Consider the following 56756-nt stretch of genomic DNA (forward strand, 5'->3'; position numbering starts at 1 on the left):
TCTATCTGCATCACCGCCGATGGATGTGCATTATAGACCATTAAAAACCTTTGACAACCCCTTTTTTAACATTAGTGCAACAACAGTTCGCTTTTTAATCAAAAACACTAAAAACAATCATTTTTTATATAAACATGGCTGTAAAAGCATCAATTTATCTAAAATTTTCTCGTCTTGATTCTTTTCCTGCCATCTAAGTGGGCGACAATCAATATATTCACAATATCCACCCTCACCTTGTAGACATTGTTCATTCCAACTTAATTGGTATTGAAAGCTTCCTACATATCCAGCAGCTAACCCAAACTTGTAGTCGCCACGGCTTTGTGCATAAAGTTCAAAAATAATTTTTCCATTTTTCTTACACTGCCAAGAAAATTCTCTGGGTAAATACATCTCTTTACCGTTCGGTGTTCTAACTTTTGGATAAACGCGATGGATATGTAAGTTTACATCTTCAGTAAAGCTCTCAACAGGCTTCCCAAGTTCTTGAATATCTAATCTTGAACACAATATGATATTCCACTGATTTCTTATTTGTGAAAATGCAAGCTGAGTCGTTTCATTTAAATTAATAATTTGGCATGTGTAAAAACATAAAGATAAGAACGGTAAATGCAGGGCTCTTGCGTGTTTAAATCGTCCCAACCCTTCAACTTGATACTTTTGCCCTTTATAAAAAACTTCACCTTCACATAAACATAGTGTTGACCAATAGTCCGAAACACCCCACTGCAATGCAGAATTATTAGAGATATTTTCTGAAATATGAATAGTAAGATTACAACCCATTTCTAGGTCTAATCTCTGAAGATGGATCTTTGGGATTTTCCACTCAATCAAGTCTGTTTTATCAAACTTGTATTGTTCTGAGTCAAACTGGCACTGCCGCCGAATAGAATAAGTTTTTAAATGTCCCACACTATGTTGGCTATTACTTACAAGCACAGTTGCAGTATCAATTGCCGAAGTTGTAATGGTGTGAGCGTTATAACAAAGAGGAATTCGTGGCTGCCCAACTAGACTAATGTAATTAAAGTAACGCAGTGGAGCAGGTAAATTTGGAAGGATTAAGCCTTGATAAACTATTTTAAAAAAGCCGCGAGAAGGCTGATATACAACCCCCTCTTTAGCATTCAGGCCCAGCTGCTGTAATTGATTAATTTGACTTATCAACTTAGGCATACTGAACCTCTTCTATTTTATGTTTTTATTGTTTCGTTACTCTTGCGTGCAAATAGTGTCGTAACAAAACCAGAAAGAGCATAGAGAATTGAAACAGTCAAAATGCCCATTGGAATATTATAAGTGATTGCTGCAAAAATCAGTACTACTGGCAACATAACTACAAAGGGAACGCGCTTACGGTCCATTTGTTTGAAAGAGTAATATTTAATATTGGAAATCATGAGCAACCCCACAACAACCATAATCACAGCATTAATGGATTTAATCGCTATATCACGTAAATCAAAAATGAAAGGATAATCGCGAGCAACCCAAACAAGGGAAATAATGATAATGGCAGCGAGTGGACTTGCAATCCCAATAAAATAGCGCTTATCAACAACACCAATTTGTACATTGAAACGTGCTAAACGGAAAGCTGCACATGCTGTATAAACAAAACAACATGCTAACCCAATACGGCCTAAATCATGCAAACTCCAGCTATACATCAGCATTGCCGGAGCCACACCAAAAGCCAATAAATCAGAAAGGGAATCATATTGCTCGCCAAAAGCACTTTGTGCACCAATAGCACGAGCAACTCGACCATCTAGACCATCTAGAAGCGCTGCTATAAAAATGGCATAAATAGCTTGGGTAAAATCCCCATTCATACTTGCAATGATGGAATAGAAACCAGACAACAAAGCGGCTGTCGTAATTAAGTTAGGCCAAAGATAAATACCTCGGCGCTTCACTTTTTGTCCTTCCGGATTATCCTCTTCTTCAACCACTTCGAATGTAATCCCATCAAATGAATGTTCATTATGAGTTAAATCTTGCTCTGGTTTAGGGGCATTTGTCATTATTTTCTATTCCAAACATGTGCATTGATTTAAGTTAACTGTTACTCACCTACTAACCAGCGAACAGCAGCGTGACCACCAGTTTCTTGCATGCGTAGATGCGGGAATAACCACTGTAGAGCCTGGTCAGCTTGTTCAGAGAACTGCCAAGGTGGGTTAATTACTAATAGACCACAACCATTCAAACCTACAGGTGTATCATCTGGCCATACACAAATTTCGCAGACTAACTGACGGCGAATTCCTGTTTTAAACATTTTCTTTTCAAAACGTTCAATCATCGCTCGGTCTTTAATTGGATACCAAACTGCAAAAACGCCTGTTGGCCATTTCTTATGAGCTTGTTGTAACAGTTCAACTAATTGCGGAAAATCTTTACGCTCTAATTCATAAGGCGGATCAATCATGACCAAGCCACGTTTTTCTTTTGGCGGAATTACGCCAAGCAAACCTTCATAGGCATCACGTTCATGTAAACCTGCACGTTTGTCATAAATATTGTGTCGCAATTGTTGAAAGACATCGCGTTGCATTTCAAAAATTGTTGCCTTATCAATTTCACGCATGCCTTGCAAAGCAAACCATGGTGAACCTGGATAACTACCTTTGCCTTCTTCAGAGCGTAGCTGTTCTACCAACTTCAAATATTGCTGGATTGCTTCAGGTGCCTGACGCTTTTCCATTTCAGATATTTGAACTAGACGGTGAATGCCTGTAAGAAACTCTCCAGACTTTTGTGCAGGCGCCAGAGATAAATCATATTTTCCTGCACCTCCATGCGTATCGATATAACGATAAGGTTTATCTTTAGCATTTAAACGGTTGAGAAGCTGTAGCAAAAGCACATGCTTCATAACATCTGCAAAGTTGCCCGCATGGAAATGGTGACGGTAATTCATGTTGACTTTAATTCCTCAATTCAACAAATAGTTTAACATGAAAAAAATATTCTTTCGTAAGGTTGTGATCATCTAAAATAGAGCGGCTTGATATTTTACGATCTACTCGAGGTTATATGCTCTCTCACCCGCTTCCGGACTCATGGAATCTGGATCAAATTCTAGATGATTTAAATACGCATGGCTTTGCGATTATTAATCAAGCCTATTCGGATCAATATCGCGCTCAAGTCGCTAATGAGTGTAGCCATCATATTGATGAATTTAGAGAAGCTGGTATTCAAAACGGCGTGATGAGTAATATCCGTAGCGACCATATTCTCTGGATTAATGATCAACTTCCTATTGCTCAACAGCACATTGAGACCTTAACTTCTTTCTCACAAAATCTAAATCAAGCATTCTATTTAGGAATTAAAGAAGTGGAAGCTCATTTCGCCCGTTATGGTTTGGGTGAGTTTTATGCTTTACACCGAGACAATCCTCAGCAAAAAAATGATCGTATTATCTCAACCGTTTATTATTTACATCCAGAATGGCAAGAAGATTGGGGTGGTCAACTGCGACTGCAAGATAAAAATGAGAAGTGGCATATTGTTAATCCAGAGCCAAATCGACTTGTAATATTTCAAAGCAATTTATTACATGAAGTATTAACTTCAAAACAACAAAGACTCTCTATCACAGCTTGGCTTCGTAGCGGAAATTCGATTTGGGTTTAATGATTACTCTTTAAATTTGGTAAATGAACCCGATATAAAAGCTATTGATTAAAGAAGGTAATGGCGTATGTCTATTGAAAGTAAAACAATTGTGAACCGAATTGGTGAAACAGACCAACTTTATTTGACTGAAAATACGCCTGAACTTGCTTTGGAGCGTGCCGAGTTACGCATGCAACTTGTCGTATTAAGTCGTGTTCGCCAAGAACAACTTCATTTTTTACAAGAAGCGATTGTTTTGCTTGAACAAGCTCGTATGGAATATGAAGAAATGCCTTTGAGCTTATATCTTAATTTGTCTCTACACTTGGCCAAAGCGTATATGCTTTATTTTGAACTAAATAAAGAAAAACGTTTTGCGTTGATTACTCAACAAATTTTGAAGCCATTAGCACATCATGAACATGCTGATATTTATTTCTTCTTGGCTTATGCGTCAGCCGCTCGACAAGAGTCGGCATTGACACGCCATTGGTTAACTAAATATCTATCAACAAGCACGTGTGATCTTGAATTGCTTCATGGCCAACCTGTATTTGACCTTGTGCGTCATGAGCCATGGTACAAGGATCAATTAAAAATAAAGACACATTAAAAAGTTAATGTAATTAGGCCTGTTTTATATATTGAATATAAAACAGGCCTTTGTTTTATTCGTTTATTTTTTCACACTATCTTCATGTAGTTGTTCATTAAGTTCATCAATCACCACAATCCATTCATCATCTTTTTCCCAATGGCTCTTTAAAAAATCACTTTGACCTTTTGACCAAAAAGAGGCTTCATGTAATTTCTGTTCAGCAGGCAATTGATGTGTTTTGATAAAGTTTTCGATGCTTGCTTCATCTGAATCCAAACCCAGCTGATCAAATAAAAGCTCTAAAGTAGGTTGCTGCTCAAACATTGTTATTCTCCTATAACTTGTTTTAAATCATCTATTAACTAATCTAACAATAAAACCTTTTTATATGCATGATAATGTTTATATTTTCTTGTTGTTTTTTGTGTTTTGTTTCAAATGATTAAATATAAAAAAGCACTCTAAAAAGAGTGCTTTTTTAAACTTATCAAAAAGATAAATTATTTCAACATGTCAGCAATTGCTGCACGTTCTTCTTCAAGCTCATTTAACGTAAAGTTAATACGTTCACGGCTGAATTCATCAATTTCTAAACCTTGAACGATTTTGTATTCACCGTTTTCAGTTGTTACAGGGAAACCGAACATAACGCCTTCTGGAATACCATAAGAACCGTCAGATGGAATACCCATAGTTACCCATTTGCCGTTTGTGCCAAGTGCCCAGTCGCGCATATGGTCAATTGCAGCGTTAGCAGCAGAAGCAGCAGAAGACAAACCACGTGCTTCGATAATCGCAGCACCACGTTTACCAACAGTTGGAAGGAACACATCTTTGTTCCATGCCGCATCGTTGATTTTGTCTTTTAAGCTTTCGCCATTTGCTGTTGCAAAACGGTAGTCAGCATACATTGTCGGAGAGTGGTTGCCCCAAACTGTTAAGTGTTCAATATCAGCAACAGCAACACCAGCTTTTTGAGCAACTTGAGTCAACGCACGGTTGTGGTCAAGACGCAACATAGCAGTAAAGTTTTTCGCTGGAAGGTCTGGAGCAGAGTTCATAGCGATGTAAGCGTTAGTGTTTGCAGGGTTACCTACAACTAATACTTTAACGTCACGACTAGCAACTTCGTTTAATGCTTGACCTTGACCGATGAAAATTTCACCGTTAACTTTTAACAAGTCAGCACGTTCCATACCAGGACCACGTGGACGAGAACCTACCAATAAAGCGTAGTCAGCATCTTTAAATGCAACTTTCGGATCATCAGTCCCGATCATGCCAGCCAATAAAGGGAAAGCACAGTCATCAAGTTCCATCATTACGCCTTTAAGCGCTTGTTGAGCTTTTTCAACTGGAACTTCAAGCAATTGTAAAATAACAGGTTGATCTTTACCTAACATTTCACCGCTTGCGATACGGAATAATAAGCTGTAACCAATTTGACCTGCAGCGCCAGTCACGGCAACACGAACGGGTTGCTTCATGTAATTGTCTCCAATGAGTGTCCTTAATCGGGCTAAATAGGAATTCCATCTAACCAAATCATCATAAACGGCAAAGATTGTACTCTAAAGATGTGGCAGATGCATGTAAAAGCGACTCATTTTCACCAAAAGTCTGATAGAAAATACAAATTAATCTTTACAAATAGATTCAATGTATGGTCAGCATTTTTTTACGAAATGATAGTTACCTTTAATAACTACCTTTAATCGTGATTTCACCTGGGCAATTCGATACCACATGATTTGCACATTGTTTATATTGGCCTTTTACCGTGTAACACACCTTCACTTCCGTTAAAACAACATCTGAACGTGATAACTGACAAGTCAAACGAATACCATTTTGAGGCAAGCTCGGATTAAGACGAGTAAATTGCTGTTTTAAGGCCGACTGTTGAATTTCAACATTTGTCGAACTGGTAAGGCTAGCTGGAATTTTTAAACGTTCAGCAAAGTTAATGACTGTCCGGAAATATTGACTTGCATTCATAGGAACACATCCCCCTACACTTTTCCAAAGCTGTACACGCGCATTATTGTCAGGCATGACCCGAGCTACGACTTTGGCTTGCAATGGGGAAAGAGCGGCCGAACTTTCTGTTGAACAATCGGTCTGATTTGTTTCAGGCATAAGGCCCGTAATTGTCAGTGAATATCCTTCAAGACATTTACGTTGTTTTTGTTTAGAGGGATCTAACGCACATGCGGCAGGTGTCATTTGTACGTGCATAACATATCCCTGTAAATTAACAGGTTCGGCATGCAAAACGGAACTCATCAATCCTACCCCTGCACAGATAAGCCACCATGCAAGTTGCAAAATTGAACGAAGTTCCAAATATCTATATTTCATTTAATTAAAACTTGAATATGCCAATTAAAAGAAGATCCATCATCAACCACCTAAACTTAAGGCGATGTACGCATTGGAATGACTTTCATACGTTGTGATAATGATTGAGCTCCTTGCCCCAATATCACACCATAATGTGTTGCATTCGTCATAACATGCTTGACATAGTCTCTGGTTTCTAACAATGGAATTGTCTCTGTATATTGGTCAGCCGAAATTGATTGAAAGTCCGGTTGCCAACGTCTTGCCCGATTAGGTCCAGCATTATAACCTGCCGTTGCCAAAACTGGATTATTGCTTAATTGTCCCTGAATCATCGACAAATAAAATGTACCATAACGAATATTGGTATTCATTTCATTTAATGCCGCTGGATTATAGGTTTCGCCCATTTGACGTGCAATCAACTTTGCCGTATCAGGCATAATTTGCATAAGTCCACCCGCTCCAACGTGAGAACGTGCGGAAGTAACAAATCGGCTTTCTTGTCGCATTAAACCATAAGCCCACGCTGGATCAATTCCTGCATTGTAACTATGACTTACGACATTAGTCTTATGGGGTGTCACATAGCGATACGTATCATTATGTTTATTTGTTGTACGATCTGCTGCATAAATCGCACGGTCATACCATCCCATATCATGAGCACGCTTTGCAGCAGCTAACAACACACCATCATCATGTTGAAGATAAGCTTGTCGAACTGCCCAGTTCCATTCTCGATTGGTATAGGTTGGATTTGCATTAATACGTCGTAAAGTAAAAGCACGATTAAAATGAATATTCTGGTCTAAACGGCGTAAATCACTTGCTGTAGGTTGATCATCATAAGGTTGGTGATTATAACGTTCGCCCAAACGATCTTTTGCTAAAAGGTTATGATAGTCATCGCCACTTTCAGCTAACTTCTTATAAATACGTTGCGCAGTATTTTTTGAATTACTGTCATTGCGCTGCTCTGTTGCACGAGCAAGCCAATATTGCCAACGATCTTCTTGTTTTTGTGTCACGCTCATAGCATCAATGGCACGAATTAAACTTTCCCACGCACCAAATCGAATTGCCTGACGCGCATAAATTTCAGCTTCCTCAGGGCTTAGAGGATAACCGTAACTTGCATCAAAATATTGAAGAACTTCACGATTGAAATTATTTTTCATGACCGTGGTCCCACCAATATAAGCCACCGTTCTATATAAATACTTTTGTATATTCTCTGGTGTACCTTGAGCGACACGTTGTACGTTTGAAAAAGCATTAGGTAAGTCATTATTAGCCAAACGACCTAATGCAAAAATCAAATAAGCATAGTCTGTATCATTTGTTTTAGGCGCACTCCACAAATAATTGAGTGGGTTAGCCTGAATTTGATTAAGCTGAGCCAAAGACAAATTCATACCTAAAGTCTGCGCCGTAGCAAGTGCCTGCCCCGTTAAACCAGAACGTAATTGCACCCAAAGGCGCTGTTGCTTATCTTGCTGACTCATTAATGGGCTAGATAACATCAAGCGTCCGAGCCCCACACAAGATTCAGGTTGCGATTCGGTGGCTAACCATACATCTTTATATTCAGCAAAAACTAATGCATCCCCGGTTTTGGCTCTCACCTGTGCCAATGCACAATTTTCGGCCTGATCTGGGTTGGTGACATAAGATAGTAAAGGTTGTGCAGATGCGAAGTCAGCTTGTTTAACTTTTTCTTCAACATAATCGGCTGCTAATTTCTCAGCCATTGCTGATTGAGGATAACGTTGAGCAAAACTTATAATCGAAGCTGAAGGTTGAAAGCCAAGATTGGTATTAAGTTTCCAATATTCTGGATAGTACCCCAATACATCATTTTGCATAGCAAGCTGATATTGGTCTAATAAAGCGGTATTGCCACTATTTGCAGCATTTAACGCATCATTGAACTGCTCTTCGGCAGCATAGGTAAATGAACAACCAAGTAAACACATAGCTCCTAACCAGCTACGATGCATATATTTATTTTTCATTAGACGACTATGGATTGATGAGCTCTTTCTACTTGGTCTCATAAATGTGTTAAACCCTGACTATTCACCTTCAAAGCATAGTTTAATTAGTCTTCGTGCTTTCTTTTGTTGTGTTATGTAACTCTATGATTCAACATCATTAAAATTCACATAATTTACTTCAAAAAAATGGTGTCACCTTCTAAAGGTTTACTGTTATGGGTTCAGTCCAAATGCTGCTATAATGAATGGTTTGACCCATTTTGGGCAAATTTATTCTTTTTTAGATCGATCTGTTAGGAGCCTGCATGACGGTTCAAACCTTCATTCCCAATGGTGCCAAAGCTGCCTCAGAAAACACTGTTACCCAGCCAACGCACACCACTGATGTTTCAATAAAAAAACTTTATATTGAAACTCAAGGGTGTCAGATGAATGAGTATGACAGTCACCGTATGGCAGACCTTTTAGGGGACTCTCACGGTTACATTTTAACGAGCAACCCTAATGAAGCAGACATTCTGCTCATGAATACGTGTTCTATCCGTGAAAAAGCACAGGAAAAAGTATTTAGTGAATTAGGGCGCTGGCGCAAACTAAAAGACAAAAATCCAGATCTTGTGATTGGTGTCGGTGGGTGTGTTGCCTCTCAAGAAGGCGACAATATTCAAAAACGTGCGCCTTATGTAGACATGATTTTTGGCCCTCAAACATTACACCGTTTACCACAAATGCTTGATCAACATAATGCTCAAGTAGAAAAACCTAAAAAAGACAAAATCAAACTCGTTGATATTTCTTTTCCAGATATTGAAAAGTTCGACTTTTTACCAGAACCACGCGTAGAAGGCTTTAAAGCATTTGTTTCTATTATGGAAGGCTGTTCTAAATACTGTTCTTTCTGTGTAGTTCCATATACACGCGGTGAAGAAGTTTCTCGACCTCTAGACGATGTACTTGCAGAAATTGCAGGCCTTGCTGAAAAAGGTGTGCGTGAAATTTCACTTCTTGGTCAAAATGTAAATGGTTATCGTGGTGAAACCTTCGAAGGTGGCATCTGTACTTTCCCTGAATTGTTACGACTCGTTGCAGAAATTCCGGGTATTGGACGCTTACGCTATACAACATCGCACCCACTTGAGTTCTCTGATGAGCTAATTCAGTGCTATGAAGATTTACCTCAAATGGTGTCACATTTACATTTGCCTGTTCAAAGTGGTTCGAATGACGTTTTACAGGCAATGAAGCGAAATCACACGATTGATGTTTATATCGATAAAATTGCGAAGCTACGTAAAATTCGTCCAGATATGCATTTATCAAGTGATTTTATTATTGGCTTCCCTGGTGAAACTGATGAAAATTTTGCAGAAACATTGCAATTTATCAAATATTTAGACTTCGACCATTCTTATAGTTTTGTTTATTCGAAACGCCCAGGTACACCTGCATCGGACTTGCCAGACACCACACCTGAGCAAGTTAAAAAAGAGCGTTTAGCTCAAGTTCAGAAAGTCATTAAACAGTCTAGTATTGAAAAAACAGATGCCATGTTAGGTAAAATTGAACGTGTACTTATTGAAAAAGTATCTGATCAAGACCCTAATATTTTAATTGGTACTGCTGACAATACACGCCTAGTCACTTTCGTTGGTGATGCAACTTGGGTTGGTCGTTTTGCAGAGATCGAGATTACTGAAATTAAAACTTTAAATTTTGTTTACGGTGAGCTCTTGAATCTTGAACCTGACGTGGCGTAATGTAGAGGTATTCTAAAGTCTACTGAAAGGTTTTCTCTTGACTGCAGCGATTCGACGTACCGTAACATTTCCTGAAATTTCAATGGAACGTTTAAAGAGCATTCTAGGTGCCTATAATGGGCACCTGAAGCAAATTGAACAGCGTTTAGATGTCAAAATTACTCATCGTGGAGATGTTTTTCACATAGATGGTGAAATAGATGCTGTTGGGAGAGCCGAAGCATTATTGCAACGACTCTACGAAGAGTCTGAGGTATCCCAGCAAATCAGTGCTGATCTATTACACCTCCTCATTCAATCGTCACAAACTGAACGCAATTTCGAGTTGGTTGGTGACGAAATGGATGAACACGATGCGCCGCTTGATGTCTATTTCCAGACTCGAAAAGGCCGCATTAATCCACGTGGTGCCAATCAAAAACGTTATGTACAACGTATTTTACAAAGCGACATTTCTTTTGGTGTAGGCCCTGCTGGTACAGGTAAAACCTATTTAGCAGTTGCTGCCGCCGTAGACATGCTAGAACGTAACGAAATCCAGCGGATTTTACTTGTACGTCCTGCTGTGGAAGCTGGAGAAAAGCTGGGTTTCTTACCCGGTGATTTAACCCAGAAAATTGACCCCTATTTACGTCCTCTTTACGATGCACTTTACGAAATGCTTGGCTTTGAAAAAGTTGCTAAGTTAATCGAGCGTCAAGTAATTGAGGTTGCGCCTCTTGCATATATGCGTGGTCGTACACTTAACCATTCATTTGTCATTTTGGATGAAGCTCAAAACACAACACCAGAACAAATGAAAATGTTCTTGACCCGTTTAGGTTTTGGCTCTCGTGCAGTGATTACAGGTGACATTACTCAAGTAGACTTACCTCGAGGTCAACAATCTGGTTTGGCACACGCACTTCGCGTACTCGAAAATATTACAGAAATTCATATTACCCGTTTCCATTCCCGTGACGTTGTACGTCACCAACTGGTTCAAAAAATCGTTGAAGCGTATGAAGGATGGGATGGTGAACAACAGCGTCTTAATGCTGAAGCACGTGCTGAACGCAAAGCACGTCAAGAGGCATTAGTTGCTGAAAACGATACAGCAGCAGACTTGCAACATCAGGATGCTTAAGGATTTATTTTGAAAATCAGTTTAAGTTTACAACAAGACTTTCAATCACCTGAGTTAGAGCTCAAACGAGCTCAACTCAAAAAAATTATTGAGACAACTTTACGCCACGTTGGCTATAAAGAAGATTGCGAAATTGGCGTTGCTTGTGTCGATTTAGCAGAAAGCCAACAACTTAATCTGCAATATCGAGAAAAAGATAAACCAACTAATGTTTTATCATTTCCAAGTGATATTCCTGAAGAAGTTTTACCAATGCTTGATGCCTTACCTCTAGGTGATTTAGTTATTTGTATTCCAGTGGTATTACAAGAAGCATTAGAACAGAAAAAAACTGCCCAAAACCATTTTGCACATCTATTAGTACATGGTGTTTTACATTTGCTTGGTTATGATCATGAAACCAGTGATGAAGATGCAGAGGAAATGGAAGGGATTGAAGTCGAAATTCTAGCAAAGCTGAACATCGAAAATCCTTACCAAGAACAGATTTAATCATTATTGATTAGAAGAAAAACATAATCTGTCTTCAAATGGGATTTGTTCTAATTGATTATAATCAATGTGGATAAGCTAAGACTTATCCACATTTTTTATTAATGTACTTCAAATTCTGCTTGAGCCGGATCGAAACGCCACGTACGTACAATACGTAATTCAGAAATATCTTTCATATTGGCATCGAAATGCCCAAATGGTGCACCACGACGTACTGAAGACTTAGCTGCTTCATCTAATATTGAGTGTCCTGAGCTTTCAAGTAATCGAATTGCACGAATTCCTCCTTGAGCATTCAAAATCACCATTAAACGGACTTCGCCTCTTAGCTGTTGTTGTTTGGCTTCTTCTGGATAATAGCGATTACCATACAACTCTACTTTTTCACGGAACTTATCTAAATAAACAGCCGAAGCATCTTTTTTCGCTTGAATTCCATCTACAGTTTTGATTTTTTGTTGCCGACTGAAATCTTGTCTACGTTGTAAATATTGTGCTTCAAGACTCGCAACCATCGCAGCTTTTGCCTGAAATTGACTTTGTAATTGTTCTAGTTCTTTTTTCCTTTGACTCGCATCAGCTTGTTTTTGCCAACTCAAAACAGTCATTAAGACTTTTTCTTCAAATTTAAGCTCTCTTTGCTGCTGAACCTTTTGTAAACTTTCTAACTCTGCATTTCCAGTTGAAGCATCATTAGGCATCGGATTTGGAGTATCACTAGAGGTACGGTGGGCTTCACGAAATGTGCCCGAACCCTGCTGGTCCGCTTGTGCTAAAAAGTCTGACTGCTGAACTGGCTCATTGCTTGATCGAATTGAAATTGCAATTTCTTTAGTAGATTGCTCTGACGGGCTAGGCATGGCAAAGTGGATGAGCAACACAAAAACATGCAGTAAGATTGCCAATATTGTTGCAGCAATAAAGACTCGGTCTTGCCACCAATGGTAAAAAGGCTCTATAGATAGACTTCTTTTGTTCAACATAATCTTAAAAGCATATAAATGCCTTATCCCCACGGTTTAATACCGAATAAAATATAAACTGATATTCAAATCTGGATAAAAGTGTGATTCACTTCAAATATAGAGTTTTATCCATTTTCATTTTGTCAAAATGTATCAATTAAATTTGTTACACTGCAATATCAAAACTCGTTTTTTATCATAATAAAGATTGTGTTGGTTCTTAAGTAAATTATCTTCTGGAAGTTCTTTTATGCAAACGCTATTTTCCTCGTTAGTCAGACGCCTTAAAAAGGTCTACCAAAAAGCAGAAGCATTCATCGAAGAAGAAAGAGATTTTACGTTATCACAAACCTTTCTGAATGCGACTTTACAACGTTATGTTACCAATAATGTTGAATTTCTAGATGACCTTCACGCGGATCTTTATCATGACTGGTTAAGGTTATATGCAACCCTGCATGTAAAAGGCCTAGAGACGACACTATCTGTTGATTTAAAACTGATTCAGATGGAATTTAATCAAGAACAACAGCTTTTAGTTTTTGAACAAATTAGTAATACACAAATTATTGAAGCGAAATATAAAAACTTTTGGCAGAAGATTGCCGTAAAAGCCGCGGTTTTTTACTATCATAAAATTTTGAAAAAAGATCCTTTAGGAATGATTCTGGAACGTTTTAATGTAGCAGAAGAACGTGATGAACTCATATTCCTTGATCTCAATCGCTGGTTTGGTAAAAAAGCCAGTATTATCGAGACATTAAGTAAAGTGCATGTAAATTACGCACGAGTTCGTGAGGCTGAGTTAGTCGTATTTGGAAATGTGAATTTAGCAGCATTACTTTACCGTGATCAGGACGATGATTTTGAAGATGAATTAGAAGATTCTGAAATCACACCAATCCAGCAAAAAGATGTATAGCGCTGTGATGAATAAAAATGAATTAACTGCCAAAAAACACAAATAGATTACACATTTAGCATAAATCCTGATTTTTTCTCCATGATCAACAGGCATAATATGTTTAAGTTATAGATGCATCAGCACTGACTTTTCAGTCTGTACAAGGATATTTACTTATGGCAACAAAATTTCTGAAATCGTTTGGCATCGCAACAGGTATTTCAACAACTTTGCTTTTTGCAGGTTTCTCAAGCCATGCACTTGCCATGAGCCCATTTCAGGCAAATTATCAGTTCACTTATAATAATAAAGGTATGGGTTCAGCTACACGCACCTTAAGCCAGCAAGGTAATAATTGGACTTATAATTTCACGGCAAAAGCAGGTGGAATTGCTTCAGCAAGTGAAACAAGTAAATTTAGTTTTGCTAATGGTAAAATTGGATCTCAAAGTTTTAGCCGTACCAGCAAAATTTTGATTCATAACAACACCATGAATATTAACTTTAATCCAAACAACAAAACTATTTCTACCAAGAAAGATGATAAAGCTCGTTCATTTGCTTGGCAGGCTGGTGTACTTGATGAGTTAAATGCAGAATTACAAGTGCGTGAAGATTTAAAAAATGGTTCACTTAAAACCTCATACCCTCTTGCCGATGCAAAAGAAGTTGAAAATCGTCGTTTTGTAAAACAAGGCAATGAGAGAATTAAAACTTCTTATGGCACATTCGATACCGTAAAAGTTGTTTTAGAACATGGTAAACCAGACCGTAATACTATTTTCTGGTTAGCACCTAAATTGGACTACTTACCAGTTAAAGTCAGCCATGTTGATGGTAAAACTTCTTATGGCCTGTTATTAACAAGTTATACAGGTAAAACGAATTAAAGCTTGCATTTTTTCGGATGCTTTTTAAAATACGCATTTGCTTTAAAAGCATCCGTCTAGAGGATTCTCCCGTGCACGCACTAGAACAGAAAATCTTAACAGAAGGTATCGTTCTATCTGATCAAGTCTTGAAAGTCGACGCTTTCTTAAACCACCAAATTGATCCTGTATTAATGCAGCAGATTGGTAAAGAATTTGCCGCTCGCTTTAAAGATGCAGGGATTACCAAGATTATTACCATTGAAGCATCAGGTATTGCACCTGCAATCATGGCAGGTTTGGAACTTGGTGTACCTGTAATTTTCGCTCGTAAATATCAGTCATTGACACTAAAAGATGACTTATATCGCTCTAAGGTATTTAGTTTTACTAAACAAACTGAAAGTACAATTGCGATTTCAAACAAACACCTTCATTCAACTGATAAAGCATTAGTTATTGATGACTTCTTGGCGAATGGCCAAGCAGCATTAGGACTAATTGATTTAATTCACCAAGCAAATGCAGAAGTTGTGGGGGTTGGTATTGTGATTGAAAAATCATTCCAACCGGGCCGTGATTTATTGCTTGAAAAAGGCTACCGAGTTGAGTCATTAGCACGTGTTCTATCTCTTACAGATGGCAAAGTTACCTTTGTAAAAGAATAAATTGTGCAAAAGAAAAAGAGCGGATATCCGCTCTTTTTTTTAACTGTTTAAAGCGAAACTAAAAGCTTTTTAACAACCTCACCCAAACGTTTGCCCTGAGCTTCACACAAAATCTTTTCATCCTGACTTAAACTCTGGTCATGGCGAGGTCCGCTTACATGACTTGCCCCATATGGTGTTCCACCTGTTTTAGTATTGGATAAAGCTGGAATTGCATTTGGTAATCCCAAAATCATCATCCCGTGATGAAATAACGGCGGTAGCATCGTGAGTAAAGTACTCTCCTGCCCACCATGCATTGATCCAGAAGTGGTAAAAACACAAGCAGGTTTACTGTGTAATGCCCCATTTAGCCAGAGACTCGTCGTTTGATCCCAAAAATACTTCATTTCACTCGCCATATTGCCAAAGCGAGTTGGAGAACCTAAGGCCAAACCAGCACAATTTGCTAAATCATCTAAAGTACAATAAATGTCACCTTCTGCCGGAATACTTGGTTCGGCTTCGACGACTACTGGAGCTATATTCGGTACTGTACGAATTTTCACTGCCATGCCCGTAGATTCAATGCCATTGGCAATTAAATGAGCCATTTCTTTAGTAGAACCATATTTACTGTAATAAAGTACAAGAACGTAAGGTTGCATCGGTTTCATGAATTTTGTTAAAAAGAACACTATACGGTATTTTTTATTTTTTTGGCGAAGCCAATTTTATGAAATTCTAGAGGTGATTGATTGTTTAGCGTTAAAGGCAACACGAGCAAATTTCTCAAATTCCTTGAGTAAAAGGTTCACCAACTTTTGATGAATCTTATGATCACACAACAGAAAGCCAACTTTTCTGAAAAGATTATGGCTACAATTTTTTCTATAGCGCATAGTAAACTTACAGAACGACTTTAATTCTATAAGTTATTATTTTGCTTTAATCTACGATTTGAGTTCTTCAGCTCATACTTTGATAAGCTATTAATCGCCCAACATGATGACTAAAAAAATCGGGATAGACGACGTATGTTACAACGTTTTTTAAAGAAACTTCCTTTTTATAATAAAACCTGGTTTCAGTTCGTTTTATATGTATTTAAGCGTTTTGAAGCTGATCGGTGCCGTGAACAAGCAGGCTCTCTTACCTATACAACACTATTTGCGGTTGTACCGATGCTAACGGTTTTTTTAGTAATTATTTCTTCAATTAAAGCGTTAGAACCTGCAAGACAACAGCTTCAACATTTAATTTATAGTAATTTTTTACCTAAAAGTACCATCGCATTTGATAAAGCCCTTAATGCTTTTACAGAAAAGTCGAGCAACTTGACTGTAATTGGCGTGCTATTTTTATTCGTCACAACAGTTCTAATGCTGACAACAATTGAAACTGCCTTTAATCGTATTTGGCGAGTAAAAGAAACCCGCAGTGGTATTGTGGGTTTTATGCGCTACTGGACTATTATTTCGCTTGGTCCCATTATCTTAGGTAGTGCCTTTGTTATTTCATCAACTGTTGCATCGATGAATTTATTAAGTAATAACTTTACAGGTTATCAACTTGATGGTGCCTTTCTACTTTGGCTCATTTCTTTTCTTCTTACTGTTTTGGGGTTCTTTATTTTATATTGGACTATTCCCAACCGCACAGTTCCGCTATTTTCAGCAGCAATTGCCGCATGTTTGAGTGCTGTATTGTTTGAAATACTCAAGAACTTATTTGGCTTTTTGATGTCAAACTTTACCAGTTATGAAATTATATACGGAGCATTTGCAGCAGTACCTATTTTTCTATTATGGGTTTTCTTGTCTTGGAATATTGTTTTACTTGGGGTCGAAGTGAGTTTTGCACTTACCGCTTTCCATTCAGGCAAAGAGCAAAAAAGACATCCTGTACTAATGTTACTCGATATTTTAGAACTATTTTATAAAAAGCAAAAAGTTGGTGAAAGTGTAAGTGACAAAGAGGCTTTAGAAATTTTAGGCCGTGGAGAGATTGGGCGCTGGCCTTCATATGTCCTTTTACTTGAAGAGCAAAATTTAGTTAAACGCACAGATAAAGATGAATATGTTCTTGCACGTAATTTGTCTCAAGTCGACTTTTGGACTTTCTTTACCGCTCTTCCATACCCATTACCTTTACGCCAAGATGTTCAAAATGTACATGATGACGATGAATGGATGGAAAAAATTGGTCCTGCCTTAATCGAGTCTAATGATTATTTAGCTGCAAAACTTTCAATTCCTCTTTCAACAATTTTTGAAGAGAAATAGAAAAAATAAAACTATTTATTAATATAAATATCTCCCACTTCTAGACAATAAAAAACCCTACTATTGAAAAATAATAGGGTTTTTTTATTGGAAAATTTAGGAATAGCTTATACTTTCACAAAAGTTTTCCATACAAAATCTTGCGTTGCACCTTTCAATGTCATTTTTAAGTGATCACCCGAGTGTAATGGCCCAACACCAGCAGGTGAACCTGTCATAATTACATCACCTGGTTCTAGTGAAAAGACCTGATTAATATCAGCTAATAGATCACCAATAGTAAACATTAATAATGCCGTATTACCATCTTGACGTAATTCATCATTAATATGGAAAGTGAATTTAGTTTCTTGCCAATCTGTAATTTCGCTCACATCTACCCAATCAGCTAATACACAAGCACCGTCAAAAGCTTTTGCACGTTCCCATGGATGACCTTTACTTTTTAGATCATTCTGTAAATCACGCATTGTTAAATCCAGACCTAATGTTACCGCACCAATCGCTTTTAATGCTTTTGCAGGATCTATTTCACCTTTTAAAGGTTGATCAATGCGTAAAACTAATTCACACTCAAAATGACAACTACCCCAAGCTGAATTCCAGGAAATACCGTCATTTAAACCAATCAAACTACTAGGTGGTTTAATAAATAATATAGGCTTGTCAGGCATAGCATTATTTAATTCTTTGACATGATCAGCATAGCTTCTGCCTACGCAAACGATTTTTGAAGGACGAGTATTCATGAGGCTTCCTTTGTTGTTGCGGCTAATAATTCCAATAATTTATTTCTTAAATGTGTTTTCAAATATCGTTTGATCTGAAGCCTGTGCAAATGCTCGTTTTGGAACAATAATTACAGTTTTGTTTTTTAACTCAATCATGTACGTCAGCTTACCTTTAGCAAAGGTTTGCACATCCGCATATTGCACTACTTGCTTACGTTCACTGGAATAAAGCTCAAAATAATCTTGATAAAGGTCGATTCCCTGCTCACTCTTTCCAAACTGGTAACGAACAAATTGACGTTTAAATAACATCGGTAAAAGCCAATAACGCATCAACCCTTGCATTACTAGAAAAAACAAACCTAATCCAACATAATATCGACCAACGCCAGAGAAACCTAAATAAAGTCCCCAGATAATAATTGCAATACTAATCGCAGGTGTTAGAAAACGGGTAAATTGTTTTTTCCCAAATGTTACTAACGAAAATCCATCTTGTGATTCTTCTAAATTCAAATAGTAACGTAAAGATAAAGCTGTTTTTTGCTCAGTCATTGCAATGCATCAATACTCAATAAATCGAAACTATTAGAGCATATTCATTTCAGCTTTAAAATGAATCAAAGGCTATTTTTTGTTTTGTTTAAAAGGAGCTGTTATGGTTTGGTTGCAAAATATTTTTCGTTGCATATATGGAACGTAGATTCATATTTTTTGAGCTTATTTCACTTTTTAAAATTTCTACAATAAGAGCATCACCTGCTTAGTAGAATGTCTCATGTCTTTTTTTGCAAAATTATTTGGCTTAAATCAAAAAGTAACAGTCTCCAAAGATGTGGTTACGCAAACCACTCAAGAGAAGAACCTCTCAAATGAATCAAGCTTTTTAGAATTAATTAAAAAACGTCGTTCAATTTATTCAATAGGAAAGAACTTAAAACGGTCTCCAACTGAAATTGAAAAATTAATTCAAGAGGCTGTAAAACATAGCCCATCTGCATTTAACTCCCAGTCTTCTCGCGTTGTGATTTTATTTGATCAATCCCACCAAAATTTTTGGAATATTGTTTTAGATGTATTAAAAACGCTTATTCCAGCAGAAGCCCTAACAGGAACTGAACAGAAAATTCAAAGTTTTTCGGCGGGTGTAGGTACAGTTTTATTTTTTGAAGACCAGCATGTAATTAAAGGTCTACAAGAGCAATTTGAAACATATGCAGATAATTTTCCAATCTGGTCTGAGCACTCAACAGCAATTGCACAATTTGCGGTATGGAACATACTGGCTGAACAAGGCATTGGTGCTTCTTTGCAACACTATAATCCAATCATTGATGAGAAAATTAATGCCACTTTTAATTTTCCCGCTCATTGGAAATTAAGAGCTCAATTAGTATTTGGTTCAATCGAAGGCGAAGCCGGAGAAAAAGCTTTTATTGAAGATGAAAGCCGCTTTAAAACATTTGGCTAATTTTCTACTTTTAATTTTGTTCAAAGCTGGTTGCCACGGGCACTAGCTTTTAATAGAAATGACAAAAAATAGGCACAAAAAAACCGCTATATATAGCGGTTAATTCTTCAAGTGGTGCGCTCAGAGAGATTCGAACTCCCGACCCCTTAGTTCGTAGCCAAGTGCTCTATCCAGCTGAGCTATGAGCGCGTACTTGATGTTGCGCATTATACGCATTTTTTAAGGCTTAGGAAGCCTTTTTTCATCTTTCTGTCATCAACCGTCTAGTTCTTAGCCACACCCCTCTTTTACATAAAATAGTAGCTAAAATTATTGAAGACTTTCTTACCTAAGATGTATTTGAAATATTTTTTTTCAAATAAGTTTTATAGACTTTTTGATGTATTTCGCCATATATCTAAAAGCTAAAGTCGACCATTTCACTCAACATTATAGAAATAATATATTTCTAGCTAAGCCTTAACATTATAGACTTCAGTAAAATTTATCTAATATACTGCTTCAAATAAGTGGAAATATAAGAAAAAATATAATTAATTAAAAAAATATTATATAAAAACCATTATTATTTTTACGTCTAAATGAAATGAATTATTCTTTCTTTAAATATTATTTAATATTAAAAAATGTGACCAAAAATACACATTGACAGCTTTTGATATCTAACCAATACTAAATTCCAATTAATGAGATATACATCTCATTAATTATGTAGCGCAATAAATAATACTTACTTAAAAATACATAATTATATAGGAAATAGACCAACATGTTTTTACTAAAAAATCTCGTATCTTCGATTTCAAAAGTTACTCAAGACTTGGGTAATGTTGTATCGGTAAATACCACGGTAAACACGGACTCCTCTGTTGATGCACACGTTTCAACATCAGGCTTACTTTCAAATGTTATTTCTACAGTAACGAATACTGTTACCCACACAACAACAGGCTTAGTTTCTGATGTGATTGGCACTGTAACCGGTACTGTCGACTCTACAAACCCATTAGAAACAGTAACCAATGTTGTAGGTGGTGTAACTGGCGGAACTTCATCAATTTCCCCAGTCATTGATGTCGTTCAAGGTGGTATTGATATTCTTCAGGGTGTCGAAAGCCTAAAAACTGAAATTATCAACACTGGCATTGAAACTGTTGCTGGAACAATCATTGGAGTACTCCCACAAACTGAACATCCTGTTTCTGAAATTGCAGAACTTGGCACATTAACTTTTGAAACTTCTCGCGACACGGTAAATGGTGCTCTTGAAGTTTTTTCTGATTTAGTCGGTGGAGATATCTCAGGCGCAACTGCGTCAGCAACAGGTATTGTTGAAACACTTATCAATAATGGTACAACTGCTACAGGTATTGTCACTGGTGTGGTTGGAAGTATTACAGATGTAGTTGGTGGCGTAACAGGCGGTGTTAGCGGCAACCCTCTTGAAGTTGTGACTGACATCATCGGTGGCGTAACAGGTGGTGTTGGCGGTAATCCTCTTGAAGTCGTAACCGACATCATCGGTGGCGTAACGGGTGGTATCGGTGGCGGCACATCACCAATTTCTCCAGTAATCGACGTAGTTCAAGGCGGTATCGATATTCTTCAAGGCGTTGAAAGCCTAAAAACTGAAATTATTAATATAGGTATCGACACTGTTGCCGACACAATCATTGGTATTCTCCCACAAACTGAACATCCTGTTTCTGAAATTGCAGACCTCGGCACATTAACTTTCGAAACATCTCGCGACACGGTAAACGGTGCACTTGAAGTTGTTTCTGATTTAGTTGGCGGAGATATCCAAGGTGCAACTGAATCAGCAACTAGTATTCTGGGTACACTTATCAATAATGGTACAACTGCTGCTGGTATTATCACTGGTGTTGCAGGAAGTGTTACAGATGTAGTTGGTGGCTTAACAGGCGGTGTTAGCGGCAACCCTCTTGAAGTTGTGACTGACATCATCGGTGGCGTAACAGGTGGTGTTGGCGGTAATCCTCTTGAAGTTGTGACTGACATCATCGGTGGCGTAACAGGTGGAGTTGGTGGTAACCCTCTTGAAGTTGTGACTGACATCATCGGCGGTGTAACAGGCGGCGTTGCTGGTAATCCTCTTGAAGTTGTGACTGACATCATCGGCGGTGTAACGGGCGGTGCTGCTGGTAACCCTCTTGAAGTCGTAACTGACATCATCGGCGGCGTAACAGGTGGTATTGGTGGTGGAACATCTCCGATCTCTCCAGTGATCGACGTAGTTCAAGGCGGTATCGATATTCTTCAAGGCGTTGAAAGCCTAAAAACTGAAATTATCAACACTGGTATTGATACAGTAGCAGATACAATTATCGGTATTCTTCCACAAGTAGAACATCCTGTTTCTGAAATTGCAGACCTCGGCACACTAACTTTTGAAACTTCTCGCGACACAGTTAATGGTGCTCTTGAAGTTGTATCTGACTTAGTCGATGGTGATATTCAAGGTGCAACTGAATCAGCGACGGGCATTATCGGTACACTTATTACTAATGGCTCTACTGCAACTGGTTTATTAACAGAAATCCTTGGCGGTGTAACAGGCACTATTGGTGAAGTTACTGGTGGTGATAGCCCTCTTGGCGTAGTGACTGATCTTCTTGGAGGTTTAACTGGTAGTGTTAGCGGTGATAGTCCACTCGGTGTAGTGACTGACCTTCTAGGCGATTTAACTGGTGGCGTTACAGGTGGCACAGAAAACCCTATTGGTATCGTAACGGATATCGTGGGTAGCTTAACTGGTGGGGTGACTGGTCAAGGTGGCTTAGATGTCATTTCTAATTTACTTGGTGGATTAACAAGTGGCAGCCTACTCGGTGGAGTAACGTCTACAGTAACTAGTGTAACAAATACAACGCATACTATCGTACCTCAGTCATTACTTACTGATAACTTCTTAGATAATTCTTTCCATACTGTTTAATATCATTAAAAGAAAGCCACTTTTATAAGTGGCTTTCTGATTTAATATAGTTTCAAATATTAATTTAATACTAATCAATCTCTTGCCATCTATAATACTTTTTATGTGCTAATTCCAACATTGCATAATCATTAGGAGTATCACCATAAGCATATATGGTCGGGTATTGGCTTAAATCATATTTATTTTTTATTCTATTTACTTTTTCCAAATAACCACAATCACCATCAATAAAATGACCAGTTAAAATACCATTTTGTGTTTCAAGTTGGTTGCATATAACATCTAAACCTAAAGAATGACACCAACTTTCTAAATAAACGCCTAATGATGCTGATACAACAACAATCTGATCACCTTGTTGTTTATGCCAGAGAATACGCTCCAAAGCATTTTCACGAACACATGTAGGAAGTACCTTTTTAGCAAACTCTTGCCCCATATCTTTTAGGGAATTCGCGTCATAACCCACATATCCCACTTGGCAGAGCTTAGTTCGAATGGTTTTATCCGTTACCCAACCAAGTTTATAGCCAGCTATATACGGTGCAAGCCGAATACCACCGACGAGTTGTGTTTTTCTGTCTAAAGAAAATTTAAGAAACAAGCTGAATGTGTCGTTATGAGTGATGGTGCCATCAAAATCAAATAAAGCTAGGTTCATTTATGATTATCTCTAATATAATTAAAAAGTTATAAATTTAGATTTATTAAAATTACTAAAAAATAAGCACAAAAAAACCGCTATAAAAGCGGTTAATTCTTCAAGTTGGTGCGCTCAGAGAGATTCGAACTCCCGACCCCTTAGTTCGTAGCCAAGTGCTCTATCCAGCTGAGCTATGAGCGCGTAACTTGTGTGCCTTTCAGCGATTTGTTCTGTTTTACTTGGTGCGCTCAGAGAGATTCGAACTCCCGACCCCTTAGTTCGTAGCCAAGTGCTCTATCCAGCTGAGCTATGAGCGCATTAAGTAAATGGCGGTGAGAGAGGGATTCGAACCCTCGATACCAGTAATAGGTATGCTTCCTTAGCAGGGAAGTGATTTCAGCCACTCATCCACCTCACCGGAACGAGCCGCCATAATACAAACTAAAACCACATTGTTCAAGTCATCATACTGAAATTTTCTTGTTTTTTAGTTCAATGAATTATTTTTTAAGCAATTTCCTCATTATTTTCGTCTTTTTCGATCAAACGCTTGTTAAGATAGATATTATTTATTCATCAAAATACCGTAGTGCATAACACATTATTGCAAACCTGAACGTGCAGTTCGGGTCTGCATGGCTTATGCTAAACTTATCTGCCAAGCGTGAAACAAAACGACATGACAAAAAACTGGGCTGACCCTGAAGCGAAAGCTGAAGCTGAACGTTATGACAATCCTATTCCAAGCCGTACTCTGATTTTAGATACGTTGGAACAGTTGCAAACACCACAATCTCATGCAGAGCTTGTCGATCATTTTAATATTCATGACCAAAAAAGTATCGAAGCATTAAGTCATCGTTTAAGTGCTATGGTTCGTGATGGTCAAATCATGAAAGACGGTTTTAAATTTCAGTTGGTGGCAGATCAACCAACATATGAAGCAACTGTTTATATTAATAGTAAAGGTTTAGGTACAGCACATATTGATGGTCAAACTGATCTTTTACTTCCTGAACGTGAATTACGTTTAGTATTTAATGGTGACCGAGTTAGAGTGCGCCAGACTTCAGTAGACCGTAAAGGTAAACCTTGGGGTTTTATCACAGAAGTTTTACAGCATCGTGTTAAACAATTAATTGGTAAATTGTCAGTTCATGAGGGTGAATATTTTATTCAACCCAACAATCCCAATCAGCATCAGCCTATTCCTTTAGAAAAAGAACTCGTAAAACATGCTGGGGCGAATGTTGGCGATATGCTACGTGTTGCAATTGATAGCTATCCGACCCGTGAAGAGTTTTCAACAGCACATATTATTCAGTCTATGGCCGATAAAGCTGATACAGAAATTATCATTCCACAAACCATTCTTGAGTTTGGTTTGCCATATGAATTTCCAGATCAGGTATTAAAAGAAGCAGAAAGTTTTAAAGAGCCATCTGCTCAAGATCGTGAAGGTCGTATTGATTTAAGAGATTTGGCATTAGTTACAATTGATGGTGAAGACGCTCGAGATTTTGATGATGCAGTTTATGCAGAAAAACGTCCGGGTGGTGGTTACCGCGTTGTAGTCGCAATTGCCGATGTCAGCCATTATGTACGCTTAGACTCAGCCCTCAACGAAGAAGCTGAGGAACGAGGCACTTCGGTATATTTCCCACACTTTGTATTACCAATGCTACCAGAGGCTTTGTCAAACGGCTTGTGTTCTCTGAATCCTCACGTAGACCGCTTATGTATGGTCTGTGACCTTAAGCTCTCTCGTTCAGGCCGTGTAACTGGTTACGATTTTTATCCGTCGGTTATGCACTCAAAAGCACGTTTGACCTATACACAGGTAGCGCAATACTTTGAAGGCGCAACAGATGCGATTCCAAAAGATCGTGATGTTCATAAATCTTTAAATACACTTTTCCAGCTTTATCAAATTTTAAAAAACTTGCGTGCTGACCGCCATGCAATGGAATTTGAAACTATTGAAACGTACATGACTTTTGATGAGTTGGGTGGAATTAAAGAAATTTTGCCACGTACACGTAATGAAGCACATAAGCTCATTGAAGAATGTATGTTGCTTGCTAACGTTGCTGCAGCTGAATATGCATTAGAGCATGATGTTCCGATGTTATATCGTGTGCATGAAGCTCCAGAGTTTTCACGTATTCAGAAAGTAAAAGACTTTGTTAAATTGCTTGGTCTACCCTTCCCTGACCAACCAACTCAAGCAGACTATCAAAAAGTTATTGAAGCGACCAAAGACCGTATTGATGCACCAAGTATTCATGCCGTTTTATTACGCTCAATGATGCAAGCTTATTATGGTGCAAAAAATGCGGGGCACTATGGTTTGGCTTATGAAGCCTATACCCATTTCACTTCGCCAATTCGTCGTTACCCAGATTTATTATTGCACCGTGCTATTAAAGCACACTTGAAACAAAAGCCTTATCCACTCTCTGGTGCAGCGCTTGATGATGCTGGTGAACATTTTTCTCAAACTGAACGCCGTGCAGATGAAGCTTCTCGTAGCGTAACAACTTGGTTGAAGTGTCACTACATGCAACAGCATTTGGGTGACGAGTTTATTGGTATCGTAAGTGCAGTAACCGAATTTGGTTTATTTATCACACTTAAAGATCTATATGTCGATGGCATGATTCATATTAGCCAACTCGGCGATGACTTCTTTATTTATGACCAAGCGAGCCAAAATCTGGTAGGTCAAAATCGTGGTCAAGTCTTTGGTTTAGGCGATGAAGTTAAAATTCAGGTGGCTGGCGTAAATCTTGAAGAACGTAAAATTGACTTCCAGCTTCTTCAACAAGTCACGCATGCAGGAAGAGTCGTTCGTAGCCGAGCTCCACGCACAACGAAAACATCTTCACAGGCAACTGAAGAAGTTTTCAGTAAACCAGCAAGTAGTGATGGCGAAAGACCTGTTCATAAAAAGAAAGAAAAAGCCAAGGCGAGTTCTTATACTAAAAAGTCTGGTAAAAAACCTTCTGCAAAAGCCGAAAGTAAACCAGAAAAAGTAAAGAAAAAGTCTAAGCCTAAAAAGAAAAAGGCCAATGCAAAATCAAAGGCTGAATAATTAAACACTAGATGTTGTCAGCCTAGAAATAAGTCCCGATTTGGGACTTATTTCTTTTTAGAAAGCTTATTTTGCACATTAAACTTGATTTCTGGCTTGAGAGGACCTACATCTAATAACATGTTTAAAAAATAATGTGGCTAACAGCAATGACTTTACAGCAAGCGACCTTACCAACCCCGCGTTTTGATGAAATTAAATTAGAAAATTTAAAACAAGACATCCAACAAGCGATTCAAGCAGGCCAAGAATTTTTAAATACACTTACCGCTGTACCTACTGATACCGCTCAACAACTTGCCGTACTTGAACAAGTCGATACACTTGAAAACAACCTTAGTGAATCATGGGGTGTTTTATCACATTTAAATGCGGTGATGAACAATGCTGAAACCAGAGAAGTCTATCAATCGTTATTACCAGCCTTGAGTGAATATTACACTCAACTTGGCCAACACACGGCGCTCTATCAAACTTATCAGCATATCCATGATGGTCATGGTTATACCTCTCTTAGTCCAGCCCAACAAAGTGCTATTCGACTCGCTTTACGTGATTTTAAACTTTCTGGTGTGGCTTTAGAGGGTGAAGAGAAAAAACGCTATGCAGATATTTCTGCTCGCCTTTCACAGCTTTCTTCTGATTTTTCTAACCATGTACTTGATGCAACACAAGCATACTTTAAACCGCTTACAGAAACTGAGCTAAAAGGTCTTCCTGAAAGTAATGTTGAGTTATTAAAACAATACGGTAAACAACGTGAGCTCGATCAAGCTGTAGCAACTCTAGATTTCCCAGCTTATTTTGCAATCATGACTTATGCAGATGACCGCGCTTTGCGTGAAGAGCTTTACAGAGCTTATGTCACTCGTGCATCTGATCAGTCTGAACAAACTGAGTTTGATAACAGCAAAATTATGGAAGAAATTTTAAGTCTTCGTCAAGAAATGGCGCAGCTACTTGGTTTCAATAACTACGCTGAATATTCTCTTGCAAGCAAAATGGCACCAGATGTAAAAACGGTACATGACTTTTTAGTTGATCTCGCTGAGCATGCTCGTGCCCCTGCTCTTCAAGAAGTTGCTGAACTTCAAGAGATTGCCAAGCAAGATGGTGTTGACGAACTTAAACCTTGGGATAGTACTTACTATTCAGAAAAGCTCAAACAGCAACAATTCAACTTATCGCAAGAAGCATTAAAACCATACTTCCCTGCACCTAAAGTCATTCAAGGTTTATTCCAGATCGTGCAGCGCTTATATGGTATTAACATCATTGAGCGACAAGCACCTGTCTGGCACCCAGATGCACGTTATTTTGAGTTAGAAGACCAAGGCCAAGTGATTGGTGGATTCTTCTTTGACATCTATGCACGTACGGGCAAACGTGGTGGTGCATGGATGAACGGTTTCCGCTCACGCATGCAGACTCTTCACGGTCTGCAAAAACCAATTTGCTACATGGTATGTAACTTTACACCTCCAGTAGGTGATCAGCCTGCTTTACTGACTCATGATGAAGTCATCACCTTATTCCATGAGTTTGGACATGGTTTACATCACATGCTGACCGAAGTAGATAACATTTCGGTTGCAGGTACTCATGGTGTTGCTTGGGATGCGGTAGAACTTCCAAGTCAGTTCATGGAATTCTGGTCTTGGGATAAAGAAAGTCTAGATGTATTAAGTGAGCACATTGAGAGTAAACAGACCTTACCACAAGAATTGCTCGATGCTTTATTAAATGCCCGCTTCTTCCAATCTGGCATGCAGACTTTACGTCAACTTGAATTTGCCTTGTTTGATTTAACAATTCACACCAAAACACCTGCACTGAACAGTGAGCAAATTCAGCAGACTTTAAATGAAATACGTAGCCAATATGCTGTCGTTCCTACGGTCGCATACAACCGTTTCCAACATAGCTTCAGCCATATTTTTGCTGGAGGCTATGCGGCAGGCTATTACTCTTACAAATGGGCAGAAGTGTTAGCTAGCGATGCATTTGACCGTTTTGAACATGAAGGCATTTTCAATACTCAAACAGGTAAAGAATTCCGTCAGGCGATTTTAGCTGTAGGCGGAAAAGACACTGCTCTTGAAGCATTTGTTAATTTCCGTGGCCGTGAACCTAAAATTGATGCATTGTTACGTCATCAAGGTTGGACGAATGACAGCAAAACCGCTTAAACTATGGGCCTAAATTGATCGTGTGGTTAGGGTGATAAAGATGAAAAAACGTTTCATTGCTGGGGCTAAATGTCCAAAATGTGAAGCAACAGATCGGATTGTCATGCTAACCACCGCTGAAGACGAATGGATTGAATGTATCGAATGCGGTTATAGTGAAAATCGTCCGACTCATATTGATGAGCCTGAAGCGCCCGCTGTACCTGATGAAGTTGGAGTAATACAGTTCAAGCCTCGTCGTCCTGACTAAAGGTCTTAGAGATGCCACTACAAAGAAAACAAAACTCAAAACTATTGTGGATTTTAATTGGGGGCTTAAGCATTCTTGTAGTGCTTTTTTTAGCTGCACAATGGTTTTTCAAAAAAACCGAGTCATCCGCACCAATGGTTGATCCTCAACCTGTTTCGACGCCCGCTCCTGCTAAAACCGCTGATCCATCATCAAGTTCAGAACCTGTAGCAGAAGCTGCAAGTTCACAACAGCTTGTGAATGAAGATGTACTCAAACAGCCTGTACCGGCTCAAGAGTCTTTAGCAAAAGAAGAAGTGTCTAAACTCGATGATATCCATCGCCAGCTAAAAGATCAGGAAGCAACTTTAAAAGCTCAGCATGCTGATGCTGATCAATTAACCAAACTCAAAGAAGAACAAGTTAAATTGCTTGAAGCTCAGCTCAAACAGCAATAGTTTTTCAATGGGAAATAAAAAAAGCTAAAGATAGATAACTTTAGCTTTTTTTATTTTAATTAATAACTCTAGCCATTCTTTTTTCTAAATTTATTGAATCCTCTTAATACAAAAAGCCCTCCGTTTAGGAAGGCTTTTTTGTATAACCGATACTTTAATTTAAGTTAATGGTACCAACCGAATAACTTAAATACATATGGCACATAAGTAACCAATACTAGTGATGAGAACAAGACAATAATTGGTAGCAACCAGCGTTCATAACGGAAGTAGAAACTTGTATATTTCTCTTTCGCTTCAGCATCGGCAGCGTTCACTTCATCATCTCCGACGGACAACCGCGTGAGTAGATGGTTCAAGGCAACTGGTGGGGTTACATAACCAAATTCGAATGCAACCAACACAATCATCCAGAAGTGAATTGGATGAATACCATTTTCATATGCTACAGGCGCAATGGTTGCAGCAACTAAAATTACAGCACCAAATGGATCTGTACACATACCAATAATGGCAAGTAACAGTGCAATACATGCTAGTGATATATAGATACTACCTAAATGAGTCGGCAATAATTCAACCACTTCAGAACGTTCAATTAAACCACCAACACTTGCAGACAATGCCATCAGAATAATTAGTGCGCCAATATGGCCTACAGTTTCTGAAGTTGCAAAACGCAGCGCTCCACCAAAACCAAGACGGAACTGAGAACTATGCGGATCATGTGCTCGAAGGAATGGTGATTTCTGTTCGTGTTCACGAACAATCGCCTCATGAATATTGATCGCAGGATCTTCTTTTGGCGCTACCAATTTGTCATACAAAATCATTGCGATCAGGACTAATGGCAAAATTACTGGAGCAGTAAATTCATTCATTCCTGTGTCTAACGCATATTTATAAATAGCAAGAACAACAGCAGTGATCAGAATGTATGGAATTACAGGTACAAAGGCGCGCATCATGCCTGGAATCGCAACTTTTGGCGAATTTACACGGAACTTCTCTTCAGCCAAGAGTAATGAAACACCCAAGAAAATAAATGCTGTTAACCAAAATACATAAACACCATGGCCAAACAACTCATCGGACGTTACATGACGGCTGTCCAGCATCGCAATTAAAACAACCAATAGACATGGGCGTACCACCACACCTAAAGAGCCTGACATTGCAGACACAGCCAATGCATATTGACGGCGAGCACCCGCATTCCAGACTTCTTTATAAATAATTGCGCCTGCTGCAATAACGAAAATACCTGACGCGCCTGTATAAGCCGTCGGTACCGCAGCTGCAATTAGAATTAACCATGTTAAGGTTTCTGGTGCCAAATTCCATGGGCGAAGCACATTAAGGAACAAGTCCATAACGCGTGTTTGAGTTAAAAGCATACCTGCCCAAATAAACAAGGCAAGGTTTAAGAAAATACCTGAGAATTCAACCAATAAACCAAGGTAAATCCCTTGCCCCATTGGATAATCCATAAAGAATGTGAATACTATGCCCGTAATCAAAGCCATGTAAGCATATAAAGGCACACTTAGTAGAGCTAAGCCAATATTACCGCCTTCACGTTTTGGTGGAGGTGAAACAAATAATTGATAAAGACTAATCAAAGTCAGAACAACAAATAAAATCATCCATATCCAGTAAATAGTTACTGTTTCATAGGTAGGTGTCACCCCAGAATTGATAACTGAACGATACTGGCTAATTACAGAGAAACTGAGTAGAGCATTAGCAACCACCATAAAGATGGAATAGACTTTATAATCTATTTTTGTTGCCGGATTACGTAAGCCAATATGGTGAAATTTTAACGATGCGGTAATCGCAGAAATTAGAACCATAAAAATCAGTAAAATTGCTCGATTTTCTGTACCAAATTTAAAAATACCAAAGAAACCAGTCTCGATAGCACGGTAAGTACGTACCCCTGGGTTAGCTTCGATATATTTAATTGTCTTGTCATATGCCTGATATTTCTCATCACATTGTTGCTGCGCTGCGAGAAGCGATGCACGGACATCACTTTCTGACGCTGCACCAAAGAAACTCGAAAAATCATCAGATGCATTCGCTTTCATTTGTTCTTTGACTTGAGCATCGATATTTGGATGTCGATCACAAGTCGGTTTTTCAGGTTCAGCACGCAAAAATGAATATTGCATACCTATCGCAGGATCACCATAAAGACGTTCCCCGATACGTAATAATTGCCCGTGGATCATCTCCCCGGTACCAATGATTAGCGTCATTAATAGTAGAATGAGGATAACGAATGTTGAGATCCATTCGTTCCAGATATAACCCAACAGACCTAATCCAGATCTTTTTTCTTGATGTTCTTGCATAAATATTCCAATTTTGTTCTCCCAAAAACCTGAAAAACAGGAGTTTGAGTCATGCAATTTTCTTGGTCAGGGGTTAATTCCTTCCCCCTTCTACCAATCCCTTTATTCAACGATCAAATTTGCATCAAACTTTATTAATAAAGAATGACTAAAATCACTTTTTTAACAGTTTGTATTGTCAATATTTCTTTTTTAATCTTTGAGCAAGCCAATAGCAGCCCCCAAAGATTGCTCCACCAATTGCTCCATATAAGTGAGCTTCAGTTAAGACTGGGCTCCCTATTAACTGGGCAGTTCCTGTTTGCCCAAAAGTATTTTCCCATATCAGTTTTGCAATAATTAATCCTAAGACCAGAAAAGCAAAATTCCGTTCTTTACGATATTGCAAATAAACTAAAGCAACTGCTGTATAGAGCCCATGTAAAACACCTGACAAACCAGCATATGCCTCGATATAAGGTAAATAAAAATAGAAGACCAAGCTAATGAAAGGTGGCAACAGTAAAAGTAGACTTAAAAGATGCCACGCTTTGGTGTGCGGAAAAATAAACGGTAAACAGGCGAATGCCATCATGTTTAAAAGGAAATGAATCCACCCAACGTGTACCCAATGTGCAGTCCATAAACGCCAGAATTCACCAAGTAAACTTTCCCGCCAATAAATAAAAGTATCAGGAAATACTTGTAGACATGCAGATATGGAAATGCACACTGCGACCAAAAGCACTTTATTATTCAGTACATGATCTTTCATGGCACACTCCTTGAAATTAAACTTCTTACAATTATTGTAGAACTTAACAATAGACTCGCAAGAAGTTAGTCTTTCAAATATGTTTACTGTGCTGCTGGTGGAGCAGATGAATCCGCAGGAGCTTCAGATGCGGCTCCGCCATCAAACAATTCATCTAGCTCTGCTGCACCTTCATTCTTATCGTCCCAGAAATGTGACATGCCATCATCTCCAGTACGCACGCCAGTATGCTCAGTCCAGTAACGGTCAGAAATACCGCGTACAATTAGACCTGCCATACTATCGATTAACTTAAAGTTCGGATTAACAGGCTTATCATCAGCTTGAGAAGCGGCATATGATCTTAATGCATCACGGATTTTTGCATCATCACCACTTGCTTGAGCAGCTACCGCATATAAAGCATGAGATAAGCGAACACCTTTTTGCTCGCCAATCTGCATTGACTGTTTTAGAGTTTGGTATGGATCAGGTTTCCCTTCATCTGCCCCAGGTAATAAAGTCCAGATAACAGCACGCGTTGCGTTAGGCGCTCCCCAGAATTTTTCATTATCTAGACAAACCATGCCACGCTCTACAATAGCGGCGATATCCTTTGGAACATTGACTGCGCCACCAGAGTTAATATCATTGGTCACAGCCTGAAGGCCACTAATCATTCCAAGTAAATAAACTGTTTGATCAGTATCACTACGCATTGTTGGACAAGAATCACCTAAATGGTATTTATATTTAGATTCCCAACGATCAGCAAACAACTTATAGCCTGTATATTGACGCTCAGCAGCAATTGCTGCCCAACGCTTTTGTGCAATACGTGCATCTTGAGCTTCAGTTACTTGCCCTGCTTTTGATGCACGCAAATAACGTAATTCCTGTTCTAATGCTTGATTCTCAGCACATACACCTGAAGCCGCATACATTAATACCGCAACACGTGTTGGATCTGCACCCATACCTTTAGTAGACATGATTGCTGGTGTTAAAGCACTACCAGTATTACAAACCATTTCAGCATCTTGCATTGCCAGAATAGGCGGAACGACGTGCTTTTCCGTAAAACCTAAAGCAACATTTGCTCCGGTTTTCACGACGTATGAACAACCTGATAAAACTGAAGCTGCAAGAAAACTCATCGCCAAACCTTGGCTTATTTTTTGGACTTTAGACATCTTCCTGTCCTCTATGTAATTTGTTTTTTCCTTTTCAGATGTACATTAGCAGATGCATATCTTGAATAAAAGAGTAATTACTCTAATTGTAGCGCTTATACTTTGACACACTTCACAGCAGATAAAATTGACAGTTTTTCAGGGAAACAGAAATTTTAGGCAAAAAAAAGTAGCATTGCGACGGTTCAGCACATGCTACTTATTAACTGAGATAAGCTTTTAACGGCTTATATTATTTTTGTTCTATATAATCCTTAAGTAAAGTTCCTGCTCTTCCTACTACCACAGCCATAACTACTGCAATTAACAGAAACATCCACATTGAAATCTCCATGAGAGACCTCCTTACTACAATCGCACCCAGTTATAAACTGGACACTTGATGAAATTAATCGACTAACCAATTTAATAATTGACTGATCGACGACCTTGCATCCTCTGTCTCTTAACTTTGTTAAAATTAACTCTGTTAAGATGTTCCCTGAGTAAAGTTCCTGCTCTTCCTATCACCACTGCCAGAATGATGGCAATGACCAAGAACGACCATGTTGGCATCTCCATTTTGAGACCTCCGACACACTTTACGTTGGTGTTTGTACTTTAACCGATCAAATAGATACCCATAGGTGAAATTGTCAGACAATTGTATTTCCTTAGCTTTTTTCTATATTTTAATTAGACAATCCTGATCTCAAGTAAGAAAATAAAGATTAAGTTATTGTTTTTTATAATTTTTAAATAAATATACAAATGTAGAATTGTCTAACAATTAATGAAGTTTCTGTAGGACTTTTAACTTTCTCCAATACTGCAAAGGAAGTTGATCAAACCAAATTATGGCTACTTTCACAGGTGCCCCCTCAAAATAAATCATCATAAATAGCTGATAATTAATTATTTTATTAATTTCTACACGGTGAATCACTTTTTTAGGAAGATAAACAACTGACCAAGATTTTTGATCTAAATATGCAATTTGAGAAATTCGTGATTGTTTTAAAAATAATAGGAAACCAATAGATAAAAGGATCAGACTAAATAGCCACCACATAGGTGATAACAATTGATAAAGTAGGATTGCTAAACTCAAGCCAATAAAAAGCTGAAATATTATCGAGAAACGACTATATTTCAGCTCAAAATTCAATTCTTTTATCAAAACAGTTTAGCCATGTACGTACTGTTTTAATTTATAAATAAATTCACGTAACTCTGTGCGTGGAGGTTCAGAAACTTCCATGAACCAATCTAGCAAATCTGGATCTTCTTGTTCTACTAATTCTGCAAATAAGGCCTTTTCTGCCGGATCCGCATTTAAATAATAGTTTTTTACATAAGGGTCAAAATAGACGTCAATTTCTTTTAAGCCGCGGCGTGCTCGATAAATTACTTTACGTTCTTCCAAGGTCATTTCGTCAGACATTTATTTCCCCATCTGCGTTGATAGTGCGCCTAGTTTACCTGATCACATTCCAAAGATCGCTAAAAATATCAAATTGACCAAATTTATCATCTTGTACTCATAATTGAGCATTCATCACATTGTTCGCCATGAAATGCTTCCGTATGTTTAAGGAAATAACATCACACCTGAACCAAGGAAGAAATACAAATGCAATCTGGTGCCATCCGTCCTATTCCAAATATGTTACCGAGAAAACTATTTAACGAAGAGCATGAAGCTTTCCGCGAAACAGTGCGTAAATTCTATGAAAAGGAAGTTGTTCCCAATATTGAAAAATACGAAAAACAGCAACATGTTGACCGAGATCTTTGGAATAAGGCTGGAGAATTAGGTCTTCTTTGCACCACAATGCCAGAGCAATATGGTGGGTCTGGAGTAGACCGCTTGTACAGTATGATCTTAATTGAAGAACAAGCTTATGCTATGGATTCTAGTACGGGTTTTTCTTTACATTCAGATATTGTTGCGAATTACGTAAATAACTTTGGTAATGAAGAACAAAAACAAAAGTGGTTACCAAAAATGGCAACCGGAGAAGTGGTCACGGCTATTGCCATGACTGAGCCTGGTACTGGTTCTGATTTACAGGCAGTGAGAACCACAGCTGTACTTGATGGCGATGAGTATGTCATTAATGGTTCTAAAATTTTCATTACCAATGGTTACTTATGTGACATGGTCGTAGTCGTTTGTAAAACGGGTAATAACGACAAGGGTTCAGCGAACTTATCGCTCATTATTGTTGAAGCAGACAGAGCTGGCTTTAGCAAAGGTAAGCCTCTTAATAAAATTGGAATGAAAGGCCAAGATACGTGCGAATTATTTTTTGATAACGTTCGTGTTCCTAAAGAAAATCTCTTAGGTATGGAAGGCATGGGCTTTATCATGCTCATGAAAGAATTGGCTTGGGAACGAATGCTAGTCGCTATTATTTGTCAGGCAGGCGCTGAAGCCGCATTTGCCCATACTGTCCAATATACAAAAGACCGTAAAGCATTTGGCAAACCTGTTAGTGCATTTCAAAATACGCGTTTTAAACTTGCTGAACTGAGAACAGAAATAGATTTCTGCCGTACCTATCTAGATCGTTGTATGGAATTACAACTTGAAGAAAAATTGAGTGTGGAAGCTGCTGCAGCTGCTAAATATAAAATTTCAGATATGTTCTCAAAAGTTGTAGATGAATGTCTTCAATTACATGGTGGTTATGGTTACATGCTTGAATATCCAATTGCTCGTGCCTACATAGATCATCGAGCAAATCGAATTTATGCAGGTACCAATGAAATTATGAAAGAATTAATCTCTAGAACGCTTTAATAAATTCAATATAAAAGGGGCATTACGCCCCTTTTATTTATTTAATATCTATTAAGATACTAGTTTTGGCTTACGCTCATTCGTTTCTAAACGTTTATGAAAATGTAGAACACCATCTTCAAATTTTGAATTTTTTAGCGACTTTCTATCTTCTAAATAGTTATTAGTGACTTGCCATGGAGCATGCTTACCTTGTTTTGGAAGTTCATGTGCTGCACGACTGATATAACCTGAAGACAATTTACCCATTACAGTATCTTCTTCCATTTCAGTTTTATCACCAGACGGAACCACTTCATCATAACTATTTTTGTCCATATAGTTTAACAAGCGACAAATATATTCTGCAGCGATATCAACCTTAAGCGTCCATGATGCATTTACATAACCAATAATCATGGCCATATTTGGTACATCACTCAACATAACACCGTTGTAAAGCATATGTTCAGATGAATTAAGAGCTTTGCCATCGATAGTAGCCTGAACCCCACCCATAATTTGAACTTGTAAACCAGTTGCAGAAATTACAATATCCGCATCAAGATGCTTACCTGATTTAAGTAAAATACCTTTTTCAGTAAATTTCTCAACTTGATCTGTTTCTACACTCGCTTTACCTTCACGCAAAATCTTAAATAAGTCACCATCAGGTACAACACATAGACGTTGATCCCAAGGATTGTATGAAGGTGTAAAATGCTTCATATCAACTTTACCCTTTAACTGCACTTCAATTGCTTTTAAGAGTAAACGACGTACAGTCTTTGGATGCTTCTGAGACAATGCATAAATAGCGCGTTGCATACCAATATTACGTGCACGGGTAAATTTATACGCCGCTTCTTCAGACATAAATTTACGCGTTTTTTCATAAATGAAGTCGATAGAAGGCACACTAGCAATATACGTTGGTGAACGCTGCAACATCGTTACATGACCAGCCCCACCTTTCGCCATTGCCGGTACTAAAGTAATCGCTGTTGCGCCACTACCAATAATAACGACCTTTTTACCTGTGTAATCTAAATTTTCAGGCCAATGCTGCGGATGAATGAGTTGCCCTTTAAATGCTTCTTGATTTGGGAAAGAAGGCGCATATCCTTGATCATAGTTATAGTAACCAGTACACCCAACAACAAAATTAGCAATCCAAGTCTGTTGTTTTTTCTTGCCATCTTCAATTACAACCTGCCATTTCTTTGATTCAGAATCATAATTAGCAGAAAGTACACGATGACCAAAGTGAATTTTTTCTTTTAATTTATATTCATCAATAACTTCACCTAGATATCCTTTAATAGAAGCACCATCAGCTAATACATTCGCTTTACACCACGGCTTAAAATTAAAACCAAATGTGGACATATCTGAGTCTGAGCGAATACCAGGATAACGGAAAAGATCCCATGTTCCACCAAAAGATTCACGACGCTCTAAAATTTCAAATTGGCGTTGTGGAGAATTTTTTGATAAATGGGCAGCAACTCCAATTCCTGAGATACCTGCGCCAATGATTAAAATATCAACTTGCTTTTCCATTTTATTTTTATACCCATTGTTGAGAATATAAGTTTATTAAAGCACAATTTTGACAATACACAATGTCAAGTTTGACCATTTATCCGTTTTTTTATGTCACTTGAGGACATTTTTATAATTTTATTAATTAATAAAAATAAAAAAGACCGGTATAAAACCGGTCTTTTTTGAATAAAATCAATTATTCAGCTGAAGTATTCACTTCACGATCTACTAGCTCAACGTAAGCCATCGGTGCTGCATCACCAGCACGGAAGCCCGCTTTAAGAACACGTAGATAACCGCCGTTACGTTCTTTGTAACGAGGGCCGAGTACGGTAAATAATTTACCTACAGTTGCAGCATTACGAGTACGAGCAAATGCTAAACGACGATTTGCTACAGTATCGTTTTTTGCTAGAGTGATTAAAGGCTCAGCAACACGACGTAATTCTTTAGCTTTAGGAACAGTTGTTTTGATCAACTCGTGTTCAAATAAAGAATTAGCCAAGTTTTGGAACATCGCTTTACGATGGCTGCTTGTACGGCCTAATTTCACACCACTATTACGATGACGCATGGTGATAGTCCTACTTAATTAACGGCTACGATAGGCAAAACGGTCGTCCATACGAAGACTAGCTGGTGGCCAGTTTTCAAGACGCATACCGAGTTGTAAGCCTTTCGATGCCAAAACATCTTTGATCTCTGTTAACGATTTTTTACCAAGGTTAGGAGTTTTTAACAACTCAACTTCAGTACGTTGAACAAGATCACCAATGTAGTAAATATTTTCTGCTTTCAAACAGTTAGCAGAACGAACAGTAAGCTCTAGATCATCTACTGGGCGAAGCAAGATTGGGTCAACTTCTTCACGAGGCTCTTGAGCAACTGGAGTTTGGTCTTTCTGAAGATCAACAAAAATTGCAATTTGTTGTTGCAAGATTGTTGCCGCTTTGCGGATTGCTTCTTCAGGATCAACCGTTCCATTTGTCTCGAGGTCGATTACCAGTTTATCTAAATCGGTACGTTGTTCTACACGCGCATTTTCAACGGTGTAAGAAACACGCTTAATCGGGCTATAAGAAGCATCTAATTGCAAACGACCAACAGGACGTGTTTCACCTTCAGGGAAACGAGAATCAGATGTTTCATAACCACGACCTTGAGCAACCTTCAAGCGCATTTTTAGTGAGCCTGAAGCACTCAAAGTACCGATCAAATGTTCTGGGTTAACCACTTCAACATTATGAGGTAAACGAAGGTCAGCAGCAGTAATTTCGCCAGGACCTTGTTTCTCTAATGTTAAATATGCTTCATTTTGATCGAACAGCTTAATAGACAATCCTTTTAGGTTCAGCAAGAGCTCGACGATGTCCTGCTGCAAGCCTTCTAAAGTACTGTACTCGTGCTCGACACCTTCTATCTCCACTTCAACCACAGCAGCGCCAGGTAAAGAAGACAATAGAATGCGACGTAAAGCATTACCTAGAGTATGGCCAAAACCACGCTCTAAAGGTTCTAGAATCACTTTTGCCGAGGTCCCGCTAACCGCTTCGACCTTGATCGCTTGCGGAGTTAGAAACTCGTTTGCAGTACGCGTCATTATTGCTACCTCAAGGATTATTTAGAATACAATTCTACAATCAAGCTTTCATTGATTTCAGCAGGTAAATCAGCACGATCTGGTGCAGCTTTAAACGTACCTTCAAGCTTAGAATGATCAACATCCATCCAAGCTGGAATACCACGTTGTGCAGCTAACTCAATCGCGTTTTTAATACGCAATTGTTGTTTAGCACCTTCGTGAACCGCAATTACATCACCAGCTTTAACTTGAATAGATGCGATGTTTACACGACGACCATTCAAAGTAATGCTACGGTGACTTACTAACTGACGAGCTTCTGCACGTGTAGAACCAAAACCCATGCGATAAACAACGTTATCAAGACGGCTTTCAAGCAATTTCAACAAGTTCTCACCTGTTGCGCCTTTAACACGAGCTGCTTCTTTATAGTAGTTACTAAATTGACGTTCTAACACACCGTAAATACGACGGACTTTTTGTTTTTCACGTAATTGTAGTGAATACTCAGATTGCTTACCACCGCGTGCCTGACCATGTTGACCAGGTGCTTTGTTAGCTTTTTTAGTTTTGACGTCAAAAGGTTTAACGCCAGATTTAAGTTGCAGGTCTGTCCCTTCGCGGCGAGAGAGTTTGCATTTTGGACCAATATAACGAGCCATGAATGTTTCTCCTTACACGCGACGTTTTTTAGGTGGACGGCAACCGTTGTGAGGAATTGGCGTCACATCGGTAATGCTGTTAATTTTATAACCCACTGCGCCTAATGCACGAACCGCAGACTCACGACCTGGACCAGGACCTTTTACAAGGACATCCAGATTTTTCAAACCGTAATCCAAAGCTGCTTTACCAGCAACTTCAGCAGCTACCTGAGCAGCAAACGGAGTTGATTTACGTGAACCACGGAAGCCTTGTCCACCAGAGGTGGCCCAAGCCAATGCATTACCTTGACGATCAGTAATCGTAACAATGGTGTTATTAAAAGACGCGTGAATGTGTGCAACACCTTCAGAGACGGTACGAGTGACCTTCTTGCGTGTGCGAGTATCTTTAGCCATCTTTTAGCTTCCAGAAATCTTACTTTTTAATCGGTTTGCGCGGACCTTTACGGGTACGTGCGTTAGTTTTGGTGCGTTGACCACGGACAGGCAAGCTGCGACGATGGCGAAGGCCGCGATAGCAACCCAAATCCATTAAACGTTTAATGTTCATGGAAATTTCGCGACGTAAGTCACCTTCGGTAGGAACCTTAGCAACTTCTGCACGAATCGCATCAAGCTGAGCATCGTCCAACTCACGGATCTTAGTAGTTTCAGTAATACCAACTGTAGCTAAGATATTCTTAGCAGTATGGCGACCGACACCAAAGATGTAAGTGAGGGAGATAACAGCATGCTTGTTATCCGGAATGTTTACACCGGCAATACGAGCCATTCACTTTCTCCAAAAAGGCAGTAGAGATAATCAACCGCCCCACAAAATCTTGAGGGGCGGATATTAACCCAATTCGCCTACTGAAATCAACAGGTCTTGATTAGATTAACCTTGACGCTGCTTATGACGAGGTTCTGCGCTACAAATTACGCGAATAACCCCATTACGACGGATAACTTTACAGCTACCACAAATTTTCTTTACAGAAGCTTGTACTTTCATGATGAAACCTCTAAGTGCGCTTATCCCTTAGGATGAGCAGTCGTTTTTCTCATTAATGTTTGATTATCATATTGATGAGATGTTAAGTGCGCTTGTAGCTGAGCCATAAAGTCCATAACAACGACAACTACGATTAGTAATGATGTACCACCCAAAGAGAATGGGATACCAAAAGAACTTTGTAGAATCATTGGCATTAAACAAATGACCGTAATATAAATCGCACCAATAAACGTCAAACGATTAAGAATATGATCTAAGTAACGAGCAGTTTGCTCACCTGGGCGAATACCAGGCACATAAGCTCCGCTGCGTTTTAGATTTTCTGATACTTCCTTAGGGCTAAATACTAAAGCCGTATAAAAGTAACAGAAAAAGATAATTAACGCACCAAAGAGCACCAAATACAAAGGCTGTCCAGGCGACAATACTAAAGCTAAATCTTGTAAGCTACGCTTAATTAATCCAGCATTTGCATCTGCACTTCCCACCCATTGACCAAGACTCGCTGGGAACAATAGTAAAGAACTTGCAAAAATCGCAGGAATCACACCAGCCATATTAATTTTTAATGGTAAATGTGTCTGCTGTGCTGTAAATATACGACGACCTTGTTGCTTTTGTGCATAATTCACTGGAATACGACGTTGTGCTTTTTCAATAAACACAATGGCAGCCAGCACACCTACAGACAAAAGACCAAAGATCACAAGACCAATTAAGCTTGTCTGACCATTATCTACTGATGAAACTGATTGCATAATTAATTTAGGCAAACCAGAAACAATACCAGCAAAAATAATCATTGAGATACCGTTACCAATACCTCTTTCAGTGATTTGTTCACCTAGCCACATTAAGAACATAGTTCCAGCGACAAGTGAAGTAACTGCTGGTATATAAAACTCAAGACCAACTGACAGAGTAATACCCTGACCAATCAAACCTGCACACATACCAACTGCCTGAACCACTGCAAGCAATAATGTACCCTGACGCGTATATTGATTAATTTTACGCTTACCTTGCTCACCTTCCTTTTTCAAGGCTTCTAGTGAAGGAATTACCGTAGACATTAACTGCACAATAATTGAGGCAGAAATGTAAGGCATAATTCCTAAAGCAAGAATAGACATTCGCTCTAAAGCACCGCCAGAAAACATATTGAATAGCCCAAGAATAGTTCCTTGGTTCGCATGAAATAAATTTTCTAACGCAGCATTATTAATGCCTGGTACTGGAATATGCGCTCCTAGTCGAAAGACCAGCAATGCACCGATTAGAAAACTCATCCGGCGAATAATTTCACGATATTTCACGTGAAATGGCTGACCTTTCATCATGTTGACATGACCTGAAGAACTAGGAGACATAGACACTCGAGATTACTCCTCGACTTTGCCGCCAGCTGCTTCAATTGCAGCTTTAGCGCCTTTAGTCAATGCAACACCTTGAACAGTGAATGCACGAGTGATTTCACCAGAAAGTACGATACGAGCACGAACTTGGTCACGACGAACAACATTCGCAGCTTTCAAAGTTTCTAGGCTAACGATGTCGCCTTCAACTTTGCTTAACTCAGATAAACGTACTTCAGCAGTTTTTAAAGCGATTTGGCTAGTGAAACCGAATTTAGGTAAACGACGATAAATCGCTGTTTGACCGCCTTCAAAGCCTGGACGAACGCCACCACTTTTACGTGATTTTTGACCTTTGACACCACGGCCACCAGTCTTACCAACGCCAGAACCGATACCACGGCCTAAACGACGGTTTTCACGTTTTGCACCTTCCGCAGGCGCAAGCTCATTTAAACGCAGAGTCATGGCTTATTCCTCTACACTAACCATATAGTAGACTTTGTTGATCATACCGCGGTTAGAAGGCGTATCTTGCACTTCTACAGTATGACCAATACGACGCAGACCTAAACCTTGTAAGCAAAGCTTGTGATTTTTCAAGCGATGTGAAGAAGATTTAGTCTGGGTAACTTTAATCGTTTTCATGATTGATTACCCTTGAATTTCTGCTACTGATTTACCACGTTTCGCAGCGACTTTCTCAGGAGAAGTCATATCACGCAAACCTTTGAAAGTTGCGTTTACTACGTTTGCAGCATTAGTAGAACCATAACATTTAGCAAGTACGTTATGCACGCCCGCAGCTTCTAGAACGGCACGCATTGCGCCACCAGCGATTACGCCAGTACCTTCAGAAGCAGGTTGCATGTATACACGGCTTGCACCATGACGAGCATTCACAGGGTGTTGTAAAGTAGTACCTGCAAGGTCTACAGTAATCATGTTGCGACGTGCAGCTTCAAGTGCTTTAGAAATAGCAGCTGGAACTTCACGTGCTTTACCACGACCAAAACCAACACGACCATTACCATCACCCACAACAGTTAATGCTGTGAAAGAGAAGATACGACCGCCCTTAACAACTTTGGCTACACGATCAACGGCAACCAGCTTTTCAACAAGACCTTCGTTTTGTTCAACTTTAGCCATGATTAGAACTCCAAGCCGTTTTCACGAGCAGCATCAGCCAAGGCTTTGATACGACCATGATATTTAAAACCAGAACGGTCAAATGCAACTTTAGTTACACCAGCTGCTTTCGCGCGCTCTGCGATTAAAGCACCTACTTTAGTAGCAGCATCTACATTACCTGTCGTACCGCTACGTAAAGATGCATCCAAAGTTGAAGCTTGCGCTAAAACTTTGCCACCATCTGCTGAAATAACTTGAGCATAGATGTGACGCGGAGTGCGGTTTACACACAAACGAGTCGCACCCAATGCACGGATGTGCAAGCGTGTGCTTTTCGCACGACGCAAACGGGTTTGTTTCTTTTCGTTCATAAGAACCTCGCGCCTTATTTCTTCTTAGCTTCTTTACGAAGAATGACTTCATCCGAATAACGAACACCTTTACCTTTATATGGTTCAGGAGCACGATACGCACGGATTTCTGCCGCTACTTGACCTAACAACTGCTTGTTTGCTGATTTCAAAATGATTTCAGTTGCAGTTGGAGTTTCCGCTGTTACACTTTCAGGTAAAGCGTAGTCAATTGGGTGTGAGTAACCAAGGTTAAGGTTTACAACAGTACCCTTAACCGCAGCTTTATAACCAACACCAACTAGCTGCAACTTACGTTCGAAGCCTTCACTAACCCCTTTTACAAGGTTATTCAATACAGCGCGAGCAGTACCAGCTTGCATCCAAGCATCTTTCGATTCTTTAACTGGAGCAAGTTGAAGTTTACCTTCTTCCTGTTTTAGCTCGACCAGCGCATGCAGGTTGAAAGACAACGTACCTTTGCTGCCTTTCACTTCGACCTGCCGGCCGTTCTGAGTAACTGTTACACCATTCGGTACAGTTACTGGGGCTTTAGCCACACGAGACATGAGGAATCACCTATTAAGAAACAAAAGCAATAACTTCACCACCAACGCCCGCAGCACGTGCAGCGCGATCAGTCATGATGCCTTTGCTTGTAGAAACAATTGCAATACCTAAACCTTGCTTAACGCTTGGAAGTTTATCTTTACCACGGTATTGGCGAAGACCTGGACGGCTTACGCGCTTAACCATTTCGATAACTGGTTTGCCTTCGAAATATTTTAAAGTAATTGTCAAAGTAGATTTTGTCTCTTCTTGAGCAACTTCTACGTTTGAAACATAACCTTCTTGTTGAAGTACGTTTGCAATTGCAACTTTCAACTTAGAAGAAGGCATAGAAACAGTTTGTTTCTTAGCCATTTGTGCGTTACGAACACGTGTTAGCATGTCGGCAACGGTATCTTGCATACTCATTTAGTCGCTCCTTACCAGCTTGCCTTAACAACGCCTGGTACATCACCCTGCATTACTGTGTCACGTAATTTGTTACGGCTTAAACCGAACTTACGGAAGTAACCATGAGGACGACCAGTTAAACCACAACGGTTACGAAGACGTACCGGAGATGCATTACGTGGCAACGCTTGTAACTTTAACATCGCTTCGAAACGTTCTTCTTCACTTGCATTTACGTTTGCAATCGTAGCTTTTAATTCAGCACGTTTTGCAGCGTATTTAGCAACTGTTTTTTCGCGTTTCAATTCGCGATTAACCATACCTTTCTTAGCCATATCGACCTCTTATTTGAACGGGAAGCCGAATGCACGCATAAGCGCACGGCCTTCGTCATCGGTGCGAGCAGTCGTAGTAATAGTAATATCCATACCACGAATACGATCAATCTTATCGAAATCGATTTCAGGGAAAACGATTTGCTCTTTCAAACCCATTGAGTAGTTACCACGACCATCAAATGATTTCGAAGAGAAACCACGGAAGTCACGGATACGAGGGATTGCGATTGAGATCAAACGGTCCAAGAATTCGTACATTTGGTCGCCACGTAAAGTAACTTTACAACCAATCGGCCAACCGTCACGGATTTTAAAACCAGCGATAGATTTGCGAGCAAGTGTAATTACTGGTTTTTGACCAGCAATTAACTGCATGTCGACTACAGCGCCATCTAATAATTTCTTATCAGTTGCAGCTGCGCCTACACCCATGTTTAGGGTAATTTTTGTGATGCGTGGAATTTCCATCACGTTCTTAATGCTAAGTTCTTCTTTTAACTTTGCTTTAAGTTCATCATTGTAACGTGCTTTAAGTCTGGCCATTGCCTTTTCAACCTATTACTTCGCTACCGCCACTGATTCACCATTTGATTTATAAACGCGAGTTTTCACGCCATCAATCACTTGGTAACCAACACGGTCAGCCTTCTGGGTTGTAGCATTTAAAATTGCCACGTTTGAAATATGAAGCGAAGCTTCTTGAGTAACGATACCGCCTTCAGCGCCAGTTACACGATTCGGCTTTTGATGCTTCTTCACTAAGTTAAGGCCTTCAACCTTAACGCGGTCTTCAGAAACAGACAATACAGTACCCTGTTTGCCTTTTTCTTTACCTGCGATCACGATAACTTGATCGCCTTTTTTAATCTTAGCCATGATTGCCTCTTATAGAACTTCAGGAGCCAATGAAATGATTTTCATGAACTGTTCAGTACGAAGTTCACGAGTCACTGGTCCGAAGATACGAGTAGCAATCGGAGCTTTGTTGTTGTTCAGGATAACTGCAGCATTATCATCAAAACGGATCACAGAACCATCTGGACGACGAATGCCGAATTTAGTACGAACTACAACCGCATTCATCACGTCACCTTTTTTAACACGTGCGCGTGGGATTGCTTCTTTTACAGTAACTTTAATAATGTCGCCAACAGAAGCATAACGACGATGTGAACCACCAAGTACTTTAATACATTGTACGCGGCGAGCACCACTGTTGTCTGCTACGTCGAGCATAGTTTCGGTTTGAATCATTGCCCTACTCCAAAACCGAGCATCACCGGTCACAATTTCGAAAGGCTCAAAGAGTACTCGAAATTGACCGATGATGCAACAAGAACGTCGAATTACTCAGCAGCTGCTTCAACTACTTCCACTAAAGTCCAAGCTTTAGTTTTAGAAATTGGGCGGCTTTCTTTGATTGTCACAACATCACCAATTTTAGCGACATTGTTCTCATCATGAGCGTGTAACTTAGTTGAACGGCGAATTGACTTGCCATACAACGGGTGTTGAACGCGGCGTTCAATAAGAACAACAATAGATTTATCCATTTTGTCACTTACGACTTTGCCGGTTAACGTGCGGACTGTTTTTTCACTCATTGTCCGTTCCCCTGTTTTTCGGTAAGGAGTGTCTTAATACGAGCAATTGTCTTACGAGCAACTTGCACTTCGTGCGATTTACCCAACTGACCAGTTGCTTTCGCCATACGAAGACGGAATTGGTTAAGCTGTTGCTCATCAAGCAAAGCTTTCAACTCTTCTACCGACTTTTCACGTAAATCTTTAGTTTTCATTACATTACCGTCCGAGTCACGATAGTGGTTTTAAACGGAAGTTTAGCAGCAGCTAAAGCAAATGCTTCACGCGCTAATTCTTCGTTCACACCTTCAATTTCGTACAGGATCTTACCTGGTTGGATCTGGCAAACCCAGTATTCCACGCTACCCTTACCTTTACCCATACGCACTTCAAGAGGCTTTTGAGTAATTGGTTTATCCGGGAATACGCGAATAAAGATTTTACCACCACGCTTAATACGGCGGCTAATAGTACGACGTGCAGCTTCAATCTGACGCGCAGTCATACGACCACGTTCAGTTGCTTTGATTGCAATCGAACCAAATGATACTGTACTACCACGATGCGCTAGACCAGTATTACGGCCTTTGTGCACCTTACGGAATTTGGTACGTTTAGGTTGCAACATGGATTATTCTCCCTTGTCAGCAGCACGGTCACCGCGACGACCACGACGCTCTTGACCTTCACCACGACCACGACCACGTTTAGCTGGACGATCTTCAGCAGGAGCAGGGTTCATGACTTGTTTCATGCCACCTAAAATCTCGCCACGGAAAATCCAAACTTTAACACCAATCGTACCGTAAGTTGTTTCTGCACGCATAGTTGCATAGTCAATGTCTGCACGTAATGTATGCAAAGGTACACGACCTTCACGATACCATTCCGTACGAGCAATCTCTGCACCACCTAAACGGCCAGACACTTCAACTTTGATACCTTTAGCACCAGCACGCATAGTGTTTTGAACCGCACGCTTCATAGCACGACGGAACATTACACGCTTTTCTAATTGAGAAGCGATTGCTTCAGCAACTAAACGCGCATCTAAGTCTGGGCGATCAATTTCATTGATACTTACTTGCGCAGGAACACCCATAATGCTGGTAAGTTCGCGCTGTAATTTCTCAATATCTTCGCCTTTTTTACCGATTACGATACCAGGACGAGCTGTGCTAATTGTTACTTTAGCAGCGCCTGATGGACGTTCGATAAGAATGTTGCTGATCATCGCATTCTTAAGTTTTTTAGTTAAAAACTCACGAACTTGAAGATCTTTAAGCAAGTATTCAGCGTATTGTTTCGGACTCGCATACCAGTTAGCGTTATGACGTTTCACAACACCTAGGCGGATACCGATTGGATGAACCTTCTGACCCATATCAAACCCCTACCTTAACGGTGATGTGACAAGTACGCTTCGTAATACGATCTGCACGGCCTTTAGCACGTGGCATAATACGTTTAAGGCTAACACCTTCATCAACGTAAATCGTAGAAACTTTAAGATCGTCAACATCTAAACTGTTATTGTGTTCAGCGTTTGCAATCGCAGATTCCAATGCTTTTTTTACTAAAACAGCAGCTTTTTTATTGCTGAAGTTTAAGATATTCAAAGCATGCGCAACAGATTTGCCGCGAATAAGATCTGCAACCAAACGTGCCTTTTGTGCCGAGATAGCGGCACCGCGTAATTTAGCAGTTACTTCCATCATGACACCTATTAACGTTTAGACTTCTTGTCAACACCGTGACCACGATAGGTACGAGTTGGCGCGAATTCACCGAGTTTATGACCAACCATATGCTCAGTAACAATTACTGGAACGTGATTACGACCATTATGAACAGAAATTGTTAAACCAACAAAATCTGGAAGGATCATCGAACGACGAGACCAAGTTTTAATCGGCTTGCGAGAGTTACTAGCAACAGCCGCTTCAACCTTAGCGAACAAGTGCGCATCGACGAATGGGCCTTTTTTCAGAGAACGAGGCATTAGTCAGATTCCTTTACTTGACGCGACGGTCGCGAATAATCATCTTAGTCGTACGCTTATTGGTACGTGTCTTGTACCCTTTAGCTTTTTGACCCCATGGGCTTACAGGTTGAATACCTTTGTTACGCCCTTCACCACCACCGTGCGGGTGATCAACTGGGTTCATCGCCATACCACGTACGGTAGGACGAACACCACGCCAGCGCGCAGCACCAGCTTTACCCAATGAACGAAGGTTGTTTTCTTGGTTAGAAACTTCACCAATTACAGCGCGGCATTCAACATGAATTTTACGCATTTCGCCTGAACGAAGACGAACAATCGCGTAAGAACCATCACGACCCAATAACTGAACAGAAGCACCAGCAGAACGCGCTAATTGCGCACCCTTACCAATTTTAAGTTCAACGTTATGAAGTGTAGAACCGATAGGCATGTTACGAAGTGGCAAGCAGTTACCTGGACGAATTGGAGCATCGTTACCAGATTGTACTTTATCGCCAGCACGTAAGCCTTTAGGAGCAATGATATAACGACGCTCACCATCAGCATATTTCAACAAAGCAATATGTGCTGTACGGTTAGGATCGTATTCAATGCGCTCTACAACAGCTGGGATGCTGTCTTTATTACGCTTAAAGTCAACGATACGATAGTGTTGCTTATGACCACCACCAACGTGACGAGTTGTAATGTGACCGTTATTATTACGACCACCAGTACGTTTTTTTGCTTCAACCAACGGTGAGTAAGGCGCGCCTTTGTGAAGGTGGTCATGAACCACTTTCTCTACAAAGCGACGTCCTGGAGACGTTGGCTTACATTTTTGAATCGGCATAATTTTCGTCCTTATTCCGCTGCGCTTTCAGCGGTATCGCCCAAGTCAGCCATTTCAACATCTTGGCCAGCTTTCAGGGTGACGTATGCTTTTTTAACATCAGAACGACGTCCTAATGTTTTACCAAAGCGCTTAGTTTTACCTTTAGTAATAGTAGTGTTAACTTTAACAACTTCTACACCAAAAAGTTTTTCAACTGCTTTTTTAACTTCAAGTTTAGTAGCATTAATATCTACTTTAAATACTTGAACGCCAACAGTATCACCTAAAACTTGTGCCTTTTCTGAGAAGACTGGTCCTTTAAGGACTTGATAGATACGTTCGTTGTTCATCCGAGTTCTACCTCAATTTTCTTAGCAGCAGCTACAGACATCACAACTTTATCAAACGCGATCAAGCTTACAGGATCGATTGCAGTAGCATCCACCACATCTACATGCGGAAGGTTGCGTGCTGCAAGATATAAGTTCTCATCTACAGCTTCAGTAACGATCAATGCACGAGCGGCATTTAAATCGCCAAGCTTTGCAAGCAATTCTTTAGTTTTTGGAGCTGCAATAGCAAACTCTTCAACTAATACAAGACGATCTTGGCGAACAAGTTCAGCTAAGATACATTGCATTGCACCGCGATACATTTTACGGTTTACTTTTTGAGACCAATCTTGTGGACGAGCAGCAAAAGTTTTACCACCGCCAACCCAGATTGGGCTACGAGTAGAACCCGCACGAGCACGACCAGTACCTTTTTGACGGAATGGTTTTTTACCACCGCCAGAAACGTCTGCACGTGACTTCTGAGCACGAGTACCTTGACGACCACCTGCCAAGTAAGCAGTAACAACTTGGTGTACAAGAGCTTCGTTAAATTCACGTCCGAAAGCAACTTCAGACAATTCAACAGCAGAGCCGGAAACAGTTTTCAAATTCACGGTATTTCCCCTCAGGCCTTGATGGTAGGACGTACAATCACGTCACCGCCAGTTGAACCAGGAATTGCACCTTTAACAACTAAAACAGAACGTTCAGCGTCAATAGATACGATTTCAAGACCTTGTACTGTTACGCGTTCATCACCTAAGTGACCAGCCATTTTTTTGCCTTTGAACACGCGACCAGGAGTTTGGTTTTGACCTGTAGAACCTAATACACGGTGAGAAACTGAGTTACCGTGAGTAGCGTCTTGGGTACGGAAGTTCCAACGTTTAACACCACCTTGGAAACCTTTACCTTTTGATTGACCAGTTACGTCAACTACTTGACCAACTGTGAACAAATCAACACCAATAGTACCGCCAACTTCACGACCTTCAAGCTCAGCTTCAGTAACACGGAACTCTTTAACTAAACGACCAGCAGCAACACCAGCTTTCGCGAAGTGACCTTTCTGAGCGTTAGTTACGCGAGATTCGCGACGTTCACCAGTAGTTACTTGAACAGCTTGATAACCATCAGTTTCAAGTGTTTTGATTTGCGTAATGCGGTTTGGATCGACTTCGATGACTGTAACAGGTACAGAAACACCTGCATCTGTAAAGATGCGAGTCATACCACATTTGCGACCGACTAAACCAATAGCCATGTGCATAAACCTCTAAAAAAGCGGCCTAATTAACTTAAAAGTTAATCAACCGAAAGCCTTAACCCAAAGCGATCTGAACATCAACACCAGCCGCAAGATCTAATTTCATCAATGCATCAACAGTTTTATCTGTAGGTTGAACGATATCGATCAAACGTTTGTAGGTGCGGATTTCGTACTGGTCACGCGCATCTTTGTTAACGTGCGGTGAAGTAAGAACGTTGAAGCGTTCGATGCGAGTAGGCATCGGAATTGGACCACAAACTTGTGCGCCAGTACGCTTAGCGGTTTCTACGATCTCTTGAGCAGATTGATCAATCAGACGATGATCAAAAGACTTCAAACGGATACGAATTCTCTGGTTAGACATACCAGTAAACTCCAAGCCAAACATATAAAGAATCACCTTTGACGCATCTCACCCATTGGTAAGTGTCAAAGGCAGTGAAAATCACTAAGGTCATGATCGATGCCACGACTGTAATGCACATTTACCACTTTCTTCGCAGTAAATGCCCCTCCTATTGAGGGTCGCTCATTATAACGATTGTTTAAGTCTTATGCAATTCTCTTTTTCTATTTTCTCCACAAAACCTGCTTTAATCGTGTATTGGGAACTAAACTAAGCACTTATTACAAATTCAATCGCTTTATTTAGAAGTTGATTACCTTGTTCAAATTTTTGTGCTTCGGAAGAATATAATTCACGCGTAGATTGAACATATTCTCCATCAAAAATAGAAAGCTCTTCTTCATCTTCAAGTAAAAGCGCTAGAGCTGCTGGCGTCATCTCTGGATGGAACTGAAAACCCAGTACATTTTTCCCAATCTGATACATCTGATTACGACAAGCCACACTTTCAGCCAAGTGTATAGCACCTTTAGGTATTTCAAATGTCTCACTATGCCACTGCATCACCTTTATTTTCTCTGGTAATGGGAAGCTTTCTTGAGGTAGATTCGCAACTCTCTGAACTGTTGACCATCCAAGTTCCTGATAGCGATTACGGCTTACCGCAGCCCCTAACGCATTAGCAATTAACTGCCCCCCTAAACAAAGACCAATAGCTGGCTTTCCCGCTGCCAAATAACGGCGCAACCATCTTTTTTCTATCTTTAGCCACGGGAAATTTGCCTCATCATTTACACTCATGGTGCCACCCATGACTAATAGTAAATCAACCTCATCAATTCGAGGCAAAGCTTCTATTTCAAGTGACCGATCAACCGGAAGTGCAAAAAACTCAGTAGAGCTAATTGTCGCGTGGTGGGCTTTTAAAAATGAATAACAGCTTCCAAATCCCTCACCCGCGATATGTTGAAAATAGTGAACACGTAAATGCGACTTCATGCGCTTAAACCTATTGTTGTTAGAATGTTGTAGTGGTCTTTGCAAAAATAAAGCCAAGTTTTTATTTTATGAGCCTACTGTAACGAAACGCCTTATAAAACTTCGTAAATCTAGCGAAGAATCTAAATTTCTCTTAATCTAACTTTATTATTTGAAATGCAAAGCACTATGAAAAAGCATAACGACTTCCAGACTCGCCTCATTCATGCACAAAGAAAGGCTCCGCAATTTATTGAAACAGTACAACCACCCTTATTTCGTGCATCTACTATTATTTTTAAATCAACTTCGCACCTTTTTGATCGTCATTGGACGGATGACTACGACTATAGCTATGGGACACACGGCACCCCCACTACCTTCACCTTAGGCGACAATATTGCACAAATTGAAGGTGGATTGCATTGTTTACTTGCACCAAGTGGCTTATCAGCAATTAATGTTGTGAACTCAGCATTTTTAAGTACTGATGATGAAGTATGGGTACCAGACAACATTTATGGACCAAACCTTGAGCATTTAAATTATCTGCAAAATCAATATGGCGTTATTGTCAAAGTGTACAACCCTATTGACGCCTCAAGCTTTCAACCAACTGAAAAAAGCAAACTGTTGTGGTTAGAGGCAGCAGGCTCAGTTACTTTAGAATTCCCTGATCTTAAAAATCTAGTCAAAAAAGCTAAAAAGCACGGTGTATTAACTGCTCTAGATAACACTTGGGGAGCTGGGCTTGCGTTTAATGCTTTTAATTTTTCTGATGAACATCTATCAGTCGATTTAACCGTGCATGCACTCACCAAATATCCGAGTGGCGGCGGTGACATCTTAATGGGTAGCATTGTAACTCGTGATGAGAAACTTCATCACCGCCTATTCCGTACGCATGCCATTTTAGGTATTGCAGTTTCAGGAGATGATGCAGCTCAAGTCCAACGTAGTCTTGCTCATATGTCTCTACGTTATGAACAACAATCAGCCAATGCTCAAACTTTACTTAAATGGCTAAAAAACCAATCTCAATTTGCACAAGTTCTACATCCAAGTGATGAGGCCGCCCCAGGCCATCAATATTGGCAAGAAATCTGCATAGACAATCAAAGTGCTGGTCTAGTCAGTGTTATTTTCAAACCTGAATATGACATTACAGCCGTACGTCGTTTCTGCGATGCCTTAGCGTTATTTAAGCTTGGTTTTAGCTGGGGAGGACCTGTTAGTCTGATTATGCTTTATGATTTAAAAATGATGAGAAAACTTGAGAATACACATTTACAACAAGGATTATTAGTTCGCTTCTGTATAGGACTAGAAGATCCACAAGATTTAATACAAGATATCGAAAATGCACTGAAACAACTGTAAAAACGACAAAATCATAGTGACTCGAACCACAGGATAAAAATATATGGGTACACCGATTGTTATTGCTAAAAATATTAATGACACATCCAAAGAAATTGTTCTACTTTCCCAATTTGCTAACCGCCATGGACTTATTGCAGGCGCCACGGGTACAGGTAAAACAGTTACGTTAAAAGTTCTAGCAGAGAGTTTCTCTCGAATTGGTGTACCAGTATTTCTTGCCGATGCTAAAGGTGATGTTTCGAGTCTCGCAAAAGCAGGAGAAGCTTCAGATAAATTTAATGAACGATTAAAGCTTTTACAAATTGATAGCGTTCCTTTCGCAGCTAATCCAGTTGTGTTTTGGGATTTATTTGGTCAGCAAGGCCATCCTATCCGAACCACTATTTCTGAAATTGGGCCAATTTTATTGGCTCGCATGCTCAATTTAAACGATACCCAAGAGGGTGTGCTATCTGCTGTATTCCGTATTGCAGATGACCAAGGTCTACTCTTAGTAGATTTTAAAGATTTAAAAGCCATGATCACTTTCGTGAGTGAACATTCAGCCGAGTTTAAAGCAGAATATGGCAATTTATCTCCAGCAAGCCTAGGCGCTATTCAGCGCAATTTACTCGCCCTTGCCGACCAAGGTGGAGAGCAATTTTTTGGTGAACCTGCTTTAAATATTTTAGATTTTATTCAAACCGATGCAAATGGACATGGCTACATTAATATTCTTACGGCTGACAAGCTCATGAATACACCTAAGCTATATGCCACTTTCCTTTTATGGATGCTTTCAGAACTATTTGAACAGCTTCCAGAAGTCGGTGATATGGATAAACCTAAACTCGTGTTTTTCTTTGATGAAGCTCACTTATTATTTGACAATGCCAGCCAAGCACTCCAAGACAAAATTGAACAAGTTGTACGTTTAATTCGTTCTAAAGGAGTAGGTATCTATTTCATTACCCAAAATCCACTCGATTTACCTGAAAGTGTTCTAGGTCAACTTGGTAATCGCGTTCAACATGCCCTACGTGCATTTACCCCTAAAGATCAGAAAGCGGTAAAAACCGCCGCAGATACTTTCCGAGCCAATCCAAACTTTAAAGTTGATGAAGCAATTACTGAACTTGGTGTTGGTGAGGCACTCATTAGCTGCCTAGATGAGCAAGGTACTCCACAGATTGTAGAGCGTGGCTGGGTCATGCCACCTTACTCTGCATTTACACCAATCACTCCAGAAGAGCGTCAAGCTTTAATCTCACAAAGTATTATTGCTGGCGTTTATGAGCAAGTTGTAGATCGTGATAGCGCCTATGAAATACTACAAAATAAAGTGGCTGAACGCGAACAACAGCAACAAAATGCAGAACTCGCAAAACAACAAGCGAAAGAGCAAGAAACTCTAGCAAAACAACAAGCGAAAGAGCAGGAAAGATTGGCACGTGATCAATTAAAAGAGGAAGAACGAGCAGCGCGTGAAAGAGCCAAACTCACCCAAGATATTGTTGGAACTTTTGCAAAAAGTGCTGCGCGCAGTCTAGGAGGAAGTACAGGTCAAAAACTTGTTCGAGGCCTACTTGGTTCTTTATTTGGAAAATAAAAAATATTTAATAACATAATGTTAATTTAAGGGGATTTTATATCCCCTAATTTTTTTATGGTTTTTTTCGAAAAGCTATTGCCATTACTTTTTTAAAGATGTATTTTAAATACATCTTATATAGCCAGATAAATAAGGTCTAGCCATGACTCCACAACAAATTGAACTTGTTAAATCTACTGTACCGGTTTTACGTGAACACGGTGTTACGCTGACTACATACTTTTATAAGCGTATGTTGAATAACAATCCCGAATTAAAAAATGTTTTTAACCTAGATGACCAAACTAGCTTACGTCAGCCGCGTGCGCTTGCAGCTGCCGTTCTTGCTTATGCAGAAAATATTGAGAACCCTACTGTTCTAGCCAAAGCTGTTGAACGTATCACTACTAAACATGTGAGCCTGGATATTCAGCCTGATCAATATGCAATTGTTGGTGACAACCTACTTCATTCAATTAGTGAAGTACTTAACGTGCCATTTGAATCAGAACTTATCGAAGCGTGGAAGCAAGCTTATCTACAATTGGCAGATATCTTGATTGGCGTTGAAAAACAAAAATATGAACAACTTGAGAGCTTAAAAGGTGGATGGGCTGGCTGGCGTTCATTTGAAATTACACAAATTGATCCTCTTGAATCTGGCAAACGCTTCACTTTAAAAGCAACTGACCATGAAGACGTATTAACCGGACCAGCAAATGCTTTTATTTCGGTTAAAGTACAAGTTCCAGAGCAACAGCTTGAACAGCCAAAAGCTTTTAAATTTACAGAAGCTCAAGAAAACAACTCATATCATTTTGAAGTTCAGCCTGAAGAAAACCATACTGAGTTTTCGGTAGCTAACATTTTACTTGAGCATTACAGAGTTGGTGATCAAGTACAGGTTTCAGCTCCTTTAACGCTGTAATGTAAAAACCTCTTGCCTGAAAGTTTTCTTATTTAAACTTTCAGGCTAAGATGATCATCCTTTTTATTCTCTTCCATTTTTGGTGATCATGCAGCTTAATAAATTTACCGATTATGCATTACGAATATTAATGTATGTTGCACGCCCAAGCGATGCA

At 39.5% G+C, this 56756-nt stretch carries 65 protein-coding genes, 4 tRNA genes and 3 pseudogenes (1 of these 72 running past the window's edge); 21 read left to right on the plus strand and 51 right to left on the minus strand.

Annotated features, from left to right (window positions below):
* Positions 1-107: 107 nt before the first annotated feature.
* From ACS604_RS07215 to ACS604_RS07225, 3 genes and pseudogenes are all read right to left on the minus strand, one after another.
* Positions 108-1185, minus strand: a pseudogene (locus tag ACS604_RS07215) (DUF6670 family protein).
* 17 nt (positions 1186-1202) lie between these two features.
* Complete coding sequence (gene pssA, locus ACS604_RS07220; protein ID WP_004789558.1) at positions 1203-2036, minus strand: CDP-diacylglycerol--serine O-phosphatidyltransferase; 834 nt, start codon at positions 2034-2036, stop codon at positions 1203-1205.
* Positions 2037-2077: 41 nt separating this feature from the next.
* Positions 2078-2935, minus strand: coding sequence for a 23S rRNA (adenine(2030)-N(6))-methyltransferase RlmJ (locus ACS604_RS07225; RefSeq protein ID WP_004789560.1), 858 nt, complete (start codon positions 2933-2935; stop codon positions 2078-2080).
* 116 nt (positions 2936-3051) lie between these two features.
* Here ACS604_RS07225 and ACS604_RS07230 point away from each other — a divergent pair, with 116 nt between their 5' ends.
* Both ACS604_RS07230 and ACS604_RS07235 read left to right on the plus strand, forming a co-directional pair.
* Positions 3052-3657, plus strand: a complete 606-nt coding sequence (locus ACS604_RS07230; protein WP_353158132.1) for a 2OG-Fe(II) oxygenase — start codon at positions 3052-3054, stop codon at positions 3655-3657.
* Positions 3658-3724: 67 nt separating this feature from the next.
* Positions 3725-4252 (plus strand): hypothetical protein, encoded by a 528-nt coding sequence (locus ACS604_RS07235; RefSeq protein ID WP_004789562.1) that lies wholly within the window; start codon positions 3725-3727, stop codon positions 4250-4252.
* A gap of 63 nt (positions 4253-4315) precedes the next feature.
* Here ACS604_RS07235 and ACS604_RS07240 read toward each other — a convergent pair whose 3' ends face one another.
* The 4 genes from ACS604_RS07240 to ACS604_RS07255 all read right to left on the minus strand — a co-directional run bounded on the left by ACS604_RS07240 (position 4316) and on the right by ACS604_RS07255 (position 8598).
* Entirely contained in the window at positions 4316-4561 is a 246-nt protein-coding gene (locus tag ACS604_RS07240; protein WP_002119522.1) for a DUF2789 family protein, read from the minus strand.
* 176 nt (positions 4562-4737) lie between these two features.
* Positions 4738-5724, minus strand: coding sequence for a malate dehydrogenase (locus tag ACS604_RS07245; RefSeq protein WP_003653591.1), 987 nt, complete (start codon positions 5722-5724; stop codon positions 4738-4740).
* Positions 5725-5935: 211 nt separating this feature from the next.
* On the minus strand, positions 5936-6598 hold the full coding sequence (locus ACS604_RS07250; RefSeq protein ID WP_004789563.1) for a ribonuclease T2 family protein: 663 nt from the start codon (positions 6596-6598) through the stop codon (positions 5936-5938).
* 56 nt (positions 6599-6654) lie between these two features.
* Entirely contained in the window at positions 6655-8598 is a 1944-nt protein-coding gene (locus ACS604_RS07255; RefSeq protein ID WP_474771002.1) for a lytic transglycosylase domain-containing protein, read from the minus strand.
* A 287-nt stretch (positions 8599-8885) separates the two neighbouring features.
* Here ACS604_RS07255 and miaB point away from each other — a divergent pair, with 287 nt between their 5' ends.
* Genes miaB through ybeY form a run of 3 tightly spaced genes read left to right on the plus strand, consistent with a single transcriptional unit; the run spans position 8886 to position 11955 of the window.
* Positions 8886-10337: a tRNA (N6-isopentenyl adenosine(37)-C2)-methylthiotransferase MiaB gene (gene miaB / locus ACS604_RS07260; RefSeq protein WP_474771004.1), complete on the plus strand. Its 1452-nt coding sequence runs from the start codon at positions 8886-8888 to the stop codon at positions 10335-10337.
* Positions 10338-10374: 37 nt separating this feature from the next.
* Complete coding sequence (locus ACS604_RS07265; protein ID WP_004789570.1) at positions 10375-11463, plus strand: PhoH family protein; 1089 nt, start codon at positions 10375-10377, stop codon at positions 11461-11463.
* A gap of 9 nt (positions 11464-11472) precedes the next feature.
* The gene (ybeY, locus tag ACS604_RS07270) at positions 11473-11955 is read left to right on the plus strand and encodes an rRNA maturation RNase YbeY (protein ID WP_004789571.1); all 483 of its coding nucleotides are present in this window, start codon (positions 11473-11475) and stop codon (positions 11953-11955) included.
* Positions 11956-12056: 101 nt separating this feature from the next.
* Here ybeY and ACS604_RS07275 read toward each other — a convergent pair whose 3' ends face one another.
* Positions 12057-12941 carry an energy transducer TonB gene (locus tag ACS604_RS07275; RefSeq protein WP_474771006.1) on the minus strand — a complete coding sequence of 295 codons (885 nt, stop codon included), beginning with the start codon at positions 12939-12941 and terminating at the stop codon, positions 12057-12059.
* Between the two features lie 232 nt (positions 12942-13173).
* On the opposite strand from ACS604_RS07275, the gene ACS604_RS07280 reads away from it, so the two are divergent.
* The 3 genes from ACS604_RS07280 (at position 13174) to ACS604_RS07290 (ending at position 15364) form a co-directional block, all read left to right on the plus strand.
* The gene (locus ACS604_RS07280) at positions 13174-13845 is read left to right on the plus strand and encodes a hypothetical protein (RefSeq protein WP_174728801.1); all 672 of its coding nucleotides are present in this window, start codon (positions 13174-13176) and stop codon (positions 13843-13845) included.
* A gap of 158 nt (positions 13846-14003) precedes the next feature.
* On the plus strand, positions 14004-14717 hold the full coding sequence (locus tag ACS604_RS07285; RefSeq protein ID WP_474771008.1) for a DUF3108 domain-containing protein: 714 nt from the start codon (positions 14004-14006) through the stop codon (positions 14715-14717).
* A gap of 71 nt (positions 14718-14788) precedes the next feature.
* Positions 14789-15364, plus strand: a complete 576-nt coding sequence (locus tag ACS604_RS07290) for a xanthine phosphoribosyltransferase (RefSeq protein WP_004789579.1) — start codon at positions 14789-14791, stop codon at positions 15362-15364.
* 47 nt (positions 15365-15411) lie between these two features.
* Here ACS604_RS07290 and wrbA read toward each other — a convergent pair whose 3' ends face one another.
* Positions 15412-16020: an NAD(P)H:quinone oxidoreductase gene (gene wrbA / locus ACS604_RS07295; protein WP_474771010.1), complete on the minus strand. Its 609-nt coding sequence runs from the start codon at positions 16018-16020 to the stop codon at positions 15412-15414.
* Between the two features lie 360 nt (positions 16021-16380).
* On the opposite strand from wrbA, the gene ACS604_RS07300 reads away from it, so the two are divergent.
* Positions 16381-17628: a YihY family inner membrane protein gene (locus ACS604_RS07300; RefSeq protein ID WP_004789583.1), complete on the plus strand. Its 1248-nt coding sequence runs from the start codon at positions 16381-16383 to the stop codon at positions 17626-17628.
* 107 nt (positions 17629-17735) lie between these two features.
* Here ACS604_RS07300 and ACS604_RS07305 read toward each other — a convergent pair whose 3' ends face one another.
* Both ACS604_RS07305 and ACS604_RS07310 read right to left on the minus strand, forming a co-directional pair.
* Positions 17736-18377, minus strand: coding sequence for a fumarylacetoacetate hydrolase family protein (locus tag ACS604_RS07305; protein WP_474771013.1), 642 nt, complete (start codon positions 18375-18377; stop codon positions 17736-17738).
* 39 nt (positions 18378-18416) lie between these two features.
* On the minus strand, positions 18417-18914 hold the full coding sequence (locus tag ACS604_RS07310) for a YcxB family protein (RefSeq protein ID WP_238612737.1): 498 nt from the start codon (positions 18912-18914) through the stop codon (positions 18417-18419).
* Positions 18915-19137: 223 nt separating this feature from the next.
* Between ACS604_RS07310 and ACS604_RS07315 the strand changes: the two genes are divergently transcribed.
* Complete coding sequence (locus ACS604_RS07315) at positions 19138-19830, plus strand: nitroreductase family protein (protein ID WP_474771015.1); 693 nt, start codon at positions 19138-19140, stop codon at positions 19828-19830.
* 112 nt (positions 19831-19942) lie between these two features.
* On the opposite strand, the gene ACS604_RS07320 is transcribed toward ACS604_RS07315, so the two are convergent.
* Positions 19943-20019 (minus strand) — tRNA-Arg (locus tag ACS604_RS07320).
* 580 nt (positions 20020-20599) lie between these two features.
* Between ACS604_RS07320 and ACS604_RS07325 the strand changes: the two genes are divergently transcribed.
* A complete protein-coding gene (locus ACS604_RS07325) occupies positions 20600-22789 on the plus strand; it encodes a beta strand repeat-containing protein (RefSeq protein WP_474771017.1) in 2190 nt (729 codons plus the stop codon).
* Between the two features lie 70 nt (positions 22790-22859).
* On the opposite strand, the gene ACS604_RS07330 is transcribed toward ACS604_RS07325, so the two are convergent.
* From ACS604_RS07330 to ACS604_RS07345, 4 genes are all read right to left on the minus strand, one after another.
* Positions 22860-23453, minus strand: coding sequence for an HAD-IB family hydrolase (locus tag ACS604_RS07330; protein ID WP_474771019.1), 594 nt, complete (start codon positions 23451-23453; stop codon positions 22860-22862).
* 106 nt (positions 23454-23559) lie between these two features.
* Positions 23560-23636: transfer RNA gene (locus ACS604_RS07335), tRNA-Arg, on the minus strand.
* 39 nt (positions 23637-23675) lie between these two features.
* Positions 23676-23752 (minus strand) — tRNA-Arg (locus ACS604_RS07340).
* A gap of 10 nt (positions 23753-23762) precedes the next feature.
* Positions 23763-23853, minus strand: a tRNA-Ser gene (locus ACS604_RS07345).
* Between the two features lie 261 nt (positions 23854-24114).
* Here ACS604_RS07345 and rnr point away from each other — a divergent pair.
* The 4 genes from rnr (at position 24115) to ACS604_RS07365 (ending at position 29405) form a co-directional block, all read left to right on the plus strand.
* Positions 24115-26529: a ribonuclease R gene (rnr, locus tag ACS604_RS07350; protein WP_474771020.1), complete on the plus strand. Its 2415-nt coding sequence runs from the start codon at positions 24115-24117 to the stop codon at positions 26527-26529.
* Between the two features lie 134 nt (positions 26530-26663).
* A complete protein-coding gene (locus ACS604_RS07355) occupies positions 26664-28718 on the plus strand; it encodes a M3 family metallopeptidase (RefSeq protein ID WP_474771022.1) in 2055 nt (684 codons plus the stop codon).
* Between the two features lie 40 nt (positions 28719-28758).
* A complete protein-coding gene (locus ACS604_RS07360) occupies positions 28759-28968 on the plus strand; it encodes a YheV family putative zinc ribbon protein (protein WP_004639498.1) in 210 nt (69 codons plus the stop codon).
* 11 nt (positions 28969-28979) lie between these two features.
* Positions 28980-29405 (plus strand): hypothetical protein, encoded by a 426-nt coding sequence (locus ACS604_RS07365; protein WP_174740226.1) that lies wholly within the window; start codon positions 28980-28982, stop codon positions 29403-29405.
* Between the two features lie 164 nt (positions 29406-29569).
* Here the strand turns inward: ACS604_RS07365 and ACS604_RS07370 are convergent, their stop codons facing one another.
* The 5 genes from ACS604_RS07370 to ACS604_RS07390 all read right to left on the minus strand — a co-directional run bounded on the left by ACS604_RS07370 (position 29570) and on the right by ACS604_RS07390 (position 35114).
* Positions 29570-31765: a TRAP transporter large permease subunit gene (locus tag ACS604_RS07370; RefSeq protein ID WP_174730992.1), complete on the minus strand. Its 2196-nt coding sequence runs from the start codon at positions 31763-31765 to the stop codon at positions 29570-29572.
* 178 nt (positions 31766-31943) lie between these two features.
* The gene (gene rrtA, locus ACS604_RS07375) at positions 31944-32519 is read right to left on the minus strand and encodes a rhombosortase (RefSeq protein ID WP_004789598.1); all 576 of its coding nucleotides are present in this window, start codon (positions 32517-32519) and stop codon (positions 31944-31946) included.
* A gap of 83 nt (positions 32520-32602) precedes the next feature.
* The gene (locus ACS604_RS07380; protein WP_004789599.1) at positions 32603-33691 is read right to left on the minus strand and encodes a hypothetical protein; all 1089 of its coding nucleotides are present in this window, start codon (positions 33689-33691) and stop codon (positions 32603-32605) included.
* 769 nt (positions 33692-34460) lie between these two features.
* A complete protein-coding gene (locus tag ACS604_RS07385) occupies positions 34461-34850 on the minus strand; it encodes a hypothetical protein (RefSeq protein WP_474771025.1) in 390 nt (129 codons plus the stop codon).
* A gap of 6 nt (positions 34851-34856) precedes the next feature.
* Positions 34857-35114: an FAD assembly factor SdhE gene (locus ACS604_RS07390; protein ID WP_004789602.1), complete on the minus strand. Its 258-nt coding sequence runs from the start codon at positions 35112-35114 to the stop codon at positions 34857-34859.
* 189 nt (positions 35115-35303) lie between these two features.
* Here ACS604_RS07390 and ACS604_RS07395 point away from each other — a divergent pair, with 189 nt between their 5' ends.
* A complete protein-coding gene (locus tag ACS604_RS07395; protein ID WP_174732488.1) occupies positions 35304-36476 on the plus strand; it encodes an acyl-CoA dehydrogenase family protein in 1173 nt (390 codons plus the stop codon).
* Between the two features lie 51 nt (positions 36477-36527).
* Here ACS604_RS07395 and ACS604_RS07400 read toward each other — a convergent pair whose 3' ends face one another.
* The 30 genes and pseudogenes from ACS604_RS07400 to ACS604_RS07545 all read right to left on the minus strand — a co-directional run bounded on the left by ACS604_RS07400 (position 36528) and on the right by ACS604_RS07545 (position 52739).
* Positions 36528-38018: a flavin-containing monooxygenase gene (locus ACS604_RS07400; RefSeq protein WP_474771027.1), complete on the minus strand. Its 1491-nt coding sequence runs from the start codon at positions 38016-38018 to the stop codon at positions 36528-36530.
* A 181-nt stretch (positions 38019-38199) separates the two neighbouring features.
* A complete protein-coding gene (gene rplQ, locus ACS604_RS07405) occupies positions 38200-38577 on the minus strand; it encodes a 50S ribosomal protein L17 (RefSeq protein ID WP_002049717.1) in 378 nt (125 codons plus the stop codon).
* Between the two features lie 18 nt (positions 38578-38595).
* Positions 38596-39603 carry a DNA-directed RNA polymerase subunit alpha gene (locus ACS604_RS07410; RefSeq protein ID WP_003653641.1) on the minus strand — a complete coding sequence of 336 codons (1008 nt, stop codon included), beginning with the start codon at positions 39601-39603 and terminating at the stop codon, positions 38596-38598.
* Positions 39604-39620: 17 nt separating this feature from the next.
* Entirely contained in the window at positions 39621-40247 is a 627-nt protein-coding gene (gene rpsD, locus ACS604_RS07415) for a 30S ribosomal protein S4 (RefSeq protein WP_003653643.1), read from the minus strand.
* A 12-nt stretch (positions 40248-40259) separates the two neighbouring features.
* On the minus strand, positions 40260-40646 hold the full coding sequence (rpsK, locus tag ACS604_RS07420) for a 30S ribosomal protein S11 (protein ID WP_001040166.1): 387 nt from the start codon (positions 40644-40646) through the stop codon (positions 40260-40262).
* A 19-nt stretch (positions 40647-40665) separates the two neighbouring features.
* A complete protein-coding gene (rpsM, locus tag ACS604_RS07425; protein ID WP_004789609.1) occupies positions 40666-41022 on the minus strand; it encodes a 30S ribosomal protein S13 in 357 nt (118 codons plus the stop codon).
* 105 nt (positions 41023-41127) lie between these two features.
* Positions 41128-41244, minus strand: a complete 117-nt coding sequence (gene rpmJ / locus ACS604_RS07430; RefSeq protein ID WP_000867907.1) for a 50S ribosomal protein L36 — start codon at positions 41242-41244, stop codon at positions 41128-41130.
* Positions 41245-41264: 20 nt separating this feature from the next.
* Positions 41265-42584, minus strand: coding sequence for a preprotein translocase subunit SecY (gene secY / locus ACS604_RS07435; RefSeq protein ID WP_171056864.1), 1320 nt, complete (start codon positions 42582-42584; stop codon positions 41265-41267).
* 45 nt (positions 42585-42629) lie between these two features.
* Entirely contained in the window at positions 42630-43070 is a 441-nt protein-coding gene (gene rplO, locus ACS604_RS07440) for a 50S ribosomal protein L15 (protein ID WP_004789613.1), read from the minus strand.
* Positions 43071-43073: 3 nt separating this feature from the next.
* Positions 43074-43250: a 50S ribosomal protein L30 gene (gene rpmD / locus ACS604_RS07445; RefSeq protein ID WP_000849088.1), complete on the minus strand. Its 177-nt coding sequence runs from the start codon at positions 43248-43250 to the stop codon at positions 43074-43076.
* Between the two features lie 6 nt (positions 43251-43256).
* Complete coding sequence (rpsE, locus tag ACS604_RS07450) at positions 43257-43754, minus strand: 30S ribosomal protein S5 (protein ID WP_003653653.1); 498 nt, start codon at positions 43752-43754, stop codon at positions 43257-43259.
* 2 nt (positions 43755-43756) lie between these two features.
* Positions 43757-44107, minus strand: coding sequence for a 50S ribosomal protein L18 (gene rplR / locus ACS604_RS07455; RefSeq protein WP_003653654.1), 351 nt, complete (start codon positions 44105-44107; stop codon positions 43757-43759).
* Positions 44108-44121: 14 nt separating this feature from the next.
* Complete coding sequence (gene rplF, locus ACS604_RS07460) at positions 44122-44655, minus strand: 50S ribosomal protein L6 (RefSeq protein WP_005301272.1); 534 nt, start codon at positions 44653-44655, stop codon at positions 44122-44124.
* A gap of 13 nt (positions 44656-44668) precedes the next feature.
* Positions 44669-45064: a 30S ribosomal protein S8 gene (gene rpsH, locus ACS604_RS07465; RefSeq protein ID WP_004789617.1), complete on the minus strand. Its 396-nt coding sequence runs from the start codon at positions 45062-45064 to the stop codon at positions 44669-44671.
* An 11-nt stretch (positions 45065-45075) separates the two neighbouring features.
* A complete protein-coding gene (gene rpsN / locus ACS604_RS07470; protein ID WP_004789619.1) occupies positions 45076-45381 on the minus strand; it encodes a 30S ribosomal protein S14 in 306 nt (101 codons plus the stop codon).
* A gap of 9 nt (positions 45382-45390) precedes the next feature.
* Entirely contained in the window at positions 45391-45927 is a 537-nt protein-coding gene (gene rplE / locus ACS604_RS07475) for a 50S ribosomal protein L5 (RefSeq protein WP_004789621.1), read from the minus strand.
* Between the two features lie 15 nt (positions 45928-45942).
* The gene (gene rplX / locus ACS604_RS07480) at positions 45943-46260 is read right to left on the minus strand and encodes a 50S ribosomal protein L24 (protein WP_002116820.1); all 318 of its coding nucleotides are present in this window, start codon (positions 46258-46260) and stop codon (positions 45943-45945) included.
* Positions 46261-46269: 9 nt separating this feature from the next.
* Entirely contained in the window at positions 46270-46638 is a 369-nt protein-coding gene (gene rplN, locus ACS604_RS07485; RefSeq protein ID WP_001982634.1) for a 50S ribosomal protein L14, read from the minus strand.
* Between the two features lie 92 nt (positions 46639-46730).
* Entirely contained in the window at positions 46731-46988 is a 258-nt protein-coding gene (rpsQ, locus tag ACS604_RS07490) for a 30S ribosomal protein S17 (RefSeq protein WP_001291845.1), read from the minus strand.
* Complete coding sequence (rpmC, locus tag ACS604_RS07495) at positions 46985-47182, minus strand: 50S ribosomal protein L29 (protein ID WP_000849928.1); 198 nt, start codon at positions 47180-47182, stop codon at positions 46985-46987. The genes rpsQ and rpmC overlap by 4 nt, the downstream gene beginning before the upstream one ends.
* A complete protein-coding gene (rplP, locus tag ACS604_RS07500) occupies positions 47182-47595 on the minus strand; it encodes a 50S ribosomal protein L16 (RefSeq protein ID WP_002049688.1) in 414 nt (137 codons plus the stop codon). The genes rpmC and rplP overlap by 1 nt, the downstream gene beginning before the upstream one ends.
* Positions 47535-48351 (minus strand): annotated as a pseudogene (gene rpsC, locus ACS604_RS07505) (30S ribosomal protein S3). The gene rplP and the pseudogene rpsC overlap by 61 nt, the downstream one beginning before the upstream one ends.
* Position 48352: 1 nt before the next feature.
* Complete coding sequence (rplV, locus tag ACS604_RS07510; protein WP_004639524.1) at positions 48353-48682, minus strand: 50S ribosomal protein L22; 330 nt, start codon at positions 48680-48682, stop codon at positions 48353-48355.
* An 11-nt stretch (positions 48683-48693) separates the two neighbouring features.
* Complete coding sequence (rpsS, locus tag ACS604_RS07515) at positions 48694-48969, minus strand: 30S ribosomal protein S19 (protein WP_001138119.1); 276 nt, start codon at positions 48967-48969, stop codon at positions 48694-48696.
* 13 nt (positions 48970-48982) lie between these two features.
* On the minus strand, positions 48983-49807 hold the full coding sequence (gene rplB, locus ACS604_RS07520) for a 50S ribosomal protein L2 (protein ID WP_004789629.1): 825 nt from the start codon (positions 49805-49807) through the stop codon (positions 48983-48985).
* Positions 49808-49818: 11 nt separating this feature from the next.
* A complete protein-coding gene (gene rplW / locus ACS604_RS07525) occupies positions 49819-50139 on the minus strand; it encodes a 50S ribosomal protein L23 (RefSeq protein WP_003653662.1) in 321 nt (106 codons plus the stop codon).
* Positions 50136-50738 (minus strand): 50S ribosomal protein L4, encoded by a 603-nt coding sequence (gene rplD / locus ACS604_RS07530; protein ID WP_003653663.1) that lies wholly within the window; start codon positions 50736-50738, stop codon positions 50136-50138. The genes rplW and rplD overlap by 4 nt, the downstream gene beginning before the upstream one ends.
* 11 nt (positions 50739-50749) lie before the next feature.
* The gene (gene rplC / locus ACS604_RS07535) at positions 50750-51388 is read right to left on the minus strand and encodes a 50S ribosomal protein L3 (RefSeq protein WP_004639526.1); all 639 of its coding nucleotides are present in this window, start codon (positions 51386-51388) and stop codon (positions 50750-50752) included.
* 58 nt (positions 51389-51446) lie between these two features.
* Positions 51447-51758, minus strand: coding sequence for a 30S ribosomal protein S10 (gene rpsJ / locus ACS604_RS07540; protein WP_000070912.1), 312 nt, complete (start codon positions 51756-51758; stop codon positions 51447-51449).
* Positions 51759-52010: 252 nt separating this feature from the next.
* Positions 52011-52739, minus strand: a complete 729-nt coding sequence (locus ACS604_RS07545; RefSeq protein WP_474771104.1) for a type 1 glutamine amidotransferase — start codon at positions 52737-52739, stop codon at positions 52011-52013.
* Positions 52740-52907: 168 nt separating this feature from the next.
* Between ACS604_RS07545 and ACS604_RS07550 the strand changes: the two genes are divergently transcribed.
* The 5 genes and pseudogenes from ACS604_RS07550 to ACS604_RS07570 form a co-directional block, all read left to right on the plus strand.
* The gene (locus ACS604_RS07550) at positions 52908-54098 is read left to right on the plus strand and encodes a PLP-dependent transferase (protein ID WP_004789635.1); all 1191 of its coding nucleotides are present in this window, start codon (positions 52908-52910) and stop codon (positions 54096-54098) included.
* A gap of 43 nt (positions 54099-54141) precedes the next feature.
* Positions 54142-55689, plus strand: a complete 1548-nt coding sequence (locus ACS604_RS07555) for a helicase HerA-like domain-containing protein (RefSeq protein ID WP_474771106.1) — start codon at positions 54142-54144, stop codon at positions 55687-55689.
* Between the two features lie 30 nt (positions 55690-55719).
* A pseudogene (locus ACS604_RS07560) lies at positions 55720-55832 on the plus strand (hypothetical protein); the annotation flags it as partial.
* Positions 55833-55834: 2 nt separating this feature from the next.
* Positions 55835-56599: a globin domain-containing protein gene (locus ACS604_RS07565; protein WP_004789638.1), complete on the plus strand. Its 765-nt coding sequence runs from the start codon at positions 55835-55837 to the stop codon at positions 56597-56599.
* Between the two features lie 88 nt (positions 56600-56687).
* On the plus strand, positions 56688-56756 hold the start of the coding sequence (locus tag ACS604_RS07570; protein ID WP_174738810.1) for an RrF2 family transcriptional regulator. The gene runs 369 nt beyond the window's last position; 69 of the gene's 438 nt are visible here — the first part of the coding sequence; the start codon lies at positions 56688-56690; its stop codon lies off the right edge, out of view.

The organism is Acinetobacter sp. Li1LvA2, assembly GCF_056156705.1.

Bases quoted from the DNA above. Each gene is read 5' to 3' on its own strand.
- pssA (WP_004789558.1), bottom strand. From the start codon at position 2,036: ATGACAAATGCCCCTAAACCAGAGCAAGATTTAACTCATAATGAACAT.
- ACS604_RS07225 (WP_004789560.1), bottom strand. From the start codon at position 2,935: ATGAATTACCGTCACCATTTCCATGCGGGCAACTTTGCAGATGTTATG.
- ACS604_RS07230 (WP_353158132.1), top strand. From the start codon at position 3,052: ATGCTCTCTCACCCGCTTCCGGACTCATGGAATCTGGATCAAATTCTA.
- ACS604_RS07235 (WP_004789562.1), top strand. From the start codon at position 3,725: ATGTCTATTGAAAGTAAAACAATTGTGAACCGAATTGGTGAAACAGAC.
- ACS604_RS07240 (WP_002119522.1), bottom strand. From the start codon at position 4,561: ATGTTTGAGCAGCAACCTACTTTAGAGCTTTTATTTGATCAGCTGGGT.
- ACS604_RS07245 (WP_003653591.1), bottom strand. From the start codon at position 5,724: ATGAAGCAACCCGTTCGTGTTGCCGTGACTGGCGCTGCAGGTCAAATT.
- ACS604_RS07250 (WP_004789563.1), bottom strand. From the start codon at position 6,598: ATGAAATATAGATATTTGGAACTTCGTTCAATTTTGCAACTTGCATGG.
- ACS604_RS07255 (WP_474771002.1), bottom strand. From the start codon at position 8,598: ATGAAAAATAAATATATGCATCGTAGCTGGTTAGGAGCTATGTGTTTA.
- miaB (WP_474771004.1), top strand. From the start codon at position 8,886: ATGACGGTTCAAACCTTCATTCCCAATGGTGCCAAAGCTGCCTCAGAA.
- ACS604_RS07275 (WP_474771006.1), bottom strand. From the start codon at position 12,941: ATGTTGAACAAAAGAAGTCTATCTATAGAGCCTTTTTACCATTGGTGG.
- ACS604_RS07280 (WP_174728801.1), top strand. From the start codon at position 13,174: ATGCAAACGCTATTTTCCTCGTTAGTCAGACGCCTTAAAAAGGTCTAC.
- ACS604_RS07285 (WP_474771008.1), top strand. From the start codon at position 14,004: ATGGCAACAAAATTTCTGAAATCGTTTGGCATCGCAACAGGTATTTCA.
- wrbA (WP_474771010.1), bottom strand. From the start codon at position 16,020: ATGAAACCGATGCAACCTTACGTTCTTGTACTTTATTACAGTAAATAT.
- ACS604_RS07300 (WP_004789583.1), top strand. From the start codon at position 16,381: ATGTTACAACGTTTTTTAAAGAAACTTCCTTTTTATAATAAAACCTGG.
- ACS604_RS07305 (WP_474771013.1), bottom strand. From the start codon at position 18,377: ATGAATACTCGTCCTTCAAAAATCGTTTGCGTAGGCAGAAGCTATGCT.
- ACS604_RS07310 (WP_238612737.1), bottom strand. From the start codon at position 18,914: ATGACTGAGCAAAAAACAGCTTTATCTTTACGTTACTATTTGAATTTA.
- ACS604_RS07315 (WP_474771015.1), top strand. From the start codon at position 19,138: ATGTCTTTTTTTGCAAAATTATTTGGCTTAAATCAAAAAGTAACAGTC.
- ACS604_RS07325 (WP_474771017.1), top strand. From the start codon at position 20,600: ATGTTTTTACTAAAAAATCTCGTATCTTCGATTTCAAAAGTTACTCAA.
- ACS604_RS07330 (WP_474771019.1), bottom strand. From the start codon at position 23,453: ATGAACCTAGCTTTATTTGATTTTGATGGCACCATCACTCATAACGAC.
- rnr (WP_474771020.1), top strand. From the start codon at position 24,115: ATGACAAAAAACTGGGCTGACCCTGAAGCGAAAGCTGAAGCTGAACGT.
- ACS604_RS07355 (WP_474771022.1), top strand. From the start codon at position 26,664: ATGTGGCTAACAGCAATGACTTTACAGCAAGCGACCTTACCAACCCCG.
- ACS604_RS07360 (WP_004639498.1), top strand. From the start codon at position 28,759: ATGAAAAAACGTTTCATTGCTGGGGCTAAATGTCCAAAATGTGAAGCA.
- ACS604_RS07365 (WP_174740226.1), top strand. From the start codon at position 28,980: ATGCCACTACAAAGAAAACAAAACTCAAAACTATTGTGGATTTTAATT.
- ACS604_RS07370 (WP_174730992.1), bottom strand. From the start codon at position 31,765: ATGCAAGAACATCAAGAAAAAAGATCTGGATTAGGTCTGTTGGGTTAT.
- rrtA (WP_004789598.1), bottom strand. From the start codon at position 32,519: ATGAAAGATCATGTACTGAATAATAAAGTGCTTTTGGTCGCAGTGTGC.
- ACS604_RS07380 (WP_004789599.1), bottom strand. From the start codon at position 33,691: ATGTCTAAAGTCCAAAAAATAAGCCAAGGTTTGGCGATGAGTTTTCTT.
- ACS604_RS07390 (WP_004789602.1), bottom strand. From the start codon at position 35,114: ATGTCTGACGAAATGACCTTGGAAGAACGTAAAGTAATTTATCGAGCA.
- ACS604_RS07395 (WP_174732488.1), top strand. From the start codon at position 35,304: ATGCAATCTGGTGCCATCCGTCCTATTCCAAATATGTTACCGAGAAAA.
- ACS604_RS07400 (WP_474771027.1), bottom strand. From the start codon at position 38,018: ATGGAAAAGCAAGTTGATATTTTAATCATTGGCGCAGGTATCTCAGGA.
- rplQ (WP_002049717.1), bottom strand. From the start codon at position 38,577: ATGCGTCATCGTAATAGTGGTGTGAAATTAGGCCGTACAAGCAGCCAT.
- ACS604_RS07410 (WP_003653641.1), bottom strand. From the start codon at position 39,603: ATGACGCGTACTGCAAACGAGTTTCTAACTCCGCAAGCGATCAAGGTC.
- rpsD (WP_003653643.1), bottom strand. From the start codon at position 40,247: ATGGCTCGTTATATTGGTCCAAAATGCAAACTCTCTCGCCGCGAAGGG.
- rpsK (WP_001040166.1), bottom strand. From the start codon at position 40,646: ATGGCTAAAGATACTCGCACACGCAAGAAGGTCACTCGTACCGTCTCT.
- rpsM (WP_004789609.1), bottom strand. From the start codon at position 41,022: ATGGCTCGTATTGCCGGTGTAAACATTCCGGATAACAAGCATGCTGTT.
- rpmJ (WP_000867907.1), bottom strand. From the start codon at position 41,244: ATGAAAGTACAAGCTTCTGTAAAGAAAATTTGTGGTAGCTGTAAAGTT.
- secY (WP_171056864.1), bottom strand. From the start codon at position 42,584: ATGAAAGGTCAGCCATTTCACGTGAAATATCGTGAAATTATTCGCCGG.
- rplO (WP_004789613.1), bottom strand. From the start codon at position 43,070: ATGACTCTGCGTTTAAATGAGCTTGCGCCTGCGGAAGGTGCAAAACGT.
- rpmD (WP_000849088.1), bottom strand. From the start codon at position 43,250: ATGAAAACGATTAAAGTTACCCAGACTAAATCTTCTTCACATCGCTTG.
- rpsE (WP_003653653.1), bottom strand. From the start codon at position 43,754: ATGGCTAAAGTTGAACAAAACGAAGGTCTTGTTGAAAAGCTGGTTGCC.
- rplR (WP_003653654.1), bottom strand. From the start codon at position 44,107: ATGAACGAAAAGAAACAAACCCGTTTGCGTCGTGCGAAAAGCACACGC.
- rplF (WP_005301272.1), bottom strand. From the start codon at position 44,655: ATGTCTCGTGTGGCTAAAGCCCCAGTAACTGTACCGAATGGTGTAACA.
- rpsH (WP_004789617.1), bottom strand. From the start codon at position 45,064: ATGAGTATGCAAGATACCGTTGCCGACATGCTAACACGTGTTCGTAAC.
- rpsN (WP_004789619.1), bottom strand. From the start codon at position 45,381: ATGGCTAAGAAAGGTATGGTTAATCGCGAATTGAAACGCGAAAAAACA.
- rplE (WP_004789621.1), bottom strand. From the start codon at position 45,927: ATGGCCAGACTTAAAGCACGTTACAATGATGAACTTAAAGCAAAGTTA.
- rplX (WP_002116820.1), bottom strand. From the start codon at position 46,260: ATGGCTAAGATTAAAAAAGGCGATCAAGTTATCGTGATCGCAGGTAAA.
- rplN (WP_001982634.1), bottom strand. From the start codon at position 46,638: ATGATTCAAACCGAAACTATGCTCGACGTAGCAGACAACAGTGGTGCT.
- rpsQ (WP_001291845.1), bottom strand. From the start codon at position 46,988: ATGAGTGAAAAAACAGTCCGCACGTTAACCGGCAAAGTCGTAAGTGAC.
- rpmC (WP_000849928.1), bottom strand. From the start codon at position 47,182: ATGAAAACTAAAGATTTACGTGAAAAGTCGGTAGAAGAGTTGAAAGCT.
- rplP (WP_002049688.1), bottom strand. From the start codon at position 47,595: ATGTTGCAACCTAAACGTACCAAATTCCGTAAGGTGCACAAAGGCCGT.
- rplV (WP_004639524.1), bottom strand. From the start codon at position 48,682: ATGGAAGTAACTGCTAAATTACGCGGTGCCGCTATCTCGGCACAAAAG.
- rpsS (WP_001138119.1), bottom strand. From the start codon at position 48,969: ATGCCTCGTTCTCTGAAAAAAGGCCCATTCGTCGATGCGCACTTGTTC.
- rplB (WP_004789629.1), bottom strand. From the start codon at position 49,807: ATGCCGATTCAAAAATGTAAGCCAACGTCTCCAGGACGTCGCTTTGTA.
- rplW (WP_003653662.1), bottom strand. From the start codon at position 50,139: ATGAACAACGAACGTATCTATCAAGTCCTTAAAGGACCAGTCTTCTCA.
- rplC (WP_004639526.1), bottom strand. From the start codon at position 51,388: ATGGCTATTGGTTTAGTCGGTCGCAAATGTGGTATGACTCGCATCTTT.
- rpsJ (WP_000070912.1), bottom strand. From the start codon at position 51,758: ATGTCTAACCAGAGAATTCGTATCCGTTTGAAGTCTTTTGATCATCGT.
- ACS604_RS07545 (WP_474771104.1), bottom strand. From the start codon at position 52,739: ATGAAGTCGCATTTACGTGTTCACTATTTTCAACATATCGCGGGTGAG.
- ACS604_RS07550 (WP_004789635.1), top strand. From the start codon at position 52,908: ATGAAAAAGCATAACGACTTCCAGACTCGCCTCATTCATGCACAAAGA.
- ACS604_RS07555 (WP_474771106.1), top strand. From the start codon at position 54,142: ATGGGTACACCGATTGTTATTGCTAAAAATATTAATGACACATCCAAA.
- ACS604_RS07565 (WP_004789638.1), top strand. From the start codon at position 55,835: ATGACTCCACAACAAATTGAACTTGTTAAATCTACTGTACCGGTTTTA.